Origin of the sequence: Serratia sp. 4542, assembly GCF_016805595.1 — a bacterium.
Lineage (GTDB): Bacteria > Pseudomonadota > Gammaproteobacteria > Enterobacterales > Enterobacteriaceae > Serratia > Serratia nevei.
This window is the reverse complement of record NZ_RXKV01000009.1, coordinates 285,373-326,339: the sequence shown is the minus strand read 5'-3', so window position 1 is coordinate 326,339 and position 40,967 is coordinate 285,373. Positions and strand designations below refer to the sequence as shown.

Here is a 40,967-nt window from a genome sequence, read left to right as displayed (position 1 = left end):
GGTGGCGTGGGTGGTGCCGGCCGCCGGCGTGGCGGAAGAGACGCTGGCAGGCGCGCTGCGGCAGCATGTGAGCGCGGCGCTGCCGGACTATATGGTGCCGTCGGCCTGGGTGGTGGTGGCGGCGTTGCCGCTGTCGCCGAACGGCAAGCTGGATCGGCGGGCGTTGCCGGAGCCGCAGGGGGCGCAGAGCCAGGCAGCGTACGAAGCGCCGCAGGGTGAACACGAAACGCTGCTGGCGGCGATCTGGCGCGAACTGCTGAACGTGGAGCAGGTAGGTCGCCACGATAACTTCTTCGAACTGGGAGGGCACTCGCTGTTGGCGGTACGTCTGACCAACCGTCTGCAGCAGGTGGAATGGCAGCTGCCGTTGCAGACCCTGTTCGCCAACCCGACGCTGCTGGCGTTGGCGCAGCAACTGCGGAGAACCGATGAGGCGCTGCCGCCGATCGAGGCTATGCCACGCGGCGCCGAGTTGCCGCTGTCGTTTGCCCAGCAGCGTTTGTGGTTCCTGACGCAGTTGGAAGGCCTGAGTGAAACTTACCATATTCCCCTGGCGCTGAGCCTGCGCGGCGAGCTGGATCTGCCCGCCTGGCGGCAGAGCCTGGATGCGCTCTATGCCCGCCACGAAGCGTTGCGCAGCCGGTTTGTCACCGTCGAGGGGCAGCCGCAGGCGCACATTCTGCCGGCAGACGCGCTGCCGTTGACGGTTCACGATCTGCGTGGGCGGCAGGATGCTCAGAGCCAGGCGCGGCAACTGGCGCAGCGCCTGACGGAGGCGCCTTTCGATTTGACGCAGGGGCCGCTGGTGCGCGCCGCGCTGATCCGCCTGGCGGATGAGGAACATCTGTTCCTGCTCACCTGTCATCACATCATTTCCGACGGTTGGTCGACCGGCATTCTGCTGCGTGAACTGGGGGCGTTGTACGGGGCTTTCCGTCGCGGCGATGCCGATCCGCTGCCGCAGCTGACGCTGCAATACCCGGATTACGCCGCCTGGCAGCGTCGCTATCTGACGCCGGAGCGGCTGGCGGCGCAGGCGCAATACTGGCGCGAAACGCTGAGCGATGCGCCGGCGCTGCTGACGCTGCCGACCGACCGGCCGCGTCCGACGGTGCAGTCTTTCAGCGGCGGGGAGGTGCCGATCGCGATCGACGCCGAGCTGACGCAGGCGCTGCGGCAGTTCAGCCGACAGCATGGCGGCACGCTGTTCATGACGGTGCTGGCGGCCTGGAGCCTGGTGCTGGCGCGCATGGCCGGGCAGCAGGAGCTGGTGATCGGCACGCCGGAGGCCAACCGTGGCCGGCTGGAAACCGAATCGCTGGTCGGCTTCTTCGTCAGCACGCTGGCGCTGCGCATCGATCTTCGCGACGATCCGGATCTGCCGACGCTGATCGCGCGGATCCGCCACACGGTGCTGGCGGCACGGGAAAATCGCGATCTGCCGTTCGAGCAGGTGGTGGAGCTGGTCAATCCGCCGCGCCACCTGGGCTATACCCCGCTGTTCCAGGTGATGCTGGCCTGGCAGGACGGCTCGGTGCGCGATATCTCGCTGCCTGGGCTGCAGGCCGAGAGTGCCGAGTTGGGCTATCAGATCGCCAAGTATGATTTGACGCTCGATCTGGCGGAGCGCGATGAGCAAATCAGCGGGACGCTGAACTTCGCCACCGCGCTGTTCGACCGCGCTACCGCCGAGCGTTACGGCGTTTACCTGGTGCAGGTGTTGCGGGCGATGGCGACAAATGCTACGCAGCCTGCGTCGCATCTCGAGCTGCTGCCGGCTGCCGAGCGCGAACTGTTGTTGTACGGCTGGAACCGAACCGCGGAAGTTTATCCGGCGCAGAGCAGTGCCCACGTCCTGTTTGAACAGTGGGCGCAGCGCACGCCGGACGCCGTTGCGGTGGTGAACGATCGGGACAGCCTGAGCTATGCCCAATTGAACGCCCACGCCAACCAACTGGCGCACCAACTCATCGCACAGGGCGTGCGCCCGGGCGATCGCGTGGCCACGTCGCTCGAACGCAGCGTTTCTCTGGTCATCGCCCAGTTGGCGATCCTCAAGGCGGGGGCCGCTTATGTGCCGCTCGATCCGCACCTGCCCGTTGCGCGGCAGGCGTGGATCATCGGCGACAGCGGGGCGTCGTTGATCCTGTGCGATCGCGATCTCGACCGCGAGATAGCCGGCGAGATCGCATGCCTGCGTATCGATCGGCTGCGGCAGAATCCGACCCACGATCCGGCGGTGCCTCGCGCCGGCGACGCACCGGCCTACGTCATGTATACCTCGGGCTCGACCGGTACGCCTAAAGGCGTCATGGTGACGCATCAAGGCATCCTCCGGCTGGCGATCAACAACCGTTTTGCGTCGTTTGAACGCGGCGATCGCTTCGCTTTCGCCGCCAATCCGGCGTTTGACGCCAGCACGCTGGAAATGTGGGGAGCCCTGTTGAATGGCGCCAGTCTGGCAATCATTGCGCCGGAAGTGTTGACGGAAGCCGAGGCGTTGGCGGCGGCGCTGGTGCGGCAAGGGATTAACGTCTTGTTCCTGACCACCTCGTTGTTTAACCAATATGTCCATAGCATCGCCGCGACGCTGGCGCAGTTGAAATATCTGCTGAGCGGCGGTGAAGCGGCGGATCCGCACGCCTTTGCCCGCATGCTGAAAGAGGCTGGGCCGGTACGGCTGATCAACGGTTATGGGCCGACCGAGTGTACGGTGTTTGCCACGACGGCCACGATCGAGCGGGTGGATCCCTGGCAGCGTTTGCCTATCGGGCGGCCGATCGGCAATACCCGGATTTATCTGCTGGATGCGCACGGGCAACCGGTACCGCTCGGCGCGACCGGCGAGATCTACATCGCCGGCCCCGGGGTGGCGCTGGGTTATCTCAACCGCGCAGAGTTAACGGCAGAGCGATTCCTGGCGGATCCGTTTAACCCAGGCGAGCGGATGTACCGCACCGGCGATCTGGCGCGCTATCTGCCGGACGGCAATATCGACTACCTGGGGCGCAACGATCGGCAGGTGAAAATTCGTGGCTTCCGCATCGAATGCGGTGAGATCGAGGCGCGAGTGGCCGGTCACCCGGCGGTGCGCGAAGCGGTGGTGGATGTCCTCGGCGAAGCGGACACTAAGCGGTTGGTGGCCTGGGTGGTGCCGGAGGCTGACGCGGATCGCCAGACGTTGGCGGTGACGCTGCGACAGTATCTGGCGGGGATGTTGCCGGAGTTTATGCTGCCGGCGGCCTGGGTGGCGCTGGATACGCTACCGCTGACGCCGAACGGCAAACTGGATCGGCGCGCGCTGCCTGAGCCGCAGGAGGACGCCTACGTGCGTGAGGTTTACGCCGAACCTGAAGGCGAACTGGAAACGCTGCTGGCGGGGATCTGGCGCGAGCTGCTGGGCCTTGAGCGGGTCGGGCGCCACGATAACTTCTTCGAATTGGGCGGCCACTCGCTGCTGGCGGTGAAGTTGATGGCGCAGCTGCGCCGTGTCGGGCTGAGCGCCGGGGTGCAAACGCTGTTCACCGCGCCGACGCTGTCAACGCTGGCGCAGACGTTGGTCACGCAGCAAGAAGTGAGCGTGCCGGCCAACGGTATCCTACCGGGCTGCGTAGCCATTACGCCGGAGATGTTGCCGCTGGCGACGCTGAGCCAGCCGGAGATCGACGCGGTGGTGGCGCAGGTGCCGGGCGGCGTGGCCAACGTACAGGACATCTACGCCTTGTCGCCGCTGCAGGAGGGGATTTTGTTCCACCATCTGCTGGCGGAACGGGGCGACCCGTACCAGCTGTCCGCGGTGCTGCGTTTCGACAGCCGTGCGCGCCTGGACGCCTGGCTGGCGGCGATGCAGCAGGTGATCGATCGCCATGACATTCTGCGCACCGCGTTCATCACGCAGGGCGTGTCATCGCCGGTGCAGGTGGTGTGGCGCAAGGCCGAGTTGTCGCTGCGAGAACTGCGGCTCAATCCGGCGGAGGGCGAGATCGGTTCGCGGCTGACGGCGTTGTTTGATCCGCGCCGCGTGCGGCCTGACCTGACGCGCGCACCGTTGCTGAGCTTTGTCGCCGCACAGGGGGAAGAAGGCAGTTGGTGCGTGCTCCAGCAGTGGCATCACCTGATCGGCGACCACTCGACCCTGGCGGTGATGCAGGAGGAGATCAACCTGATCCTGGCCGGGCGCGGGGACGAACTGGCCAAGGCGCCGCCGTTCCGCAACGCGGTGGCGCAGGCAAGGCTCGGCGTCAGCAAGGCCGAACACGAACAGTTCTTCCGCACGATGCTGGCGGATATCGATGAACCGTCGTTGCCGTTCGGCCTGAGCGACGTGCATGGCGAAGGGCGGGATATCTCGACGGCGCACCTGGCCTTACCGCATGCGCTCAACCAACAGCTGCGGCGGCAGGCGCGGCGGCTGGGCGTCAGCCTGGCCAGCCTGTGCCACCTGGCCTGGGCGCAGGTGTTGGCGCGCGCTACCGGCCGCGATGAGGTGGTGTTCGGCACCGTATTGTTGGGCCGCATGCAGGCCGGAGACGGGGCGGAACGGGCGCTCGGATTGTTTATCAATACTCTGCCGCTACGGCTGGATGTCAACGAGGTCGGCGCGGAATCGGCGGTGTTGCAGGCGCACATCCGGCTGAGCGGGCTGCTGGCCCATGAGCATGCGCCGCTGGCGTTGGCGCAGCGCTGCAGCGGCGTCGCCGCAGGCACGCCGCTGTTCAGTGCCCTGCTGAACTACCGGCATAACAGCGGCGAGGACACCGCATTGCCGACCGGCGTGACGCTGCTCGATAGCCAGGAACGTACCAACTATCCGTTCGTGCTGTCGGTCGAGGATGGAGGTGATTCGCTGGGCCTGACGGCGCAGGTCAGGCAGCCGATTGAAGCGCAGCGCGTGTGCGGCTATATGGCGCAGGCGTTGAGCGCATTGGCGCAGGCATTGGAGCAGGCGCCTCAGACACCGGTCTGCGAACTGGAGGTGATGCCGGATGAAGAGTATGCGCTGCAGCTGTGCCGCTGGAATCATACGGCGGAAGCTTACCCGGCGGATACCTGCGTGCACGAACTGTTTGAACAGCAGGCGCGGCAGACGCCGCAGGCCATCGCTTTGATTCAGGATGCGCAACGGCTCAGCTACGCACAGTTGAATGCGCGCGCCAACCGGTTGGCGCATCGGCTGATTGAGCGCGGCGTAAAACCGGGCGACCGGGTCGCGGTGCGGCTGGCGCGCAGCATCGAACTGGTCTGCGCCCAATTGGCGGTAATCAAGGCCGGGGCGGCGTATGTCCCTATCGATCCGCAACTGCCGGCCGCGCGTCAGGCGTGGATCGCCGATGACAGCGGCGCCTGCCTGATGCTGACGGACGCCGTCGGCGACGAAGGCATTCCGCAGCTGACGGTCGAGGATCGCGAAGCTGAAGGTCATGTCGGTAACCCGGCGTTGCGCGTGTCGAGCGGCGCGACAGCCTACATCATGTATACCTCCGGCTCGACCGGTACGCCGAAAGGCGTCATGACGCCGCACCAGGGGATTACGCGTCTGGTGCGCAACAACCGCTACGCCGCCTTTGACGCCGACGACCGCATCGCCTTTGCCGCCAACCCGGCGTTTGATGCCAGCACGATGGAGGTTTGGGCCGCTCTGTTGAATGGCGGTGCGCTGGTGGTGATCGCGCCGGAAGTGATGATGGAGGCCGAGCGTCTGGCGGCCGAACTGCAACGCCATCGCATCACCACGCTGTTCTTGACTACCGCGCTGTTCAATCAGTATGTGCACAGCATCAGCGGCGCACTGGCGCAGTTGAAATATCTGATTAGCGGAGGGGAGAAAGAGGATCCGGGCGCTTATGCGCGGCTGTTGCAAGAGCGGGGGCCGGTGCACCTGATCCATGCCTATGGGCCGACGGAGACCACCACCTTTGCGACAACGGCACGTATCGAGCGGGCTGAAGGGGAGGCGCGCTTGCCGATTGGGAAACCGATCGGCAATACCCGCGCTTACTTGCTGGACGCCCGCGGGCGCCCGGTGCCGATGGGGGCGGTGGGGGAATTGCACATCGGCGGCGTGGGGGTGGCGTTGGGCTACCTGAACCGACCGGAACTGACGGCACAGCGCTTCCTGAGCGATCCGTTCAATCCGGTCGGTGGCGGCCGCATGTATCGCACCGGCGATCTGGCGCGTTATTTGCCGGACGGCAGTCTTGAATACCAGGGGCGATGCGATCAGCAGATCAAGCTGCGCGGGTTCCGCATCGAACCGGGCGAGATTGAGGTGCAGCTGGCGGCGAGCCCGTGGGTGCGGGAAGCGGTGGTGCAGGTTTGTTCGACGGAACATCATCCGCGCCTGGTCGCCTGGATCGTACCGACGGCCGACGTTGACCGCAGCGCGTTGCAGGGACAGCTACGGGCCTATCTGAGCGAACGTTTGCCGGAGTACATGGTGCCGTCGGCTTATGTCTGGCTGGATGCGCTGCCGTTGACCGCCAACGGCAAGCTGGATCGGCGCGCCTTGCCGGAGCCGGAGCGCGCGGCAGTCGGCACTCGGGAGTATGCGGCGCCTCAGGGGGAGACCGAAACGACGCTGGCGCGGGTATGGTGTGAGCTGCTCGAGATTGGCCAGATAGGGCGTCACGACAATTTCTTCGAGCTCGGTGGCCATTCGCTGCTGGCGGTGCGTCTTTCCAGCCAGCTGCGTCAGCAAGGCATCACCTTGCCGGTACAGGCGATCTTCAACCATCCGATATTGGCCGAACTGGCCGAGCGGATAGATCGTCGCACCGCCGAGGCTCCGTTGCGTAAAGCGGTGCCGGCTCGCAGCAGCGGCAGCCGGCCGCCGCTGTTCTTCGTCCCGACCGGCTTTGGCGACCACTCCTACGTGTTTGAATTGGCCAAGGAGATCGACGAGACCTTCCCGGTCTACGCCGTGCCGTGGCCGGCGGTGGAGGAGAAGCCGGCCACCATGTCCGATATGGCCGCCAGCGCCGTGGCGTTGATTCGCGAAGTGCAGCCGCAGGGGCCATACCATCTGGCGGGGTACTCTTCCGGCGGGGTGTTGGCCTATGCCATCGCCGAGCAGCTGCAATCGGCCGGGGAAGCGGTCGCTTTCCTGGGGTTGATCGACACGTTGCGGCCGGTGGCGGCGATGCACAGCCCGGTCCAGCTGTTGCTGAACTGGGTGGAGTCAACGCAGGAAAGGCCGGATCCGCAGTTCTGTCAGCAGTTGGCTGAGCTGCCGTTGCCGGAGGCGATTGCGGCCGTGCAACGCGCCGGGATCAAGACTCAGCGTGAGGAAGTGGCCGACGAGGCGGCGCTCTGGCAGCAGCGGCACCACTACGCCAAACTGGTGGAAGCGACCCTGGTGCAGCCCGCATCGCTGAAAATCCATCTGTTCAAGGCGAAGCAGGAGCAGGTTTCCGTCAATTCGCAGAACGCACAGTTCCAGGCGTATTGGCAGAAGATCAAGCAGGCGGGATATTGCCGCGAAGACGCTTCCGCGTTGGGATGGGATAAGCTGCTGCCGCCGGCGACCGTCCGCGTCAGCCAGGTCAACGGCGACCATGTGTCGATGATGGAGCATCCGGTTCATCGGCGTGAGCTGGGGCAACACTTCAATCTGGCGTTGCGCGAGCTCGGACAGGCGTAAGCCGGCGGGATGTATCCGATGAGAAAGCCCTCGCAAGAGGGCTTTTTTTTTTACCCGTTGGCGGCGGTTTTGACGAGCTCCACCACCAGCGGTGATAGCTCGCCGCGCAGCGCGGCGCGTTCCGACTGGAACAGCGTAGCGACGTAAAAACGGTGAGCCGGCAGTTCGATGGCGCGCACGTCGCCTTCGCTGTCGTGGCCGCTGATGACCAGCGGGAAGCGTTGCAGATCGACGACGAATTCCGGATTGACGCCGAAGTTGCAGTGGTAGCCTTCATGGGTGTTCAGGCTGCCGTAGGCCCGTGCGACGCGGGTGTCGGGCTGGAAAACGATGTCGCCGGTTTTTTCCACCAGCGAGCAGCTAAGCGGAGCGATCACCAGCCGGCCACCGCTGTCGGTTTCCGCATGACCGGCGTCGTGCCAGCCCATCACGTTGCGGGCGTACTCGACGATCGCGTATTGAAAACCGCCGCAGGAGCCGAGGAACGGCACGTCGTTTTCCCGCGCATGACGGATCGCCATAAAGGCACCGTCGTCGTGACGATACGGGCTGCCCGGCACCACCCAGATGGCGTCGAAATCTTGTAGGACGTCGGGGGAGGTCAGGGTGTCGGTCGGTAGCCACTGGGGCTGCACGTCGATATCGAGGTGGGCGGCGGTGAGCTGGAGCGCTACGGGGATGGCCTGATGGGCCACGGCTTGCGGGGTGTAATCACCGACCAGAGCAATGCGGACTTGAGCTTTCATCATTTCCTTTCCTGTGCGGGTAAAAAAGGAGATTACAGGAAAGCGGGATCGTGAACCGCAGATTTTTTAAACGCTGCGCACAAAAAAGCCCGGCGTCGGCCGGGCTGGAAAAAGGGGTCAGTACAGCGACGGCGCGCCGACCGGCCGGGTTTTGAAGCGGCGGTGCAGCCACAGATATTGCTCCGGTGCCCGCAGGATCTCTTTCTCGATCACTTTGTTCATATAGGCCGCCGCCGCCTGTTCGTCGCTGAGCGGATAGTCTTCCAGGGCCGGTTGAATCAGCAGGTCGTAACCGCGGCCCCCTTCGCGGCGGATCAGCACCACCGGCACCAGCGCCGGGTTGGCCATGCGCGCCAGCATAAAGGTGCCGCTGGTGGTCGCGGCCTGATCGACGGCGAACAGCGGGGCGAATACGCTGCCGCGCGGGCCGTAGTCCTGATCCGGCGCGAACCACACCGCCTCGCCGCGCTTGAGTGCGTGCACCATGCCGCGCAGATCCTTGCGATCGATCATCGCCTTGTTGGAGCGCATACGGCCCTTGGTCTGGGCCCACTCCATCGCTTTGTTGTTGTGTGGGCGGTACATCGCCATCATCGGCTGACACAGGCCCATAGCCCGGCCGCCCAGCTCCAGCGACATAAAGTGCACGCCGATCACCAGCACGCCGCGATCGTCACGCTGCGCCAGGTTGAGGTGGTTGATGCCGGAGACGTTGAACCAGCGCTTGACGCGTTTATCCGGCCAGAACCAGGCCATGCCGGTTTCCAACAGGCCCATGCCGAGCGATTCGAAGTTGCCCACCACTTTGTGCTCGCGCTGCGCTTCGTCCATCTCGGGGAAGCACAGCTCGAGGTTGCGGCGGGTGATGGCGACGCGACGCTTGAGAAAACGCATCGAGGTACGCCCCATCCACACCCCCAGCCGGTAAAGCAACGGATAGGGGAGCTGGACCAGCAGGAACAGCAGGGCGAGGCCGAACCAGGTGAGCCAGTAGCGCGGGTGCAGCAAGGCCAGTTGAAATGCTTTGGCTGATTTCATAGAAACTCGTTTTATACGTTAAAAAGGGGCAGCAAGCTGTAACGCATAAAGGTTCCACTCGATAGCGATACGACCACTCAGACACCCGGGCACGACCAGGGTTTAGTCGGGATTCCATAATTGACTAAACATTTACATTCGAAGGGCGGTTTGCGCTGCTATCAGGCTTCGGAGGGATAGCTGTTGGCCAGCGGAGGCGGCTCTAGGAATGCTTATGCTAGCACAGGGTACGGGGTGTGGCGGAAGAGGGGCATGCGAATATTCTCATTCGCGTTGCCCCTAAGTTGAAGATTGGCGCGTTTTATAGGCTGGGAATGATAATCGCGGCGAAGATTGCAGCGATCACCAGCCATTTCAGCAGGTAGTAACCGCGGCGGTTGCGTGCTTTCAGGCGCTGACCGGCATCGCGCACCGCGTTGACGTATTTGAAGATGCGGTTGATGCCGCCGGTGCGGTCCTGGTCGTCGTTCGGCGAGCTGGCCGCAGACATCAGCGTAGAGCCGACCCAGTGGTTGACCGCCTGCGCCCAGCGCCACTTCATCGGCCGCTCGACGTCGCAAAACAGAATGATGCGCGTCTGGTCGGTGTCGTTCTGTGCCCAGTGCACGTAGGTTTCGTCGAAGATCACCGCCTCGCCGTCACGCCAGCTGTGCTGTTCGCCATCCACTTCGATGAAGCAGCGATCGTCGTTGGGCGTCATCAGCCCCAGGTGATAGCGCACCGAGCCGGCGTAAGGGTCGCGGTGTTTACCCAAATGGCTGCCGGGCGGCAGCTCGGCGAACATCGCCGCCTTGACCGACGGGATGCGGTTGAGCAGCTCGACGGTTTGCGGGCACAGCGTCTGCGCCGAAGGGTGACTGTCGCTGTACCATTTCAGATAGAAACGTTTCCAGCCGCGTTTGAAGAAGGTGTTGAAGCCGGCATCGTTGTGCGACTGCGCCTTTTTGATGTGATCCTGCAGGCGCACCGCTTCTTCGCGGATCACCTGCCAGTTGTCGGTCAGCGTCTGCAGCTCCGGGAAGCCTTTTTCGTCGAAATAGGGCTGTTTGGCGGGCAAACGGGAGAAACCGGTCATAAACATGTTGATCGGCCCCATAAAGGTGGAGTGATCGAACAGTTGGCGGGTAACCTTTTGTTTCTCTTTGCCGCGGGAGTGCGCGTAGAAGAAGCTGACGATGAAAATGCCGATAATGATCGCGGCAACCATAGAATCCATCCCTGTTAATGCTTGTTAAAAATTCATACAAATTATAGTTTTGTGACAGGAAAAATTTAACGTTTTCGTGCTTTTTGACCGGGATTCGCTCGAACGGCATAAAAAAATGAGAAATTTATTTTTAATAAAATTTTATATCGATTTTTTTGGTTTTAGTCCTATTCTTAAATCGTTCAAGGGGCGTTTCATGCCATCTTGTTTCATGACGAATGGCACGTATCTGAAAAAAGAGGGACTTATGAAGAAATCAATCATTGCCTTGTCTGCACTGCTGCTCGCTTCCCCGGTGTTCGCCGCTGAGACCGCGACCGACACCGCCGCTCACGCCAGCAACGAGGTCGTTGCCGAAGCGCACAAAGGGGCGGATACCGCCAAAGAAAAGCTGCACCAGTCTCAGGACAAGGGTGAAGAGCTGAAGCTGAAAGCCAAGCACGCCGCTGAAGGCAAGAGCGACAGCGTCGGCAGCAAAGTGAGCGAAGGCTCGCAAAAGGCCTGGCACTCCACCAAACAGGGTACGGAGAAGGCTTGGGATAAGACCAAGCAAGGGGCGGAAAGCCTCAAGAACAAAGCGACCGAGTAATTTGCTGTCGTCACAACAAGAGGGCCGGGTTTCCGGCCTTTTTTTATGGTTATAATCCGCCACGCTGATGTCGTGCTTTGTCGCCCTGATTAAAACGTGAGAGTATCCTTCATCGATTGGTGACTCCGTCGTAAGTAAGAAGGAAGCCCTATGAGGCCCTATTGGGTAAGGCGTTTATTTACACCTCCGCCAACCTGGACAGGCAGAGCATCGGTTATTTTGGGTCTGCTGGTGTTTGTGGTGTTGAGCGGGCTGGATAGCCTGGGTGTGGAGTTGGACGGGTGGAAGCGCTACGTGATGATCGCGGGCGTGGCGGGTATTTGCTATTTCATTGCCGGATATATTGATAAGCGCATTCCGCGTAAAGCCCCGCCAATGTAGGCACAGGCCAGAAAAAGAAAAAGGCGCTTATCAAATGAGATAAAGCGCCTTTTCAACACGTTAACTGACTAGTATCAGTTCATGCCGTATTTTTTCAGCTTCTTACGCAGCGTGCCGCGGTTGATGCCCATCATCAGGGCTGCGCGGGTCTGGTTGCCACGGGTGTATTGCATCACCATGTCCAACAGTGGCTGTTCAACTTCAGCCAGTACCAGCTCATACAGGTCATTTACGTCTTGACCGTTCAGTTGAGCAAAATAGTTCTTCAGTGCTTGTTTAACCGAGTCACGCAGAGGCTTTTGAGTCACCTGATCTTGTGAGTTAACGGTAGAAACGGTCAGTACGTCAGAATTTACGCGTTGTTCGAACATAGTTCTGTCAGCTCTTTTTTTACGCTAAGATTTTCGAAATATGCCTCCAACGCCTCCAGCTGTTCGCTGGCATCCTCTATGGCGTTGAATGTGCGCCGAAACTGGTCATTCGGAGCGTGTTCCTGGAGATACCAGGACACGTGCTTACGAGCAATCCGGAATCCCTTGCCTTGGCCATAGAAGCCGTGCAATTCCCGAATGTGCCCAATCAACAAGCGCTTCACCTCGCCAAGCGGCAGCGGCGGCAGCAGCTCCCCAGTGTCCAGATAATGCTGGATTTCCCGGAAGATCCAGGGTCTCCCCTGAGCAGCGCGGCCTATCATCAGGGCGTCGGCCCCGGTGTAGTCGAGCACTGCTCTGGCTTTATGCGGGTCAGTAATATCCCCATTCGCGATAATCGGAATGGAAACACTCTGCTTAACTGCCCGAATGCTGTCGTATTCCGCGTCGCCGTTAAACAGACAGGCGCGGGTTCGGCCGTGAATCGTCAGGGCCTGAATACCACAGTCTTCGGCCAGTTGGGCAATCTCTACACAGTTACGATGCTCTGGCGCCCAGCCGGTGCGAATCTTCAGCGTTACCGGCACATCCACCGCGTCAACCACCGCGTGGAGGATCCGTTTTACCAGATCCGGGTACTGCAACAAGGCGGACCCGGCAAGCTTCCGGTTCACTTTTTTGGCAGGGCATCCCATATTGATGTCGATGATCTGCGCGCCGCTGGCCACGTTGATACGCGCGGCGGCGGCCATATCATCAGGATCGCATCCGGCAATCTGCACGGAGCGGATCCCTGGTTCATCGCTATGCACCATACGCAGACGCGACTTATCCGTCCGCCACACCTCCGGGTTGGAGGAGAGCATTTCGGATACAGCCATCCCAGCACCCATTGCATGACAGAGGGTTCTGAACGGGCGATCTGTAATACCGGCCATCGGGGCCGCAATCAGGCAATTAGTAAGCTGGTGGTGTCCAATGCGCATAGACAAAGAGTGACCATACTGTGTCCGCAAGGGCGCGTATATTACGCATTTTTGCGTCGAGATGAAAGGCCAAACTTTAACCAATTGGCCCGATATTAGGACGAAAAATACGCTACGCGGTGATTCATAAAAATATTATATATATTTTACAATAAGTTGACGAAAAGTGCTTATTTTGTGTGCGGCAAAATATTCGCCTTTGCGCAGAATATTATCTGCATTCACCCGCGTTTTTTGCCGAGATAGCCTGTCTGGAAGGCGCATTGTCAGGGCGATCCGTCGTTGAGCGGCGAAAAATTGCATAAAATTTTGTCTCGCCCGCAGGCCGATCGTCAGGCAAAAAAAATCCACCGGTGCAGGGCCGGTGGATGAGGGGGCAATAGACCGTGACGCTTACTTGCGGCGGCCGGTGATGCGACACCACTCTTCACGCTCGGCGACCGGGTCGAGCGTGAACTTCTCTTCGTAGGCTTGCGCAACGCTGCTGGCCTGGCTGGCCAGCACGCCGGACAGCCCCAGATGACCACCGGCCTTCGGCAGGCAGCCGATCAGCGGCGCCAGCTCGCGCAGCGGGCCGGCGAGGATGTTGGCGACCACCACGTCAGCCAGCAGGTCCGCCGGCTGGTCTTTCGGCAGATATAGCTCCAGACGCTCTGAAACGCCGTTACGCTGCGCGTTGTCGCGGCTGGCCTGAATGGCCTGTGGATCGATGTCGATGCCGATAGCGCGCGCTGCACCCAGCTTCAGGGCGGCGATTGCCAGGATGCCGGAACCGCAACCGAAGTCGATAACGGTTTTGCCGGCCAGATCGAGGCCGTCCAGCCACTGCAGGCACAGCGCCGTGGTCGGGTGGGTGCCGGTGCCGAACGCCAGGCCCGGATCGAGCATCACGTTGACCGCGTCGGGATCCGGCACGTCACGCCAGCTCGGGCAGATCCACAAGCGCTCGCCGAAGCGCATCGGGTGGAAGTTGTCCATCCACTCGCGCTCCCAGTCCTTGTCTTCCAGCTGTTCTATCTTGTGGCGGAAACCGGCGCCCAGCAGCGGGTGCTGTTCCAGCATCGCCACCACCTCGGCCATATCGGTTTCCGCGTCGTACAGGCCGATCACGTCGGTATCGCCCCACAGCAGGGTTTCACCCGGCAAGGGTTCGAACACCGGGTTGTCGTGGGTGTCCTGGAAGGTCACCGACACGGCGCCGCTTTCCACCAGCGCGTCGCTCAGGTCTTCCGCCTGGCTGCCGGTGGTGTTCAGTTTGAGTTGGATCCAAGGCATAGCAATTCTCTTCAAGAAGATAATGATGACGCCGCCCGGCGCTTTTCGCCGACGACGTTACCGAGATAAAACGCCAACAGGCTGAGCAACAGCGAAGGCACGATAGGGTGCAGCCCCGCCGGCTGCAGGTTGAAGCTGGCCAATAGCGTATAGCATACCGCACCCGACACCATTGAGCTAAGCGCTCCCTGAGCATTGGCGCGTTCCCAATACAGGCCCAGCACCAACGGCCACAGGAACACCGCCTCCAGCCCGCCGAAAGCCAGCAGGTTGAGCCAGATGATCATCTCCGGCGGTCGCCAGGCCGCCAGCAGCACCAGCAGGCCAAGGATCAGCGTGGTCAGGCTGGAGAAGCGCTTGATCAACCGCTCGTTGTGGATCTGCTGCGGCCGCACGCCCAGGTAGAGATCCTTGATGATGGTGGCGGAGGATTGCAGCAGCTGGGCGTTGATGGTCGACATGATCGCCGCCATCGGCGCCGCCAAAAAGATCCCGGCGGCGTACGGCGGCAGCACGGTGATCATCAGCGTCGGGATCACCTGATCGGGGATCTTGAGATCCGGCAACACTGCGCGGCCGAGCGCGCCGGCCAGGTGCATGCCGAACATCAGCACCGCCACCACCACGGTGCCGAGCAGAATGCCGCGATGCACCGCCTTGCTGTCCTTGTAGGAGATACAGCGCACGGCGGTGTGCGGCAGGCCGATCACCCCGAAGCACACCAGGATCCAGAACGACGCCATAAACGGCAGGCTGAGGATCTGATCGCCGCCCTGCGGCGACACCAGCGCCGGATCGATCTGCTGCAGCTTGTGCACCGCGCTGTCCAGTCCGCCGGCGGCGTGGATCACCGCCACCAGCAGCAGCACGGTGCCGAGCAGCATCACCAGCCCCTGCATGGCGTCGTTCAGCACGCTGGCGCGGAAGCCGCCGAAGGCGGTGTACAGCGCGATGCTGATGCCGAAGATCAGCAGGCCGGTGTCGTAAGGAATGCCGGCGGCGGTCTCCAGCAGGCGGGCGCCGCCGATAAACTGCACCGTCATGGCGCCGAGAAACGCCACCAACAGGCTGAGGCTGGCCAGCCACACCAGCAGGCGGCTTTGGTAGCGGCCATACAGCATGTCATTGAGGGTGATGGCGTTGTAGCGCCGCGCCAGGATGGCGAATTTCTTGCCCAGCACCCCGAGCGACAGCCACACCGCCGGCAGCTGAATCATCGCCAGCAGCACCCAGCCCAGGCCGTATTTGTAGGCGGCGCCGGGGCCGCCGATAAACGAACTGGCGCTGATGTAGGTGGCGGTCAGGGTCATCGCCAGCACAAAGCCGCCCATCGAGCGGTTGCCGAGGAAGTATTCGCTGAGGAAATTCCCGCTCTGGCGGCGGCTGTAGGCGTACACCGACAGGCCGAACACCAGCAGCAGGTAGGCGACCAGCGGCAGGATCACTTCAGTTTGCATCGCGGTCCTCCAGCGAAATGTCGCGGAACACCGTGCGCACCATCAGCCAGCACAGGCCGATGAACAGCAGCGGCACCAGCAGGCAGGCCATTTCGAACCAGTGCGGCAGGCCGGTGACGCCGATAGCGCTGTCCGGCAGATAGGCCGCCAGCCCCCAGGCCAGCAGGTAGAGCAGCGTCAGCCCCAGCGCCCAACGCGCTTCGCGGTGCGCCTGGATAAAACGTTTGTCCATCCGTGTCTCCCATAGGTTTACGGTGATGGATTCATCAAAGGTAGGGAATTTTACGGCATGACGGCGTTTTGCCAAGCCGTTACTGGCGGTAATGCCAAAGAAAAAGGCCGGTGATTAACCGGCCTTTCGTCAGACGATGCTGCGTGGCTGCCTTAGGTTTCCTGCAGACCCAGCTTCTTCTCCAGATAGTGGATGTTGGTGCCACCGTGCTGGAAGTTTTCGTCGTTCATGATCTTCTGCTGCAGCTCAACGTTGGTTTTGATGCCGTCGATGATCAGTTCAGCCAGGGCGTTCTTCATGCGGGCAATCGCCACGTCACGGTTTTCGCCGAAGGTGATCAGTTTGCCGATCATGGAGTCATAGTACGGCGGTACGGTATAACCGGCGTAGATATGAGATTCCCAACGCACGCCGAAACCGCCTGGCGCGTGGAAGCGGGTGATCTTGCCCGGGCTCGGCAGGAAGGTGTTCGGATCTTCGGCGTTGATACGGCATTCTACCGCGTGGCCGTGGATCTTCACTTCTTCCTGTTTGATCGACAGTGGTTGACCGGCAGCGATGCGCAGCTGCTCTTTGATCAGATCCACGCCGGTGATCATTTCGGTAACCGGGTGCTCTACCTGAATACGGGTGTTCATTTCGATGAAATAGAACTCGCCGTTTTCATACAGGAACTCGAAGGTACCCGCACCGCGGTAGCCGATTTCCACGCAGGCTTTCGAGCAGCGCTCGCCGATGTAACGGCGCATTTCGCTGGTGATGCCCGGTGCCGGCGCTTCTTCGACCACTTTCTGGTGGCGGCGCTGCATGGAGCAGTCGCGCTCGGCCAGATAGATGGCGTTGCCCTGGCCGTCGGCCAATACCTGAATCTCGATGTGGCGCGGATTCTCCAGGTATTTTTCCATGTACACCATGTCGTTGTTGAAAGCCGCTTTGGCTTCCGCTTTCGTCATGTTGATGGACTGCTCAAGGTCTTTGTCGCTGCGCACGACGCGCATGCCGCGACCGCCGCCGCCGCCGGACGCCTTGATGATCACCGGATAACCGATGCGCTTGGCGAAGGCACGGTTTTTATCCATGTCGTCGGTCAGCGGGCCGTCGGAGCCCGGTACGCAAGGCACGCCGGCTTTCTTCATGGCGTTGATCGCGGAAACCTTGTCGCCCATCAGGCGGATGGTTTCGGCTTTCGGGCCGATGAAGATGAAGCCGGAGCGTTCAACCTGCTCGGCGAAGTCGGCGTTCTCAGACAGGAAGCCGTAGCCCGGGTGGATCGCCACGGCGCCGGTGATTTCCGCCGCCGAGATGATGGCCGGGATGTTCAGGTAGCTTTTTACCGATGGTGCAGGACCGATGCAGACGGTCTCGTCGGCCAGCAGCACGTGTTTCAGATCGCGGTCGGCCGCGGAGTGAACCGCAACGGTCTTGATGCCCAGTTCTTTACAGGCACGCAGGATGCGAAGCGCGATCTCGCCGCGGTTGGCGATAACAATTTTATCAAGCATGGGGGCGCCTCGTTATTCGATGACGACCAGCGGCTCGTCATATTCGACCGGCTGGCCGTTTTCCACCAGGATGGCTTTCACGACGCCGGACTTGTCCGCTTCGATCTGGTTCATCATTTTCATGGCTTCAACGATGCACAGGGTATCGCCGGCGTTCACTTTCTGGCCCACTTCCACGAAGGCTTTCGCGTCCGGGCTTGGGGTGCGGTAGAAGGTGCCTACCATTGGCGAACGAACGACGTGGCCACTCATGGCCGCCGGTGCCGCCGGGGTTTCTGCCGCAGGTGCGGTAGCAACGGCGGCAGCCAGGGCCGGCTGCTGCTGTGCCGGCATCGCATAGGCCTGCTGCATGACAGGGTAAGCCTGCGCCGGTGCGGCACGGCTGATGCGAACCGATTCTTCGCCTTCAGAGATTTCCAGTTCAGAAATGCCTGATTCTTCAACCAGTTCGATCAGTTTCTTGATTTTACGAATATCCATGAGTGTGATTCCGTACTCTTTTTGTGGAGCAATTAGTGGGTTTTCGACAGACGGTTAACCGCTGCCTGTAAAGCGAAAGCGTAGCCATCCGCGCCGAGGCCGCAAATCACGCCTACCGCCACGTCTGAGAGATAGGAGTGATGGCGGAAAGGTTCGCGGGCGTGCACGTTGGACAGGTGGATCTCGATGAACGGGATCTGCACCGCCAGCAACGCATCGCGCAGCGCCACGCTGGTATGCGTGAACGCCGCCGGGTTTATCAGAATGAAATCGGTGTTGCCTCGCGCCTGATGAATGCGATCGATCAGCTGATGCTCGGCGTTGGATTGCAGATGGCTCAGGGTAATATCCAATGCGGATGCCTGGTTTTCCAATCCGTTAACAATCTCTGTCAGCGTCGTGCTGCCGTACTTCTCCGGCTCACGCGTCCCCAGCAGATTGAGATTGGGGCCGTTCAGAAGCAAAATGTGAAACTTATCCGCCATTGTGCTGGTATCTCCGGCAATAAAACCATCATCGTAGAAAATAACCCGATGTTATCGATTTGTCACCTGTTAAGGGGCCAATTCACTCTGAGAACAGAAACAAGGTCGGGCATTATAACGATATCGTAGCAATTCGCAGCTAAATACTGGTCTTATCAGCGAAGATATTCAACCCCAAATCGACGAACTCGGGGATCCGTGACAGGAATATGAGCGCTGGAACACAGAAAAAGTTCCGGCCGGCGGCGCGTGTTTTTCAACGACAATAACGCGCGCCGCCGCGTGATTCAGCGCCACCAGGCGCGGAATTTCTTGTAACGCAGGCCCAACAGCGCCACCGCCAGCAGCGCGTAGATGAACGGCTGGGGGGAAAACGTTTTGACCGACCACAGGTAGTGGATGGGGGCGAGGATCGCCGCCAGATAGACGAAGTTGTGCAACATTTGCCATTTGGCGCCCAGTTTGCGCATCGCCCACAGCGTCGAGGTGGCCGCCAGCGCCAGCAGGATCAGCCAGGTGAGGATGCCGAGCGTCAGGTAAGGTCGGTTCACCAGCTCGCTGCCCAGCAGGCCGAGGTTGCTCAGCCCCAGCTCCAGCGTGGAGTAGCTTATCAGGTGCAGCGTGCCCCAGGCAAAGCACCACAGCCCCACCAGACGGCGGCAGCGGATCAGCAGTGGCTGGCGGGCATAGCGCGCCAGCGGGGCGATCATCAGCGTGGCCAGCAGCAGTTTCAGCGTCATCCTGCCGGTAAAATGTTGGATGTCCTTGGACGGATCGGCGCTGAACCAGCCTTGATCCACCGCCAGCACCAACCACAGAAAGGGCAAAAACGCCGCCAGATGCAGGGCGGCTTTCAGCCATTTGATATGAACAGGCGTCAGGCGCACTTAGAAATTCTCCCGCAAATCCATGCCGCGATACAGCGACGCCACCTGATCGGCATAGCCGTTGAACAGCAGCGTCGGTTGGCGTTTGACGTCGAGAATGCCGCCGGAGCCGATGAAGCGCTCGGTGGCCTGCGACCAGCGCGGATGATCGACGTGCGGGTTCACGTTGGCATAAAAACCGTACTCGTTCGGCGCGGATTGGTTCCAGGTGGTCGGCGGCTGATCGCGCACCAGACGGATATGCACGATCGATTTGATGCCTTTGAAGCCGTATTTCCACGGCGTGATCAGCCGCAGCGGCGCGCCGTTTTGCGGCGGCAGGGTTTTGCCGTACACGCCGACGGTCAGCAGCGCCAGCGGATGCATCGCCTCGTCCAACCGCAGCCCTTCGACGTAGGGGTACTTCAGGCCGCCACCGATAAAGCGATCTTTCTGGCCTGGCATCTGCTCCGGATCGTACAGCGTCTGGAAGGCCACGTAGCGCGCGTTGCTGTTCGGCTCGGCCAGCTTGAGAAGCTTGCCCAGTTCGAAACCGATCCACGGCACCACCATCGACCACGCCTCGACGCAGCGCATGCGATAAATGCGCTGTTCCAGCGGGAAACGCTTCATCAGATCGTCGATATCCAGCGTTATCGGCTTTGCCACTTCGCCGTCGATGCGCACTTTCCAGCCTTCGGTTTTCAGCCCGCCGGCGTTGGCGGCCGGATCGGCTTTGTCGAGGCCGAATTCATAGAAGTTGTTGTAGCCGGTGACCTTGTCTTCCGGCGTCATTGCCAGCTGCGCCTGCCAGGCGGCCGGCTTGCTGAATTCCAGCGCTTTGCCCGGCGGCGCCTTGGGGCGATCGTTGCCTTTGAACCACGACAGCAGGTCCGCCCGTGCGCCGGTAGGCAGCGCCAGCGTAGCGGCGGTGATGCCGAGCGCCTGCAGCACTTTGCGCCGCTGGTGGAACACGCTCTCCGGCGTGACGTCGGCCTCGGTCAATTTCGGGTGTTTGTTCATGCTTATGTTCTCCGCGACTGATTCCCGCCGCCTGCGAGCGGCTAACGGGTCTCCATGAAATAAGCATGGCGCTAAAGCCGGCCGGAAGCGAGGGGACACGGGAAAATATGAAATTTCGCAGAAGCGGGTGAACCCCCGTTGCCGGGGGGAGAAGGTCAGCGGATTTTCACCAGGGTGCGGCCGGTGATTTGGTTGTTCAGCAGCGCGGCGGCGGTGGCCGGCGCCTGCTCGAGGGTGATTTCATGCGTGGCCTGCTGATAGAAGCTGTCCGGCAGAATACCGGCCAGCCGCTCCCAGGCGGTTTGGCGGCGGTGCAGCGGCGTATGTACCGAATCCACGCCCTGCAGACGCACGTTGCGCAGAATGAACGGCATCACGGTGGTCGGCAGCTGATAACCGCCCGCCAGGCCGCAGGCGGCGACGGTGCCGTTATAGTTCATCTGCGCCAGCACCCGCGCCAGCAGTTTGTCGCCGACGGTGTCCACCGCACCGGCCCACAGCTGTTTCTCCAGCGGGCGCGGCGTGTCGATATAGCCATCGCGCGACATCACCTCTTTGGCGCCGAGCGCTTTCAGGTAGTCGGTATTGCTGTCGCGGCCGCTGATGGCGGTCACCCGATAGCCCAACGCCGCCAGCAGGGCGATGGCGGTGCTGCCCACGCCGCCGCTGGCGCCGGTCACCAGAATATCGCCGTCGTCCGGGTGCACGCCGCCTTCCTCCAGCGCCATGACGCACAGCATGGCGGTAAAGCCGGCGGTGCCGATGATCATCGCCTTGCGCTCATCCAGGCCGTTCGGCAGCGGTACCAGCCATTCGCCCGAGACGCGCGCCTGCTCGGCCAGGCCGCCCCAGTGATGTTCACCTACGCCCCAGCCGGTGAGCACCACGCTTTGCCCCTCTTTGAAGCGATCGTCGCGGCTGTGGCGCACGGTGCCGGCGAAATCGATGCCCGGCACCATCGGGAAGTTGCGCACGATCTTGCCTTTGCCGGTGATCGCCAGCGCATCCTTATAATTTAGGCTGGACCAGTTGATGTCGACGGTGACATCGCCTTCCGGCAACCGATCGCTGCCGATATCTTTGATTTGAGCCAGAGTTTGGTCGTCTTGTTGTTCCAATAACAGTGCACGCATGTCACTCTTCCTCTCGTTTACACTTTTCTATCAATGGCTGAATCACATTTATTTGACTATATGCATAATAAGCGGCCCAAGTCCTGATAAAGGACAAAAACGGCGCTTGCAGGTTTAATTCTTCAGCAAGGCTTGTTAGGGTTGGACGGCCCCTTTTAGCTAAAGGGTGAACACTCACTTAACCATAGCGGACAAGGCACAGGGATGCGATTTACCACCAAACTCTCTGCATTGATCACTCTGTTGGTCGCGCTGGCGATGTTTTTGATGCTGATGGGATGCTCATACAGCTTCTTTTACGTTACCCAGGATCGCCAGGAGCGTCGCTTTGATTCGCTGGTTACCTCTCTCGATCAGGCCATGTTGCACGAATCGCCGCGCGATCAGGAGAAATGGTTGCCGATCGTCATGCGCCCGCTCGGCATCGTGTCGATCCGCGTAGAGGCCGGCACCAGCCAGTTTCTCAACTATAAATTGCCGACGCTAAAAAAAGAGCCCTGGGATACGCTGAACGGCTATCGTCAGGTCTCGCGCCCCCTGTTGCAACATCCGGGCAGCACGCTGTACATCACTTACCTCGATCCCTTCGCCAGCGACGTGCGCACGTTGCAGTCCACCGCCGCCGTCACGCTGTCGATCGTCGTCATGGTGGTGGTTTTGCTGTTCAGCCTGCGCTGGCTGCGTGAGCAGGCCGACGGTGAAGATCGCCTGGAACGACGCGCGCGGCGCATTCTGAACGGCGAGCGTGAAAACGTCATGCAGGGCGACGTGCGTGAGTGGCCGGCCAACGTCAGCGGCGCGCTCGATCGCCTGCTGGCCGATCTGGCGGAAGCGCGGGAAGAGCGCAGCCGGGTCGATACGCTGATCCGCGCCTTCGCCGCGCAGGACGCCAAAACCGGGTTGAATAATCGCCTGTTCTTCGATAATCAATTGACCACTCAGCTGGAAGACGAAGGTTCGCACGGCATCGTGATGATGGTGCGGCTGCCCGATTTCGAGACCCTGCGCGACACGCACGGCAGCGTGGCGGTCCAGGAGCTGATGTATTCGCTGGTTAACCTGCTGTCTACCTTTGTGATGCGCTACCCCTCGGCGCTGCTGGCGCGCTATTTCCACAGCGATTTTACCGTGCTGTTGCCGCATCGAACCCTGAAGGAGGCCGACGGCATCGCGTCACAGCTGGTCAACGCCATCGATGCCTTGCCTTCCACGGCGTTGATCGATCGTGAGGCCTTCCTGCACATCGGCATCGTGGCGTACCGCAGCGGCCAAACCACGGAGCAGGTGATCGATTACGCGGAGCAGGCGACGCGCCACGCGACGCTGCAGGGCGAAAACGGCTGGTATGTGTACGACAGCCAGGTTCCGGAAAAGGGGCGCGGCAGCGTCAAGTGGCGCACGTTGCTGGAACAGGTACTGGCGCGCGGCGGCCCGCGGCTGTATCAGAAACCGGCGGTGACCGTGGCAGGCGAGGTACACCATCTTGAGATCATGAGCCGGATTTATGACGGCTCCCAGGAGTTGCTGCCGGCGGAATATATGCCGCTGGTGCAGCAGCTGGGGTTGGCGGAGAGTTACGATCGCCAACAGGTGAGCCGCATCATCCCCTTGCTGGCGCAATGGCCTGAGGAAACGCTGGCGTTTCCGCTGTGCGTCGACTCGATTTTGCAGCGTTCTTTCCAGCGCTGGCTGCGCGATACGCTGTTGCAGTGCGAAAAAAGTCAGCGTAGGCGAATTCTGATTGAACTTGCGGAGGCAGATGTGTGTCAACATATCGACCGTTTGCGTCCGGTGCTGAAGTTGCTGTCAGGGCTGGGCTGCCGCCTCGCGGTGTCCAAAGCGGGTTTAACCGTGGTCAGTACGTCCTATATCAAGTCGTTGCAGGTGGAGATCGTCAAGCTCCACCCGGGGCTGGTGCGGAGTATCGATAAGCGGGACGAAAATCAGCTGTTCGTGCAGAGCCTCACCGGCGCCTGCGCGGGCACGCACGCGCAGGTGTTCGCCGCCAGCGTACGCACGCGCAACGAGTGGCAGACGCTGAAAGAGCGTGGTATCCACGGCGGGCAGGGCGACTTTTTTGCGTCGCCGGAACCGATCGACGTGGGGCGTAAAAAATATTCACGTCGTTATCGTGTTTAAGCTGATTGCCGGACAAAAATTGACGTAGAATGAACGCCGGCTCCATCTGGGCCATGTCACCCGTCATTTTGGAGTTTTCTCCAATCTGCCTGCGACAACGACGCCTATTTGAGATAGGCTCTTGTCAGCTTTTATCTGGTTGACGTTGGTAGGTGCTTACCATCGGCGGCAATCAGGGAATATGTTAGATTTTATGAGCTGTGTTACGCCGTTTCGTGCGTTGACAGGGTGGTAAACTGAGCCTTTGTTCAGGGAATTCAGGCCTCATCCAATTTCCGTGCATTCGAGCAGAAACAATACAGACTATTTTTCACCGAAGTAGAACGTTTTTGCGCCTTGTCGCTGCTTCGTGTGGTTGGTAAAGTAGGCGGATTTTATTTTCCGCCCCCAGCTTGCAGGATTATCCTTTCGTTATGTTTAAGAAATTTCGTGGCATGTTTTCCAACGACTTGTCCATCGACTTGGGTACCGCCAATACCCTGATTTATGTTAAAGGGCAAGGCATCGTACTGAATGAACCTTCGGTGGTTGCCATTCGCCAGGATCGTGCCGGCTCCCCAAAGAGCGTAGCGGCCGTCGGTCATGACGCCAAACAGATGCTGGGCCGCACCCCCGGCAACATCGCGGCTATTCGCCCGATGAAAGACGGCGTGATCGCCGACTTCTTCGTGACCGAAAAAATGCTGCAGCACTTTATCAAACAGGTTCACAGCAACAGCTTCATGCGCCCAAGCCCGCGCGTGCTGGTCTGTGTGCCGGTCGGCGCAACCCAGGTTGAACGCCGCGCTATCCGCGAGTCCGCCCAAGGGGCCGGCGCGCGTGAAGTGTTCCTGATTGAAGAGCCGATGGCGGCGGCGATCGGCGCAGGTCTGCCGGTTTCCGAAGCGACCGGTTCCATGGTGGTGGATATCGGTGGCGGTACCACGGAAGTGGCGGTGATCTCGCTGAACGGCGTGGTGTACTCCTCTTCCGTGCGCATCGGCGGCGACCGCTTCGATGAAGCCATCATCAATTATGTGCGCCGTAACTACGGCTCGCTGATCGGCGAAGCGACCGCCGAGCGCATCAAGCACGAAATCGGTTCTGCCTATCCGGGCGACGAAGTGCGCGAAATCGAAGTCCGCGGCCGTAACCTGGCCGAAGGCGTACCGCGCGGCTTTACCCTGAACTCCAATGAAATCCTCGAAGCCCTGCAAGAGCCGCTGACCGGCATCGTCAGCGCGGTGATGGTTGCGCTGGAGCAGTGCCCGCCAGAATTGGCCTCCGACATTTCCGAACGTGGTATGGTCTTGACCGGCGGCGGCGCGCTGCTGCGCAACCTCGATCGTCTGCTGATGGAAGAAACCGGTATTCCGGTCGTGGTGGCGGAAGATCCGTTGACCTGCGTAGCGCGCGGTGGCGGCAAGGCGTTGGAAATGATCGACATGCACGGCGGCGATTTGTTCAGCGAAGAATAGTCAGCCCCTGGAAGGAGGAATCGTATCGGATGAATGCGCACAGCGAAAATCGGGTACGGTTCCTCTTTCTGTTGTCGAGGAACTCGCATAATTTATGAAGCCGATTTTTAGCAGGGGGCCTTCCCTGCAACTGCGACTTTTTTTGGCGGTGATCGCGGCCATTGGCCTGATCGTTGCCGACAGCCGGCTCGGCACGTTCGTGAAGATACGCAACTACATGGACACCGCAGTCAGCCCTTTCTATTTTCTGGCCAACGGGCCGCGTAAAGTTTTGGACAGCGTGTCAGAAACGCTGGCCACCCGCCAACAGCTGGAGCTGGAAAACCGAGCTCTGCGGCAGGAACTGCTGCTGAAAAACAGCGATATTCTTCTTCTTGGCCAATTCAAGCAGGAAAACGCCCGCTTGCGCGAGCTGCTGGGTTCCCCGCTGCGCCAGGACGAACACAAGATGGTGACCCAGGTCATCTCCACCGGTTCCGATCCGTACAGCGATCAGGTGGTGATCGACAAAGGGTCGGACAACGGCGTCTATGAAGGCCAGCCGGTGATCAGCGACAAGGGCGTGGTCGGTCAGGTGGTGGCGGTGGCGAAAGTCACCAGCCGCGTGCTGCTGATCTGCGATGCCTCGCACGCGCTGCCGATCCAGGTGCTGCGCAACGATATTCGGGTGATTGCCGCAGGCAGCGGCTGCGCCGACGATCTGCAGCTGGAGCACCTGCCGAACAACACCGATATCCGCGTTGGCGACGTGCTGGTGACCTCCGGCCTCGGCGGCCGCTTCCCGGAAGGCTATCCGGTGGCGGTGGTCTCCTCGGTCAAGGTCGACAACCAGCGCGCTTACACCGTGATTCAGGCGCGGCCGACCGCCGGTCTGCAGCGCTTGCGCTACCTGCTGCTGCTGTGGGGCGCCGATCGCAACGGCGACATGCCGCTGCCGCCGGACGAAGTGCACCGCGTGGCCAATGAACGCCTGATGCAGATGATGCCGCAGGTGCTGCCGCCTGCCGGTTCGGTCGGGCCTCAGCTGCCGGCTCCGGCTACCGGCGTGGCGCCGCAAACCGCCGCTCCGGCGTCTGCCCAGCCTCAAGCTCAGCCTGCCGCGGCGGGAGTGGTGCAATGAACAGCTACCGCAGCCACGGGCGCTGGATAATCTGGCTGTCGTTCCTGGTGGCGTTGGTGCTGCAAATCATGCCGTGGCCGGAGCAAATCTACATGTTCCGGCCTTCCTGGCTGGTGTTGATCCTGATCTACTGGGTAATGGCCTTGCCGCACCGGGTCAACGTCGGCACCGGCTTCGTGCTGGGGTTGATCATGGATCTGATCCTCGGCTCCACGCTGGGCGTGCGCGCGCTGGCGCTGGGTATCATCGCCTACCTGGTGGCGTTCAAATTCCAACTGTTCCGCAATATGGCGCTGTGGCAACAGGCGCTGATCGTCGTGCTGCTGTCGCTGTCGATGGACGTGGTCGTGTTCTGGGCTGAGTTTTTAGTGATCAACGTCTCTTTCCGCCCAGAGGTGTTCTGGAGTAGTGTGGTAAACGGCATTTTGTGGCCGTGGTTGTTCCTGTTGATGCGCAAAATCCGCCGTCAGTTCGCCGTACAGTAAGGGTATCTCAATGACTTCGCTTTATCTGGCCTCCGGCTCCCCACGTCGACGTGAACTGCTGACCCTGCTGGGCGTATCGTTCGACATTCTGCTGACGCATACCGAAGAGCAGCGCCGGGAAGGCGAAGCCGCCGAAGCCTATGTGCGCCGCCTGGCGCAGGACAAGGCCAAAGCGGGTGTAGCGTTGGCGCAGGAAGATCGGCCGGTGCTGGGCGCCGACACCATCGTGGTGCTCAACGGCCGGGTGCTGGAGAAGCCGCGCGACGAAGCCCATGCGGCGGACATGCTGGCGGCCCTGTCCGGCAAACAGCATCAGGTGATGACGGCGGTGGCGATCGCCGATCGCCACGACGTGCGCTGCCAGCTGGTGGTGACCGACGTGACGTTCCGCAGCCTGTCACAACAGGATATCCGCGACTATATTGCTACGGGCGAACCGATGGATAAAGCGGGCGCCTATGGAATTCAAGGAAAGGGTGGTTGTTTCGTCAGAACGATAACCGGGAGTTATCACGCGGTGGTCGGTCTGCCGCTGGTCGAAACACATGAGCTGCTCAGTAATTTTGTCGCATTACGTGATGTAAGAACCGGTTGATGGGCGCTGCCATTATCGACCGGCTCTGAGGAGAAGGCATGACAGCTGAGCTACTGGTTAATATCACACCGTCTGAAACGCGGGTCGCCTATATCGATGGCGGCATTCTGCAAGAGATCCATATCGAACGCGAATCCAAACGCGGCATCGTCGGCAATATCTATAAAGGGCGCGTCAGCCGCGTCTTGCCGGGGATGCAGGCGGCGTTCGTCGACATCGGCCTGGACAAGGCCGCCTTCCTGCACGCCTCCGACATCATGCCGCATACCGAATGCGTCGCCGGCGACGAGCGGAAAAACTTCCACGTGCGCGACATCGCCGAGCTGGTGCGCCAGGGGCAAGACCTGATGGTGCAGGTGGTGAAAGATCCGCTCGGCACCAAGGGCGCGCGCCTGACCACCGACATCACGCTGCCATCGCGCTATCTGGTCTTCATGCCGGGCGCGGCGCACGTCGGCGTTTCACAGCGTATCGACAGCGAAGCCGAGCGTGAGCGCCTGAAATCCATCGTTGCGCCGCACTGCGACGAGCTGGGCGGTTTTATCATCCGCACCGCGGCGGAAGGCATCGGCGAGGAAGAGCTGGCGCAGGATGCCGCGTTCCTTAAACGCCTGTGGACCAAGGTAATGGAGCGCAAGAAGCGCAACCAGACCAAATACAAGCTGTACGGCGAGCTGGCGTTGGCGCAGCGCATCTTGCGCGATTTCGCCGGCGCGGCGCTGGATCGCATCCGCGTCGATTCGCGGCTAACGCACGATCTGCTGGTGGAGTTTACCGGCGAGTACATCCCGGACATTACCAACAAGCTCGAACTCTATACCGGCAGCCAGCCGATTTTCGATCTGTACGATGTGGAAAACGAGATCCAGCGTGCGCTGGAACGCAAGGTGGAGCTGAAGTCCGGCGGCTATCTGATCATCGATCAGACCGAGGCGATGACCACGGTCGACATCAACACCGGCGCCTTCGTCGGCCACCGCAACCTCGACGAAACCATCTTCAATACCAACATCGAGGCGACGCAGGCCATCGCGCGCCAGCTGCGGCTGCGTAACCTGGGCGGCATCATCATCATCGACTTTATCGATATGAACAACGAAGAGCATCGCCGCCGGGTGCTGCACTCGCTGGAGCAGGCGTTGAGTAAAGATCGGGTAAAAACCACGATCAACGGCTTCTCTCAGCTAGGCTTAGTTGAAATGACGCGTAAACGAACGCGTGAAAGCATTGAACATGTGCTCTGTCACGATTGTCCTACTTGCAATGGGCGCGGCACCGTGAAAACGGTGGAAACCGTGTGCTACGAGATCCTGCGCGAGATTGTGCGCGTGCACCATGCTTACGATTCCGATCGCTTCCTGGTGTACGCTTCGGCGGCGGTCGGCGAAGCGCTGAAGAGCGAAGAGTCGCATGCGCTGGCCGAAGTGGAGATCTTCGTCGGCAAACAGGTGAAGGTGCAGATCGAACCGTTGTACAGCCAGGAGCAGTTCGACGTCGTCATGATGTAGCCCGTCCGACATCGTAAGGGCCCGGATGCCGGGCCCGTCAGTGCATAGATATTCCCGTTGCCAGGCAGCGGAGCAAGGAGAACTGCGTGAGGCGACTGCCTGGGATTCTGTTAGCAACAGGCGCCACCCTAATCGTGATTGTGGCGCTGCTGATCAGCGGGCTGCGCCTGATGCTGCCGAAGCTGAACGACTACCGTCCCCAACTGCTGGCGCAGGTGGAGAAGCTGTCCGGCGTGCCCGTGCAGATGGATTTCCTGCAGGGCAGTTGGGAAACGTTCGGCCCACAGCTTGAAGTGCGTAACCTGAGCGTTACGCTGCCCAAAAGCGATGTGCATATCGAACGCGTGACGCTGGCGCTGGACGTGTGGCAATCGCTGCTGCACTGGCGCTGGCAGTTCCGCGATCTGACCTTCTATCAATTCCGGCTCGATCTGAACGCCACGCTGGGCGGCGACCGGCAGGGCGAAGGCCTTGAACCGGGTAAAATCAGCGATCTGATGCTGCGCCAGCTCGATCACTTCGATTTGCGCGACAGCCGTATCTCGTTCCTGACGCCCGCCGGCGCGCGCGCCGAATTCGACATTCCTCAGCTGACCTGGCTCAACGGCCGCGATCGTCACCGCGCCGAGGGGCAGATCAGCCTGTCGACGCTGAACGGCCAACACGGCGTGGTGCAGCTGCGCATGGACCTGCGCGATAATCAGGGCCTGTTGGACACTGGCACGGTCTACCTGCAGGCCGATAACATCGACATGAAACCCTGGTTTACCCGCTGGCTGCGCGCCAACACCGGGCTGGAAAGCGCCGACTTCAGCCTGGCGGCCTGGCTGCAGGTGCAGAACGGCGAGATTGCCGGCGGCCACGCGTTGCTCAAGCAGGGGGCGGCCAACTGGGATACCGGCGCCGCGCAGCACCGGCTGGACGTGGACAATCTGGCGCTGTCGCTGCGCCGCCAGGGCACCGGTTGGCAGCTCGACGTGCCGCAGCTGCGGTTGAGCACCGACGGCCAGGCCTGGCCGCAGGGCACGCTTTCCGCCCTGTGGCTGCCGGAAAACACCGAGTTCATGGGGCCGGCGCAGAATGAAGAGCTGCGGGTGCGCGCGACCAACCTTCAGCTGGAGCGCCTGTCGGCGCTGCTGCCGACCTTCTCGTTCCTCAGCCCGGACGTGCTCGATCGCTGGAACGATCTGCAGCCGCAGGGGACGATGGAGGCCTTGGCGCTGGACATTCCGTTGAACCAGCCGGAAAAGAGCCGTTTCCAGGCGCTGTGGCGCGATGTCAGCTGGCAGCATTGGGAACTGCTGCCGGGCGTCAACCACTTCTCCGGGGCGTTGAGCGGCGGGGTGGAGAACGGCCGCCTGACGCTGGGGCTGGCAGGCAGCACCTTGCCTTACGGCGATATGTTCCGTGCGCCGCTTGAAGTCAGCAGCGCGCGTGGCGCGCTGACCTGGCGTTACAACGAGCGGGGTTGGGAGCTGGCGAGCCAGGGGCTGGACGTCAAGGCGAAGTCGCTGTGGGTCAACGGCGATTTTCGTTATCAGCAGCCGGCCAAGGGCGATCCGTGGCTGAACATTCTGGCGGGCATCCGCCTGTATGACGGCGCCGACGCCTGGCGCTATTTCCCTGAACCGCTGATGGGCAAGCATCTGGTGGACTACCTGAGCGGCGCCATTCAGGGCGGCCAGGTAGATAACGCCACGCTGATTTATTCCGGCGATCCGCAGCACTTCCCGTACCGTAAAAACGAAGGACAGTTTGAAGTCTTCGTGCCGCTGCGCCACGCCACCTTCCAGTTCCAACCGGGCTGGCCGGCGCTGACCGATTTGGCGATCGACCTCGACTTCGCCAACGAGGGGCTGTGGATGCATGCGCCGCAAACCCGGTTGGGCAAGGTGGCGGGCAAAAATATCAGCGCGGTGATCCCGGATTACCTGAAAGAGCGGCTGCTGATCGACGCCGAAGTCGCAGGCGCGGGCAGCGACGTGCACGACTACTTCATGCAGACGCCGTTGCGCGATTCGCTGGGGGCGGCGCTGGATCAGCTGCAGATTGGCGGTGATGTCAGTGGGCGCTTACATCTCGATATCCCCTTGGACGGCGAGCAGGTTAGAGCGACCGGTGAAGTGGCGCTGAACAACAACTCGTTGCTGATCAAGCCGCTGGACAGCGAACTGCAAAAGCTCAGCGGCAAGTTCCGCTTTGACAACGGTAACCTGCAGAGCGACCCGCTGTCGGCCACCTGGTTCGGGCAGCCGGTGGCGGTCAACTTCTCCACGCAGGAAGGCGCTCGCGACTACAAGATTGACGTCGGCCTGAAGGGCGATTGGCAGCCGGGCAAGTTCCCCGGCCTGCCGAAAGAGGCCGCCGATGCGCTCAGCGGCAGCGCGCCCTGGCAGAGCCAGGTGGCCATCACGCTGCCGCATCAGGGCTCGGCCAGCTACGATATCGGCATCGACGCGGATTTGAAGAAAGTGAGCAGTCACTTACCTTCGCCGCTGGACAAACCGCCGGGCGAGGCGTTGCCGGTGAACGTTAAGGTCAAAGGCGGTCTGAACGGCTTCATGTTGACCGGCAGCGCGGGCAAGCAAAACCGCTTCAACAGCGAATGGCGCTTCGACAAAAAACAGGTGAATCTGGCGCGCGCCGCCTGGCAAACCAACGGTGGCGGCACGCCGCCGCTGCCGGCCGGCAAGTCGATGACGCTGAACCTGCCGGCGCTGGACGGCGAGCAGTGGCTGGCGTTGCTGGCGCCGGCGCTGAAACAGGGGGGCGGTAGCGGTCAGGTGGGCGGTTTCAGCTTCCCCACCACCGTGGCGCTGACCACGCCGCAGCTGCTGTTGGGCGGCCAGGCCTGGCATAAGCTGACGCTGTCGGCCGAAAAACAGCTGGGTGCCACCGTGGTGAGCGCCAAGAGCGATGAAGTGGACGGCAGCCTGCGGGTGGCCGATCGCGGGCCGTGGCGCGCCGATATCAACTACCTGTATTACAACCCGCAGTTCGCCGAGACGAAAAACGCGGCGGGCACGCCGACGCCGCCGGCGGAGAAAGTTTCCTTCCGCGACTGGCCTTCGCTGATGCTGCGCTGCAAGTCGTGCTGGGTGCTGGGGCAGAACTTCGGCAGGGTCGAGGCGGATCTGAGCAATCGGGGGGATACCCTGACGCTGGATCACGGCCTGGTCGACACCGGCAAAGGGCGTATGAGCGCCACCGGCCTGTGGAAGCAAAATGCGCAGGATGAGCGCAGCTCGCTGAAAGGCAAGCTGCTCGGCGGCAAAATCGATGAAACCGCCGCCTTCTTCGGCATCACTATCCCGCTGAAAGGCGCGCCTTACGACGTGGACTTCGATCTGTACTGGCACGGCGCGCCGTGGCAGCCGCAGGTCAATACGCTGAGCGGCGCGCTGCAGGTCAAGATGGGCAAGGGCGAGATCGACAGCATGGGCGGCGGCCGCGCCGGTCAGTTGCTGCGATTGGTCAGCTTCGACGCCTTGCTGCGCAAGCTGCAGTTCGATTTCAGCGATACCTTCGGCAAAGGCTTCTACTTTGACTCCATCCGCAGCACCGCCTGGCTGAAAGATGGCATAATGCATACTGATAATCTATTGATCGACGGCTTGGCGGCGGATATCGCCATGAGTGGCCAGATCGATCTGGCGCGCCGCCGTATTGATATGGAGGCGGTGGTGGCGCCGGCGATTTCGGCGACCGTCGGCGTGGCCACGGCGTTTGTGGTGAACCCGATCGTCGGCGCGGCGGTATTTGCCGCCTCGCAGGTGCTGGGGCCGCTGTGGAGCAAGATTTCGCTGATTCGCTACCATATCGGCGGCGATCTCGACCAGCCGAAGATCAATGAGGTACTTCGTAAGGCAAAGGAGGATAAGGCGTCATGAGGAATGCTAACGTTGCGTTGTTGCAGTTGTGCAGTGGCGATCAGGTGCGCGATAACCTGGCCCAGATTGAACAGCAGATCAAACAGCTCAATGCCGGGGTAAAACTGGTCATGACGCCGGAGAACGCGTTGCTGTTCGCCAACTCCGCGGCTTACCGCCAACAGGCGGAAAAACAGGGCGACGGTCCGCTGCAAAACGCGGTGCGCGAGCTGGCGCGCCGCTATGGCGTGTGGTTGCTGGTGGGCTCGATGCCCTTGATCAGCCGCGAAAACCCGGAGCTTATCACCACCAGCAGCCTGTTGTTCGACGAGCAGGGCGAAATCCGCGCCCGCTACGACAAGCTGCACATGTTCGATGTGGACATCAACGATGCGCACGGCCACTACCGCGAGTCGGATACCTACCAGCACGGGCAGCACCTGACGGTAGTGGATACGCCGGTCGGGCGTTTGGGTATGACCATATGCTACGATCTGCGCTTTCCCGCGCTGTTCCAGGCGCTGCGGGCGCAGGGGGCCGAACTGATTTCAGTGCCGGCGGCCTTTACCCGGGTCACCGGCGAGGCGCATTGGGAAATTCTGCTGCGCGCCCGGGCGATCGAGAACCAGTGCATGATCCTGGCGCCGGCGCAGGTGGGGCGCCACGGGCCGACCCGCCGCACCTGGGGCCACACGCTGGCTGTCGACGGCTGGGGCAAGGTGCTGGCTGAGAACGCGGACGCTGTGGCGGCGCTGAAGGTGCGCGTGGACACCGCAAGCCTGAAAAATATTCGTGCGCAGATGCCGGTGCTGCAGCACAACCGATTCCAGACGTCGCTGACGGCGCCGTCTGACAAGTTATCCTCCAATCAAGAGTGAAACCATTATGAGCCTGACGTTTGTCAGTGAGCAGTTACTCGCTACCAACAAGCTGAGTCATCAAGACCTGTACAAGGTACTGGGTCAACTGGCAGAACGCCGTATCGATTACGCCGATCTCTATTTCCAGTCCAGCTATCACGAAGCCTGGGTGATCGAGGACGGCATCATCAAGGATGGCTCTTACAATATCGACCAGGGCGTCGGCGTGCGCGCCGTCAGCGGCGAGAAGACCGGCTTCGCCTATGCCGATCAGATCACCCTGAATGCGCTGCAGCAGAGCGCCCAGGCGGCGCGCAGCATCGTGCGTGAGCAGGGCGCCGGGCGGGCGCACACCCTGGGCGAGATCGGCTATCGGGCGCTGTACCCGCTGCTCGATCCGCTGCAAAGCCTGCCGCGCGAAGAGAAAATTGCCCTGCTGCACCGCGTCGACAAGGTGGCGCGCGCCGCCGATGCTCGGGTGCAGGAAGTGAACGCCAGCATCACTGGCGTTTACGAGCAGGTGTTGGTGGCTGCCACCGACGGCACGCTGGCGGCGGATGTTCGCCCGCTGGTACGCCTCTCCGTCAGCGTGCTGGTGGAGCAGGATGGCAAGCGTGAGCGCGGCTCCAGCGGCGGCGGCGGCCGTTTCGGCTATGGCTACTTCCTGGAAACCGTCGACGGCGACGTGCGCGCCGACGCTTACGCCAAAGAAGCGGTGCGCATGGCGCTGGTCAACCTTGGCGCGGTGGCGGCGCCGGCCGGCAATATGCCGGTGGTGCTGGGGGCCGGCTGGCCGGGTGTGCTGCTGCACGAGGCGGTGGGCCACGGCCTGGAAGGCGACTTCAATCGGCGTGGCACCTCGGTGTTCAGCGGCCATATGGGCGAGCTGGTGGCTTCCGAGCTGTGCACCGTGGTGGATGACGGCACCCTGCAAGGGCGGCGCGGTTCGCTGGCGATCGACGACGAAGGCGTACCGGGCCAGTACAACGTGCTGATCGAAAACGGCGTGCTGAAAGGCTACATGCAGGACAAGCTCAACGCGCGGTTGATGGGCGTCGCGCCGACCGGCAACGGCCGCCGCGAGTCCTACGCGCATCTGCCGATGCCGCGCATGACCAACACCTATATGCTGGCGGGCCAATCGACGCCGGAAGAGATCATCGCCAGTGTCGAATACGGCCTGTACGCGCCGAACTTTGGCGGCGGCCAGGTGGACATCACCTCCGGCAAGTTCGTGTTCTCCACCACCGAAGCCTACCTGATCGAGAAGGGCCGCATCACCAAACCGGTGAAAGGGGCGACGCTGATCGGCTCCGGCATCGAGGCGATGCAGCAGATCTCGATGGTCGGCAACGATCTGGCGCTCGATAAAGGCGTGGGCGTGTGTGGCAAGGAAGGCCAGAGCGTGCCGGTAGGCGTCGGCCAACCGACGCTGAAACTGGATACGCTGACCGTCGGCGGCACAGCGTAATCTTTCCTCAAGGGGCCATGCGCTGGCCCCTTGTTCAGTCCCCACTTTGAGTTTTTTCTCGCCCACGCAAAGAGTGCTGTGCGGCGATGATGCCGAGAAAGATGACGATGGCGTGCTTTGGTGTGTCTACCCGGCGTTGGTTGCTGTTGCTGGGCGTTCTTTCCCTGACGGGCTGCGCCCGTTCCGATGCGCTGTGGGGCGTGGTCGATAAGCTCTGCATGGCCAACTATCAGCAAAAGCGCGATCCGGCCCCGTGTGAGCAGATTTATATGCCGCAGGGGAAAGCGCAGGGCTTTAGCGTGCTGCAAAACCCGCGTTATCCCTATCACTTCATTCTGGTGCCGACGGCGCCGCTTTCCGGCATTGAAAGCCCGCTGCTGCTGGCCGGGGAGCGGACGGACTATTTTGGCTATGCATGGCTGATGCGTTACCGGCTGGCCGCCGAGTATGGCGGGCCGGTGCCGGACGACAGGCTGGGCATGGCGATCAACTCCGCTTATGGCCGCAGCCAGAACCAATTGCATATTCACCTGACCTGTCTGCGCGAAGATGTACGGCGCCAATTACAGGCAGAACGTCCCTATATTCAGGAACAATGGCGACCTTTGCCGGATAAGCTGTTGCGCCACACCTACTATGCCCGCCGCGTGATGCAACCGACCGCGATGGGCATCTACCCGATTAAGGATCTTGCGGATTATTTTCATCTGTCGCCGCAGCAGCTGGCGGAATATGGCGTGGCCGTCGTCCCGACCACGTTTGCCGGCCAACGGGGGTTTATCTTGCTGGCCTCGAAGCGCGGCTGGGACGTTGGCAACCGCGCCTCGGTAGAATCGCTGCTGGATAAAACGTGCGCGATTTTGCCGCGTGAATCTCAAGACGGCAGGTGAGAGCAACACGCTCTCACCTCACTTTTCCTACCTGAACCGCGCATCCCGCGCAAACAGGAAAGCGGCCTCCCGCTGGCGAGCGTCGGCTTCCGCCTGAGCACCCTGGTAGCGCAAGATCATGATCAGCGTGGCGTAGACGTTGGCGTCGATACGGCGCTGCAGATAGGCGTTGGCCCACTGCCGATAGCCGGTCAACAGGGCATCATCACGCGTTTGGTTATAGACCAGCAGCGCGTGAGATTGCTCGTCGAAGGTTTTGCGCTCCCGGTAGATCCAGGCGGCGGCCGGCGGCATCTGCTCGATGCTGTCGATGGTGGCCAGCATGGTGCGCTCCGATTGGGTGAGCGCCATGCGCCCTTGCCAGGCAAAGACCGCCATCACCAGTACGCCGATGGCCGCCATCGCCACCGGTAGGCTCAGGGCTTTGGCGAACGGCAGCGGGCGCGGCTCGCCGGTTTGGCCATCCAGCAGCGCCAGCAGCAGCAGAAACGCCAGCCAATGCGGCGCAGACAGATAGAAAGGGTATTCCAGCTGGGTGTGTACCAGCATTGGCAGCAGCACCAGAAACAGCCCGACGCGCGCACCGGCCGGCTGCTCGCGATCCCGTTGCCAGGCGCGTTTCAACAGCAGCGCGCCGGCGACGAGGACGATAACGATACCCGCCAGCGCCGGCAGGCCGCCCTCAACCCACCAGAGCAGGATTTCATTGTGCGGGTGCCCAGCGACTTCCAACACTTCTCGCCAGGGCATTGTCTGCAGACGGAAGTGCGCGAAGCTGTATTCAAAGCCGCCGTAGCCCCAGCCTAGCAGCGGTTTGGCCAGGATCATACTTAGGGTATCTTGCAGCATTGTCAGACGTGAATAATTGGAGCCTTCGCGTGCGATAAGACCTGAGCGGCCATCCAGGCCAAAGCCGGTGAACAGTACCATCAGGCCAAGGGCGATGCCCAGCAACAGCGCACCGCCGGCCCAGCGGCTCACGGCCGGGTGCTGGCGGGCAAAACGCCACAGCAGCAACGCCGCTGCCAGGGCACCGCCCAGCCAGGCGGCGCGCGACTGGATCAGCACCAGCAGGGCGGAGAAAGCGGCCAGCAACACGAGCAGCGGGAGCTGCCGCCGCGTCGGCGCAGAGAGAGGGGCAAGCAGCAGCCAGAGCGCCAAAGCCAGCCCGGTGGCGATGAAGCTGCCCAGCACGTTCGGTTGCTGAAAGACGCCGTAGACCCGGCTGCCGTTAGGAGATACCCAGGCCAGAGCAGGGGCGAACAGCTGTAGCGCCGCTAGCAACGCCTGAACGCTGACGGCGAACAGCAGGCCGTACAGCAACAGGTTGCGCTGCCGGGCTGTCAGGCGCAGCTGCAGACAGGCGACATAGAACAGCCAACCGCCGAGCAAACCGGCGCAGCGCCACAGGGCATCTTCGCGCCACTCGGGGCGGGTATACAGCAGCGGCAGCGCCGGCACGGCGATGCCGAGCAGCAACAGGCGTGCCGTGGGGGTAAGCGAAAGACGGGTACGGCCAAGGCAAACGGTGAAGGTCACGATCAGCGTGGTCAGTGCCATGACGCTCCAGGCCAGAATATTTTGCGGCAGCGCCAGGCCGCCGCCGCCCATGTTGGGGTGATAGACCGGCAGGATCACCGCCATCCAGATCAGCAGCAGGGGCAACACGGCGATAGCCGGTGCGTTAACGGGGGCTTTATCGGTCATGGTTAACCCGCCATGTCTCGATATCGTTCATTGAATGCATGTTTTGAGGATTTCCTATCCTTATCCTGATGGTTAAATTCGCTGAAGCGTCAATGCCTAAAATGCTTTATAGGAATTGAAAAGACTTCATGTCGAAGTGATAAATAATTTCCCCCTGTGAGCGCGGGGACTGCTTGTATAAAAAGGGGAAGCCGTATTCAGTTGCTTGAAAAAAGGTTTTTTCTTTATTTTAAAACAGGGTTGTCATTTTCTCAAATTTATCTCGCTCCAGTCAATTTTTAATCTATTGTTTTATTTTTATATTTAAATCAATTGTTTGTGATTGTTTTGTGCGTAATAAAACGCCGTGTGAGCGGCAACGAGTGTCTGGGCAAACAGCTGACGGAGCCAATGAGATAAGCATTTTCTTGTTAAATCGTTGTTGCTAATGGCGGTGCGGTGGGCGTTATTTTATTTATCGCTGTTCATTATCTTATTTCACATTTTCTTTATCACGCCATTTTTTATTTTTGTTAAGACTATTCTTGTTCTTATGGTTTTTTTTGAATTTTATTAAAGTAAATTTTTTTAAGATTGTTCTGTGCTCTTGTAAATAACGGAGAGATGGTCTGCCTATCCCTGTTGCCATCATGCCAGACGGACCAACGCGCCTGTAAAAGCGCGTTAATCCATGTTTCACAGATCTCACTCCACTTCGCCAATCCGTTCCAGCGCATCCACCACCAGATCCCAGAATTTATCCTGATCCAGCTTGACCGCCACCTGGGTGTGGCAGTCCGGCGGCGGCGGCGCGCGGAAGTCCGCGACCGTCATGCCCAGCGTCAGGGTGCCGGTGAGTTCGATATCCACCGGCGCTTTGCGCACCGTCATCACGCTCGGATCGATCACGTAAGCCACCGCGCAAGGATCGTGTACCGGCGGGGCGCTGAAGCCCTGCGCCTGCCGATACATGTGGCCAAAGAAGGCCAGCAGTTCGCCGACGAAGGCGGCCGGCCGGGTACCGAGGGCGGCGATGCGCTCGCAGACTGCCGGCGTGGCCAAAGCCTGGTGGGTGAGATCCAGCCCGACCATGGTCAGCGGCCATTTTTCGTTAAACACGATGTGCGCCGCCTCAGGATCGATTTTGATATTGAACTCCGCCACCGCGCTCCAGTTGCCCACGTGGTAGCCGCCGCCCATCAGCACCACTTCCTTGACCCGCTCGGCAATGCGCGGCTCTTTGCGCACTGCCATGGCGATATTGGTCAGGCCGCCGGTCGGCACCAGCGTCACGCTGCCGGGCGGGTGAGCCATCACGGTATCAATGATCAGATCCACCGCATGGCGCGAGTCCAGCTGCAGGTGGGGTTCCGGCAGCACCGGGCCATCGAGGCCGGAATCGCCGTGAATGTCGGGTGCCACTTCGATATTGCGCACCAGCGGGCGCGGGCAGCCGGCGGCGAAGGGCACGCCGGTGATATTGGCGATGCGCGCCACCGCCAGTGCGTTGCGCGTCACTTTGTCCAGCGTCTGATTGCCCACCACGGTGGTGACTGCCAGCAGGTCGATCTGCGGATTGCCCCAGGCCAGCAGCAGGGCGATGGCGTCGTCATGCCCCGGGTCACAGTCCAGTATGATTTTTTTCATGGTTATTCCTGATGCAGGGAGAGGTTCCCGCAGCATAACGCAGCGCGGCGGCGTGGGATAATACCGATGGTGCTTTTGTTAACGGCATCAAAGCCTTGCCACTTTTTCGATGTAATGAAACGTAAATCCTCATCGCCGGGCTTTACCCTGGAGTTTACTCCAGGGTTTACAGTGAGCTTCAGCGTCAATGTACAGAGGAGAGGCGGGATGAGCTTACTGAAAAGGTTATTGGGGCAAGGCGGTATTAACGGCGGTCATCAGCGCGCGGGTCACCGCGGCGGGCATCATGGCAACCGCTATAACCAGCATGGCGAGCCGGGGCCGCAGTGTCCGGAATGCCAGGCGGTGAATAAACCGGGCGCACGTTATTGCCATCGCTGCGGTCAGCCATTTGCCGCAGTGAGCGCCACCTGCGGCCAGTGCGCCGCGCCGTTGCCGCCGGGCAGCCGCTTTTGCCCGCAGTGCGGCGGCGGTGTGCCGTGAACCGGGGCGGTTGGACAGCCGCGCTGCTGCTGGGCGCCATGGCGCTATGGACGCTGTTGGCCTGGGGCGTGGCCGGCGTGCTGACCTGGCTCCCGGCGTTGGCGGAAGCGGCCGGCGGCGCATCGCTGCCGGTGAGCGGTGCGCTGAGTCTGGTGCCGCAGACGGTGCTGGATGCCTGGCTGCCGTGGCTGAAACAGCTGGGCAGCGGGCTGGCGAGCTATTTTCCTCTGCTGCTGAACTGGGCCGGCTACGCCGTCTGGCTGCTATGGGGCCTCGGCATGCTGGCGCTGATGCTGCTGGGCGCGCTGGCGCACCGCTATTTGAGCGCCGCTCAGCGATAGCCCTGATAGACCGCCGCCACGCGTTCGAAATAGTCGGTTAGGTAGTTGATACACACCTGCACCTTCAGCGGCAGTTTGTCCTTCTCGGTATAGAGCGCGTAGATCGGTCGCGGATCCGAATGGTAGCTTTTGAACAGGATCTCGATCTCGCCGCGCTTGATCTCTTCGATCACCCACATCAGCGGGGCGTAGGCGATGCCGGCGCCGTTTTTCAGCCAACGGATCATGGTGGAGGAGTCGTTGGTGACGAAGCGCCCCTGCGGTGAAATGCGCGTGGTGATGCCCTCCGGCGACATCAGTTCAAATTCGCTGTCGGGGCGCACGCTGTACTCCAGCCAGGAAAAGTTGACCATGTCGCTCGGCTTCTGCGGTGTGCCGTGCTGGCTGAGGTAGCTTTTGGCCGCGCACACCACCATCGGCATCTGCCCCAGGCGGCGGGAGAACAGGCTGGAGTCCTGCAGCGCGCCGGTGCGGATCACCAGATCCAATCCATCGGTGATCAGATCCGGTGCCGGAATGCCGGTCACCAGGTTGACCGTCAGGCCCGGGTACTCTTTCATCATCTCGGCGGTCATGTTCGCCAGCACGTTTTGCGCCATGGTGGATGAGCTGCCGATGCGCAGCGTGCCGGCAGGCGTATTGTTAAACGCGTACAGCTGCTCATGCACTTCGCTGACTTCCTGCAGCATGCGTCGGCAGCCCTGATAGTAGATTTTGCCGGCCTCGGTCAGGCCGATGCTGCGCGTGCTGCGGTTCAACAGCTTGACCTGCAGCTCATTTTCCAGTTTCGAGACGGTTTGACTGATCGATGAAACGCTCATGTCGAGTTGGCGCGCGGCCGCGGTAAACGACCCGAACTCAACCACTTTGGCGAATACCGACATCCGTTTTAATCTTTCCATTATTCACTCTGGCTTAAAAGTGATTTAGATCACAGATTGTTGATGCCTTGATAGTAAGCAGGCTAATATAACGTGGTCGGGTGAATAGACCTTACCAACGTGCG

32 protein-coding genes are annotated in these 40,967 nt (G+C 61.2%); 15 read left to right on the top strand and 17 right to left on the bottom strand.

Annotation, left to right across the window (positions count from 1 at the left end; all coding sequences use genetic code 11):
- Positions 1-13: 13 nt before the first annotated feature.
- Entirely contained in the window at positions 14-7,639 is a 7,626-nt protein-coding gene (locus EKL15_RS12220; RefSeq protein WP_370592983.1) for an amino acid adenylation domain-containing protein, read from the top strand.
- Between the two features lie 50 nt (positions 7,640-7,689).
- On the opposite strand, the gene EKL15_RS12215 is transcribed toward EKL15_RS12220, so the two are convergent.
- From EKL15_RS12215 to lpxO, 3 genes are all read right to left on the bottom strand, one after another.
- The gene (locus EKL15_RS12215) at positions 7,690-8,385 is read right to left on the bottom strand and encodes a CTP synthase (RefSeq protein WP_060441061.1); all 696 of its coding nucleotides are present in this window, start codon (positions 8,383-8,385) and stop codon (positions 7,690-7,692) included.
- Between the two features lie 117 nt (positions 8,386-8,502).
- Entirely contained in the window at positions 8,503-9,423 is a 921-nt protein-coding gene (gene lpxP, locus EKL15_RS12210) for a kdo(2)-lipid IV(A) palmitoleoyltransferase (protein ID WP_060424606.1), read from the bottom strand.
- Positions 9,424-9,724: 301 nt separating this feature from the next.
- Positions 9,725-10,630: a lipid A hydroxylase LpxO gene (gene lpxO / locus EKL15_RS12205; protein ID WP_060424607.1), complete on the bottom strand. Its 906-nt coding sequence runs from the start codon at positions 10,628-10,630 to the stop codon at positions 9,725-9,727.
- A 247-nt stretch (positions 10,631-10,877) separates the two neighbouring features.
- On the opposite strand from lpxO, the gene EKL15_RS12200 reads away from it, so the two are divergent.
- Complete coding sequence (locus tag EKL15_RS12200; protein WP_016930249.1) at positions 10,878-11,219, top strand: hypothetical protein; 342 nt, start codon at positions 10,878-10,880, stop codon at positions 11,217-11,219.
- Between the two features lie 150 nt (positions 11,220-11,369).
- Positions 11,370-11,600 (top strand): hypothetical protein, encoded by a 231-nt coding sequence (locus EKL15_RS12195; protein WP_141960366.1) that lies wholly within the window; start codon positions 11,370-11,372, stop codon positions 11,598-11,600.
- A 74-nt stretch (positions 11,601-11,674) separates the two neighbouring features.
- On the opposite strand, the gene fis is transcribed toward EKL15_RS12195, so the two are convergent.
- The 11 genes from fis to EKL15_RS12140 form a co-directional block, all read right to left on the bottom strand.
- Entirely contained in the window at positions 11,675-11,971 is a 297-nt protein-coding gene (gene fis, locus EKL15_RS12190) for a DNA-binding transcriptional regulator Fis (protein WP_000462905.1), read from the bottom strand.
- Positions 11,953-12,957 (bottom strand): tRNA dihydrouridine synthase DusB, encoded by a 1,005-nt coding sequence (gene dusB / locus EKL15_RS12185; protein WP_004936856.1) that lies wholly within the window; start codon positions 12,955-12,957, stop codon positions 11,953-11,955. Before dusB ends, fis begins: the two co-directional genes overlap by 19 nt.
- A 393-nt stretch (positions 12,958-13,350) precedes the next feature.
- Complete coding sequence (prmA, locus tag EKL15_RS12180; protein WP_033636181.1) at positions 13,351-14,232, bottom strand: 50S ribosomal protein L11 methyltransferase; 882 nt, start codon at positions 14,230-14,232, stop codon at positions 13,351-13,353.
- Between the two features lie 11 nt (positions 14,233-14,243).
- Entirely contained in the window at positions 14,244-15,689 is a 1,446-nt protein-coding gene (panF, locus tag EKL15_RS12175) for a sodium/pantothenate symporter (RefSeq protein ID WP_100395864.1), read from the bottom strand.
- Positions 15,679-15,921 (bottom strand): YhdT family protein, encoded by a 243-nt coding sequence (locus tag EKL15_RS12170; protein ID WP_004936865.1) that lies wholly within the window; start codon positions 15,919-15,921, stop codon positions 15,679-15,681. The genes panF and EKL15_RS12170 overlap by 11 nt, the downstream gene beginning before the upstream one ends.
- A gap of 152 nt (positions 15,922-16,073) precedes the next feature.
- Positions 16,074-17,423 carry an acetyl-CoA carboxylase biotin carboxylase subunit gene (gene accC / locus EKL15_RS12165; RefSeq protein ID WP_004936886.1) on the bottom strand — a complete coding sequence of 450 codons (1,350 nt, stop codon included), beginning with the start codon at positions 17,421-17,423 and terminating at the stop codon, positions 16,074-16,076.
- Between the two features lie 12 nt (positions 17,424-17,435).
- Complete coding sequence (gene accB / locus EKL15_RS12160) at positions 17,436-17,903, bottom strand: acetyl-CoA carboxylase biotin carboxyl carrier protein (RefSeq protein ID WP_038879746.1); 468 nt, start codon at positions 17,901-17,903, stop codon at positions 17,436-17,438.
- A gap of 32 nt (positions 17,904-17,935) precedes the next feature.
- Complete coding sequence (aroQ, locus tag EKL15_RS12155) at positions 17,936-18,388, bottom strand: type II 3-dehydroquinate dehydratase (RefSeq protein WP_004936891.1); 453 nt, start codon at positions 18,386-18,388, stop codon at positions 17,936-17,938.
- A gap of 287 nt (positions 18,389-18,675) precedes the next feature.
- Positions 18,676-19,275 (bottom strand): protein-methionine-sulfoxide reductase heme-binding subunit MsrQ, encoded by a 600-nt coding sequence (gene msrQ / locus EKL15_RS12150; RefSeq protein WP_047729766.1) that lies wholly within the window; start codon positions 19,273-19,275, stop codon positions 18,676-18,678.
- Positions 19,276-20,277, bottom strand: coding sequence for a protein-methionine-sulfoxide reductase catalytic subunit MsrP (gene msrP / locus EKL15_RS12145; protein ID WP_047729767.1), 1,002 nt, complete (start codon positions 20,275-20,277; stop codon positions 19,276-19,278).
- A gap of 155 nt (positions 20,278-20,432) precedes the next feature.
- Positions 20,433-21,410 carry an MDR family oxidoreductase gene (locus EKL15_RS12140; protein WP_047729768.1) on the bottom strand — a complete coding sequence of 326 codons (978 nt, stop codon included), beginning with the start codon at positions 21,408-21,410 and terminating at the stop codon, positions 20,433-20,435.
- Positions 21,411-21,614: 204 nt separating this feature from the next.
- Here EKL15_RS12140 and csrD point away from each other — a divergent pair, with 204 nt between their 5' ends.
- The 10 genes from csrD to EKL15_RS12090 all read left to right on the top strand — a co-directional run bounded on the left by csrD (position 21,615) and on the right by EKL15_RS12090 (position 35,804).
- A complete protein-coding gene (csrD, locus tag EKL15_RS12135) occupies positions 21,615-23,549 on the top strand; it encodes an RNase E specificity factor CsrD (RefSeq protein WP_060440961.1) in 1,935 nt (644 codons plus the stop codon).
- Between the two features lie 413 nt (positions 23,550-23,962).
- The gene (mreB, locus tag EKL15_RS12130) at positions 23,963-25,006 is read left to right on the top strand and encodes a rod shape-determining protein MreB (RefSeq protein WP_003855260.1); all 1,044 of its coding nucleotides are present in this window, start codon (positions 23,963-23,965) and stop codon (positions 25,004-25,006) included.
- A gap of 94 nt (positions 25,007-25,100) precedes the next feature.
- On the top strand, positions 25,101-26,126 hold the full coding sequence (mreC, locus tag EKL15_RS12125; protein WP_060440962.1) for a rod shape-determining protein MreC: 1,026 nt from the start codon (positions 25,101-25,103) through the stop codon (positions 26,124-26,126).
- Positions 26,123-26,611: a rod shape-determining protein MreD gene (mreD, locus tag EKL15_RS12120; protein ID WP_004936918.1), complete on the top strand. Its 489-nt coding sequence runs from the start codon at positions 26,123-26,125 to the stop codon at positions 26,609-26,611. Before mreC ends, mreD begins: the two co-directional genes overlap by 4 nt.
- Before the next feature lie 10 nt (positions 26,612-26,621).
- Positions 26,622-27,206 (top strand): nucleoside triphosphate pyrophosphatase, encoded by a 585-nt coding sequence (locus tag EKL15_RS12115; protein ID WP_004936921.1) that lies wholly within the window; start codon positions 26,622-26,624, stop codon positions 27,204-27,206.
- A 38-nt stretch (positions 27,207-27,244) separates the two neighbouring features.
- Positions 27,245-28,714, top strand: coding sequence for a ribonuclease G (rng, locus tag EKL15_RS12110; RefSeq protein WP_025304418.1), 1,470 nt, complete (start codon positions 27,245-27,247; stop codon positions 28,712-28,714).
- 86 nt (positions 28,715-28,800) lie between these two features.
- Positions 28,801-32,604: an AsmA2 domain-containing protein YhdP gene (gene yhdP / locus EKL15_RS12105; RefSeq protein ID WP_100395865.1), complete on the top strand. Its 3,804-nt coding sequence runs from the start codon at positions 28,801-28,803 to the stop codon at positions 32,602-32,604.
- Positions 32,601-33,461 (top strand): deaminated glutathione amidase, encoded by an 861-nt coding sequence (gene nit1, locus EKL15_RS12100; protein ID WP_004936930.1) that lies wholly within the window; start codon positions 32,601-32,603, stop codon positions 33,459-33,461. The genes yhdP and nit1 overlap by 4 nt, the downstream gene beginning before the upstream one ends.
- Before the next feature lie 7 nt (positions 33,462-33,468).
- Positions 33,469-34,914 (top strand): metalloprotease TldD, encoded by a 1,446-nt coding sequence (gene tldD, locus EKL15_RS12095; protein ID WP_203089514.1) that lies wholly within the window; start codon positions 33,469-33,471, stop codon positions 34,912-34,914.
- 107 nt (positions 34,915-35,021) lie between these two features.
- Positions 35,022-35,804 carry a CDP-diacylglycerol diphosphatase gene (locus EKL15_RS12090; protein ID WP_087763629.1) on the top strand — a complete coding sequence of 261 codons (783 nt, stop codon included), beginning with the start codon at positions 35,022-35,024 and terminating at the stop codon, positions 35,802-35,804.
- 27 nt (positions 35,805-35,831) lie between these two features.
- Here the strand turns inward: EKL15_RS12090 and EKL15_RS12085 are convergent, their stop codons facing one another.
- Positions 35,832-37,511 (bottom strand): PglL family O-oligosaccharyltransferase, encoded by a 1,680-nt coding sequence (locus tag EKL15_RS12085; RefSeq protein WP_100395866.1) that lies wholly within the window; start codon positions 37,509-37,511, stop codon positions 35,832-35,834.
- Positions 37,512-38,195: 684 nt separating this feature from the next.
- Entirely contained in the window at positions 38,196-39,137 is a 942-nt protein-coding gene (locus EKL15_RS12080; RefSeq protein WP_060424624.1) for a nucleoside hydrolase, read from the bottom strand.
- A gap of 207 nt (positions 39,138-39,344) precedes the next feature.
- Here EKL15_RS12080 and EKL15_RS12075 point away from each other — a divergent pair, with 207 nt between their 5' ends.
- Positions 39,345-39,620, top strand: coding sequence for a zinc ribbon domain-containing protein (locus EKL15_RS12075; protein ID WP_048234874.1), 276 nt, complete (start codon positions 39,345-39,347; stop codon positions 39,618-39,620).
- Positions 39,617-39,961 (top strand): hypothetical protein, encoded by a 345-nt coding sequence (locus EKL15_RS12070; RefSeq protein WP_060424629.1) that lies wholly within the window; start codon positions 39,617-39,619, stop codon positions 39,959-39,961. The genes EKL15_RS12075 and EKL15_RS12070 overlap by 4 nt, the downstream gene beginning before the upstream one ends.
- On the opposite strand, the gene aaeR is transcribed toward EKL15_RS12070, so the two are convergent.
- Entirely contained in the window at positions 39,952-40,863 is a 912-nt protein-coding gene (gene aaeR, locus EKL15_RS12065; protein WP_004936950.1) for an HTH-type transcriptional activator AaeR, read from the bottom strand. The two genes, EKL15_RS12070 and aaeR, sit on opposite strands and share 10 nt — an antisense overlap.
- Between the last annotated feature and the right edge of the window lie 104 nt (positions 40,864-40,967).

Bases quoted from the DNA above. Each gene is read 5' to 3' on its own strand.
- mreC (WP_060440962.1), top strand. From the start codon at position 25,101: ATGAAGCCGATTTTTAGCAGGGGGCCTTCCCTGCAACTGCGACTTTTT.
- EKL15_RS12195 (WP_141960366.1), top strand. From the start codon at position 11,370: ATGAGGCCCTATTGGGTAAGGCGTTTATTTACACCTCCGCCAACCTGG.
- EKL15_RS12215 (WP_060441061.1), bottom strand. From the start codon at position 8,385: ATGAAAGCTCAAGTCCGCATTGCTCTGGTCGGTGATTACACCCCGCAA.
- csrD (WP_060440961.1), top strand. From the start codon at position 21,615: ATGCGATTTACCACCAAACTCTCTGCATTGATCACTCTGTTGGTCGCG.
- aroQ (WP_004936891.1), bottom strand. From the start codon at position 18,388: ATGGCGGATAAGTTTCACATTTTGCTTCTGAACGGCCCCAATCTCAAT.
- tldD (WP_203089514.1), top strand. From the start codon at position 33,469: ATGAGCCTGACGTTTGTCAGTGAGCAGTTACTCGCTACCAACAAGCTG.
- EKL15_RS12200 (WP_016930249.1), top strand. From the start codon at position 10,878: ATGAAGAAATCAATCATTGCCTTGTCTGCACTGCTGCTCGCTTCCCCG.
- lpxO (WP_060424607.1), bottom strand. From the start codon at position 10,630: ATGGTTGCCGCGATCATTATCGGCATTTTCATCGTCAGCTTCTTCTAC.
- accC (WP_004936886.1), bottom strand. From the start codon at position 17,423: ATGCTTGATAAAATTGTTATCGCCAACCGCGGCGAGATCGCGCTTCGC.
- mreD (WP_004936918.1), top strand. From the start codon at position 26,123: ATGAACAGCTACCGCAGCCACGGGCGCTGGATAATCTGGCTGTCGTTC.
- EKL15_RS12170 (WP_004936865.1), bottom strand. From the start codon at position 15,921: ATGGACAAACGTTTTATCCAGGCGCACCGCGAAGCGCGTTGGGCGCTG.
- aaeR (WP_004936950.1), bottom strand. From the start codon at position 40,863: ATGGAAAGATTAAAACGGATGTCGGTATTCGCCAAAGTGGTTGAGTTC.
- EKL15_RS12075 (WP_048234874.1), top strand. From the start codon at position 39,345: ATGAGCTTACTGAAAAGGTTATTGGGGCAAGGCGGTATTAACGGCGGT.
- prmA (WP_033636181.1), bottom strand. From the start codon at position 14,232: ATGCCTTGGATCCAACTCAAACTGAACACCACCGGCAGCCAGGCGGAA.
- EKL15_RS12140 (WP_047729768.1), bottom strand. From the start codon at position 21,410: ATGCGTGCACTGTTATTGGAACAACAAGACGACCAAACTCTGGCTCAA.
- fis (WP_000462905.1), bottom strand. From the start codon at position 11,971: ATGTTCGAACAACGCGTAAATTCTGACGTACTGACCGTTTCTACCGTT.
- dusB (WP_004936856.1), bottom strand. From the start codon at position 12,957: ATGCGCATTGGACACCACCAGCTTACTAATTGCCTGATTGCGGCCCCG.
- accB (WP_038879746.1), bottom strand. From the start codon at position 17,903: ATGGATATTCGTAAAATCAAGAAACTGATCGAACTGGTTGAAGAATCA.
- EKL15_RS12115 (WP_004936921.1), top strand. From the start codon at position 26,622: ATGACTTCGCTTTATCTGGCCTCCGGCTCCCCACGTCGACGTGAACTG.
- EKL15_RS12085 (WP_100395866.1), bottom strand. From the start codon at position 37,511: ATGACCGATAAAGCCCCCGTTAACGCACCGGCTATCGCCGTGTTGCCC.
- EKL15_RS12090 (WP_087763629.1), top strand. From the start codon at position 35,022: ATGGCGTGCTTTGGTGTGTCTACCCGGCGTTGGTTGCTGTTGCTGGGC.
- EKL15_RS12080 (WP_060424624.1), bottom strand. From the start codon at position 39,137: ATGAAAAAAATCATACTGGACTGTGACCCGGGGCATGACGACGCCATC.
- panF (WP_100395864.1), bottom strand. From the start codon at position 15,689: ATGCAAACTGAAGTGATCCTGCCGCTGGTCGCCTACCTGCTGCTGGTG.
- rng (WP_025304418.1), top strand. From the start codon at position 27,245: ATGACAGCTGAGCTACTGGTTAATATCACACCGTCTGAAACGCGGGTC.
- nit1 (WP_004936930.1), top strand. From the start codon at position 32,601: ATGAGGAATGCTAACGTTGCGTTGTTGCAGTTGTGCAGTGGCGATCAG.
- mreB (WP_003855260.1), top strand. From the start codon at position 23,963: ATGTTTAAGAAATTTCGTGGCATGTTTTCCAACGACTTGTCCATCGAC.
- msrP (WP_047729767.1), bottom strand. From the start codon at position 20,277: ATGAACAAACACCCGAAATTGACCGAGGCCGACGTCACGCCGGAGAGC.
- lpxP (WP_060424606.1), bottom strand. From the start codon at position 9,423: ATGAAATCAGCCAAAGCATTTCAACTGGCCTTGCTGCACCCGCGCTAC.